Raw genomic sequence first — 57,671 nt, 5'->3', positions numbered from 1 at the left:
GGCAACTGGCAAAGCAGCATAATGCCAAGCAGGAATTTCGAGGGCGCTATAGGTGTTTTATATGCGCGATTTAACAGATTACTTCCTGCTTCCTCGGAGTGGCCCCCGGGAATTTGTGATTACCTTAAGTCTAGAGGTTGGCCTCAATCGAGAGTGGTTGCAGCATTTTTCAACAGTACTAATAACCTAAAATATTTCTTGGTAGCCGCGCTAACGCACAAAGATCTTTTGCCAAATGTTGACAGTGTTGCATTCTATTCTTACCTAAATTCGTTTGAAAAAGGAAATGAGATAGGAAGTATCAACGTTTTTTTTGGTAAAAAGAGAGGAGGCCCTGTAAATGCCACGTTGCCGGTTATGGATCCGCTGTGTGAGGTTTTTATAAACTTTCAGGAAAGGCAGAAAAGGTTACTTTCCGAAGTTACCGGTGGCGCTAATTGGCTAAACAAGGAGCGTTGTGAGCTATTTATAATTTTTTCAGGAAAAAGAGGTAAAGATTACCGTTTGAAACTGGTGGATCCAAGCTCAACTGTTGATATGGTTCGGTATGCTGCTCGTGACCTGTCAGAAACCTACCCTGTCTTGAGGCCACTAATAGGAAAAATCACAGGTAAATCATTTAGACCTACCATTGTGGCAATGGATGTGGCTGAAGGTTCTTCTTTTTCGGACGTGAGTAAAAAGTTGAACCATGCCAACTTTTCCACAACTGCTGGATATGCGTTGCGAATAGAGACACAGTCGTCTCTTGAGATGAAATTAAGAAATTTCCAGGAATACCTTCTGAGCTGTAATAGGGGAGAGGGAGAAAGAACTGGTACAGGCTACTTTTGTGGTATCAAAGGCGAAGAAGGCGTTACTTGCAAGGGTGTAGACATGTGTTTTAATTGTGAGGCTAAGCGAATAATTTTGAAAGATTCTCGCTCTTTGTCTGAGTGGTTAGCATGGATTATCAAGATTAAGAAAAGCATGAATAGACTAAAACATAATAATCCTGAGAGGTGGAGTGGTTATTGGGAAGTGAGGCTTGCAGAATATGAGTCTATGGTTTCCTTGTGTACGCGTTCAGAAGTTGAAAAAGCTAGTTTATTGGCGTTTGAAATCGAACAGCATCTTCCATTTTTGGACTGAATAATGAAAGAAACTATGTTTCTAGACTTTTATGGTACTCCGCAAGGAAAAGCAAGCTCAGATGAAGGGGATGTATGGTGGTTAAATCCTGACTCTACACGTGATAGATGGAAGCTTAAGAATATGGTCCCTGGTTCGTCATATTCCTATTTCACTGTAAGCTGGACTCCGCGCAACGACGAGCTGACGCCTCTTTCGGTTCATAGGTGGGAATGGTGGAAGGGGTACTCACAAAGACTGTCATATTTCATAATGGAGTCTGACAAGACAAGTGTTAATAAAACATCTACTCTTGCACTATGCTGTCGAGAAGTTCGGGCTCTTGCAGAATGGTTTTGTTTTTCATGTGGGCTTAGTAGAGTGCAAGATGTCAGCAGGATGCATGTTGATGCATATGAGCGGCATTTTTTCAGAGCAGGTCTTACTGTTAATAGCATTGTTACAAAACTTTCAATTTTTTCTTACATGTTTACTTTGAAGGAGGAGGTTGGGGACGGTTTAGTGTTTTCTCCCTACGTAAGTGATATCGTCAGTGTGGCAAAAAAAATGGGCAAGAAGGGGGGGCATACAAGAACTATTTTTCCTAGGCAGTTTCTCGGTCTGATAGACTTTTCTCTGGGAAAGGTTGCAGATTCAGAACGCGTGATCACGCTTCTTAAAGGGTATTCATCTTTTGGTGAAAGATTTGATAGAAAAAAGAAGAACAGGAGGTTTGAATCAGAGTTTGGAATAAGTGTTGGCATGCTCAAGAAAGAGGTTAAGCTATTATATTCCTCTGCCATTTTGCTGGTCATGGCTCTAACTGCAATGCGTAAGCACGAAGCAGCCGGGATAAGCTACGATAATGCGGTAGCCTCAGTATATTTAGGGGAGTATTTGTCAGGAGTTGTGCATAAAACTGCGGGCACGCAGACAGGGCAGCCAACGTCTAGGCCAGTGCCTAAGGAAGTAATTGACTCTTTGTCTGTAATAATAGCATTGACAAGCTCTACTCGTGAAGTTTCAAGCAATCGTGATAAGTTATTGCTCGAGCTTCCCTTTAGCTATGGGTTAAAGGAAGGTCAGGAGCCTGATGACACTATTAGTACAAATAAGCTATATCGCATGTTTGACATCTTGTCAGAGGCGGCCGGTCTTGATTACAAGGTTAGGCCTCATATGATGAGAAGAGCATTTTCTTTGATGTGGAGCTGGAGGTTTGATGTTGGGGATCTTGAGTATTTGTCGAATATTTTATATCACAACGATTATCGCTATACAATAGCTTATGTTGACGATGAGGATGTGGAAGAGTTTCTCGACGACGGGTTTAGAGAGTATACGCACGACTACCTTGAGCGAATCTTTTTAGGGGATGTGTCAGTTGCGGGAGGGATTAGCAGTACATTGAGCAAGTATAAAAGAATTTTTCATGCGAGGTTTAGTGTGGCTACTCCCGATAGGGTGTCTGATTTTGTTGATAGTATTATGATGAAGCACGAGTACCGCGTTATTCCCAATGCGGATGGTTACTGTTTTATCAGTCGTGGGCGAGGCTCAAGAGCAAAATGCTCAACGAATGGACGTAAGGTGAACTATGCAAATAGGAGCGAAATCACTTGCGCAAGTTGTCCTAATTTCGGGGTTGATAGTACGCGTAGAGAATATTGGATGCACCGAAGAGACGCGCATATAAAAGTCATGAGCTATCATGAGAATGAGAAAGGGATGATGTATGAAGCAGCTTCAGAAGGGGTTAAGAGAGCTGAAACTATTGTTCGCCTGATCGATAGGGAGGGTGGAGAATGAAAAGAAGCAGTGAAAAGTTTTCCGATGCCATTAGGCGGTCAATCAAACACCTTGAGGATTCAGGGGTTTCAATTACTCAAAAGGCGGTAATTGATAACGCTTTATTTGATAATGGCAGGCATGTTGGGAAGTCTACGCTGTATCGTAAGGACCCGGTAACAAAAGAGCATTTCTACAAAGGCCTGCTTGCAGAGATTGATAACGCTGCATCAAGACAGAGAAGGTTTAGAGGTAGGCCTACCAAAAAAGAAACTGTAATAGAGTTGAAGGGCGTAATTAGAGAGTTAAAGAGGGAGAATCAAGCTCTTGTCGATCAGGTAGTAACGCAGGAGGCAGAGCTAATTAAGTTGAAGTCTTTAAAACGCTCAGATTTGGGAGTTGCTAAAGCAAAGGATGATGATATTTATGTGCTGGCAAAAATTCTTTTAGGAAAAACCTCTGGCTCTCATGAATCCCTCGACTCTATCGTAAGGCGGTATGAAATTGTCCACAAGGGGACAGAGCGACTTAAGGAGTCACAAGCCGCGGCCGAAAAGTTACGCCAAGAGCTGTCGGGGGCTACGGTTTCCTTGCCGGGCATGAGAAAATAGGCTCAGAGGCAGTATATTGTGTAGTCGATGACTGTGCTAGACTAGAAAAAATCTATTAATCACAAAGGCTTGGAGGCTAAATATATGGCTAGAGGGGTGAATAAAGTCATTCTGATTGGCAACCTGGGGCAGGATCCGGATGTGCGGTTTTTGCCCTCCGGCAACCCGGTCGCCAATCTGCGCATCGCGACGACCGATAGCTGGACAGACAAGCAAAGCGGGCAGCGTCAGGAACGCACCGAGTGGCATAGCGTCGTGCTGTTCAACAAGTTGGCGGAGATCGCCCAGCAGTATGTCAAGAAAGGTTCGCGTATTTACATCGAAGGGCGTCTGCAGACGCGCAAGTGGCAAGGGCAGGACGGCCAGGATCGCTACAGTACCGAGATCGTCGGCAACGACATGCAGATGCTCGATTCTCGGGGCGCTCAAGGCGGTGGCGACTACGCTCAGCAGCCCCAGGGCAATTATGGTGCCCAGCAGAACAGCTATGGCCAACAGGGCGGCTATGGCAATGCCCCGCAAGGTGGGGGCCAGCAGGGCGGCGGTCAGGCTCAGCGCCCCGCGCAACAGCCTCCTGCTCAGGGTGGCCAAGGGAGTGCCGGACAGCAGGGTAATAACTACGGTGCGCCCAATCCTGGCAGCTTCGATGATTTCGATGACGAAATCCCGTTCTAGGCGTTTGCTTGAAAATGCGTCATTTCTTTGAGTTCGGCTGGTAGCGCAGGCGCCAGGGAGCTTCCCGGTCCTTGGATTCGGCGTAGGGAATACCGATTCGGGGGCCGGCAATGACGTGACTATCTTCAACAGGCGTTCCCTGCTCGAGCCACAGCCGTTTTCCCTGGCATATATCATGGCGGTTTAACTCCGCCAGGGTGATACCCATTGCCTGGGTGAGCTTGCCGGGACCGTTTGCCAGATTGCGGCCATTCTTGCCACTGCGTCGAGCGATCATGGACGTTTCCCCTGTGATCGGGACGAGGGCTCTCAACAACACGGCGCCTGGGTGGCCTGATGATTCGGTAACTAGGTTGAACATATCGTGGATACCATATATCAGGTAGACATAGGCATGCCCGGGTGGGCCAAACATGGGCGCATTGCGCGGTGTAAGACCGCGGGCAGCATGACTGGCGCTGTCCTCGGTTCCGCCGTAGGCTTCGGTTTCGACGATACGACCTACCAGGCGCTCGTCACCCTGGACGCGTACAAGATGTCGTCCCAGCAAGTCCCGAGCGACTTCCAGGGCTGGGCGCGCATAGAAGCTCCGGGTTAACGGCCCATCGTTGATCATTGCCAAAGAGTCCCCATCATCATGATATTGAGCCTGCATTCTTGTAGAAGGAAGCGCCGTGAAGCTGTTGATTCTTGATGCAGGGCATTGTTTGAGTCTGGCATTTACGCGTCAAGCCAATCGTCGCAATGATACTGAACTGGTGATTGCGCAGGCGTTGACGCTCACCTCCGAGCAGCTTGAAGAAGTCGCCCCGGATGCCTTGATCATTCCGCCTTTGGCATCCCCCAGCAATGCGACGCCGGCGATGGTGGAGTCTCATGCTAAGGCCGTGGAAAGCTGTTTGGCATTGTGTCGCCATGCCGGCGTTCCCTTGGTGTGGTGTGTCTCGGATGAGCTTTACGAAGATGGTGCCGAGCTACCCATCGATGAGCATGTGATTCCCCATCCACGGGATGAAAGCCTGTGCCGATTGATTGCTACCGGTAATCGCATTCGCACGGACTTGCCGGAGCATCTGATCGTACGTCTGGGGCCATTGTTTGCCCTCGAAGGCAGCGAGGCCTGGTTGGCTGAGTTGATCGAGCAGCTTCTGCAAGGGCGCAGTGTTCGTGTCGCGGAAGATATCGTTTTTTGTCCGATTTCGGCAGATGCGGTAGCGATGGCGTTGATCGGTATGCTGCAGCAACTGAGCTGCAGTGCGGCAGCCTGGGGAGCCTATCATTTGGCCGGTATCGAACCTGTCAGTGCCTATACCTTTACGTCGACGGTGCGCACACAGCTCGATACACGCCTTGCCGGGTTGGGCGAGAAGGTCGCGCTGGGCGATCTCAAGGCGCTTAATCATCATCATGACCAGCCGCTACGGCGCGTGCTCAACTGTCAGCGGGTACTCGATGTCTACGGCGTGCATCAAAAGCTCTGGCGGCTTGAACTGGGCCGGATGCTGGATACCTGGTGTCACGCCTATCAGGCTCGGGAGAAAAGCGCATGAACACGCTACGCAGCCTGATATTCTATGTGGTCTACTTTCTTGCCATTCTATTTTTTGGATTGGTGTGTCTGCCGATCACGCCACTGTTGCCCCTGGCGGCTCGCTACAAGCTGCTTAACCTCTACAACCACTTCATCATTGCCTGGTTCTCACTCATCTGCGGGGTGCGCTACGAAGTGCATGGTCGGAAGAACGTGCCCAAGGGGCCGGTGGTGATTCTGGCCAATCACCAGTGTGAATGGGAAACGCTTTTCCTGCAGGTACTCAAGCCCCCGGTCTGCACCGTGCTCAAGCAGGAGCTCCTGCGTCTACCGCTGTTCGGCTGGGCGCTGCGATTGCTTCATCCTATTGCTCTTGATCGTTCGCGGCCGGCGCGTGCCATGAAACAGGTGTTGTCTCAGGGGCCCAAGCGGCTGAAAGAAGGGCTGTCGGTACTGATTTTTCCTGAAGGCACCCGAGTCGAGCCGGGGCAGCGGCGACGTTACAACAAGAGCGGTGCGGTCATTGCCTGTCGCGCCGGCGTTCCTGTGATGCCGGTGGCCCATAATGGCGGTGAACGCTGGCCGGGGCGACATTGGGTCAAGAATCCCGGGCGTTTGACGGTGGTGGTGGGTGAGCCTATCGCAACGGAAGGGCGTACCCCGGAAGAGGTGCTGGTCAAGGTTGAAGAGTGGATCGAGTCGCAGCTGACCCTGATTTCAGAAGTCCCTCGGCCGCCGCGCGTTACTGACGCGCCGGCGCCACAGCTTCCTACCTAGAAGAACCTGTCTTGATATAAACTTGATATAAAAAAAGGGCGCCCAACGAGACGCCCTTAATCTTTTTTCGATTTAGCGGTGCGGTCAATCAGGTATCTAGACGCTGTAAGACCAGGCAGGCGTTGGTACCACCGAAGCCGAAGCTGTTGGTCATCGCTCTCTCTATGGTCACATTGTCGCGTCGAGTTCGCACGATATCGATGCCTTCAGCCTGATCATCGAGTTCTTCGATGTTCGCCGAAGCGGCGACAAATCCATGTTCCATCATCAACAAGGAGTAGATGGCTTCCTGCACACCGGTGGCGCCCAAGGAATGGCCGGTCAAGGATTTGGTCGAACTTATCGCCGGCGTCTGGTTGCCAAAAATCTCGCGGATCGCTCGAAGTTCGGAAATGTCGCCTACCGGGGTCGAGGTGCCGTGGGTATTGATATAGTCGATATTGCCTTCCACTCCGGCCATGGCCTGGCGCATGCAGCGCACGGCGCCTTCACCGGAAGGTGCAACCATATCGTAGCCATCGGACGTCGCGCCGTAACCCACGAGTTCCGCGTAGATCTTGGCACCGCGGGCCTTGGCATGTTCCAGATCTTCAAGTACCAGCATGCCGCCGCCACCGGCAATGACGAAGCCATCCCGTGCCTTGTCGTAGGGACGTGACGCCTTTTCAGGCGTAGCGTTGTAGCTGCTGCTCAAAGCCCCCATGGCATCGAACAGGCAGGAGAGCGTCCAGTGCTCTTCTTCGCCGCCACCGGCGAACACGATATCCTGCTTGCCCATCTGGATCTGTTCCATGGCGTTGCCGATACAGTGTACCGACGTAGCGCAGGCAGAGGAGATCGAGTAATTGATGCCCTTTATTTGAAAGGGGGTGGCCAAGCAGGCAGACACCGTGCTGCCCATGGTGCGGGTTACACGATAAGGGCCGATGCGGCGCAGCCCTTTATCACGCAGTACGTCCGCCGCCTCGACCTGGTTAGCACTGGAAGCCCCGCCTGAGCCGGCGATCAAACCGGTGCGCTCATTGGAAACCTGCTCCGGTGCTAACCCCGCGTCCTCTATGGCCTGCGCCATGGAGACGTAGGCGTATGCGGCTGCATCGCCCATGAAGCGGCGTTGTTTTCGGTCGACCAGTGTATCCAGGTCGATATCGATTGTGCCGGCCACATGACTGCGGAAGCCGCGCTCAGCATACTCTTCCTTGAAGCGGATGCCCGAACGGCCTGCCTTGAGCGCATCCAGCACCTGGTGCTGATCATTGCCAAGACAGGAGACGATGCCCAGGCCAGTGACGACCACTCGTCGCATGGAAGCCTCCTGATCAGAAGTTTGCAGTGGAGGTGAACAGACCGACACGTAAGTCGTTGGCCTGATAGATCTCGCGGCCGTCGACCGCGACAGTACCGTCAGCAATACCCAGGATGAGGCGTCGGGTAATGATGCGTTTTACATGAATATGGTAAGTGACTTTTTCAGCGTCGGGCATGATTTGTCCGGAAAACTTGACTTCGCCGCAGCCCAAGGCGCGCCCACGCCCTGGATGGCCGAGCCAGCCTAGGTAAAAGCCGACCAGTTGCCACATGGCATCTAGCCCTAGGCATCCCGGCATCACTGGGTCGCCAGGGAAATGGCAGTCGAAGAACCATAGGTCAGGGCGAATATCCAGCTCGGCGATCAGCTCACCCTTGTCATAGCGGCCACCGGCTTCTTCGATACGGGTTATACGATCCAACATCAGCATATTGGGGGCCGGCAATTGGGCGTTGCCGGGGCCAAATAGCTTGCCCTGGCTGCAGGCTAGCAGCTCTTCATATGCAAAGGAGTGTTGCTCGGTCACTGAGTCGTTCCAAGTGTCAGAAGTGTCGTGTACTACGCATTGTGTGTACGCGCCTAGTTTACTGGCAGTAAGGAATGAATGCACGTCGTCGAATAGAGGTATTGCTCGGGTTGAAGTTCGATCGTCGCCCGGACACAAACATTAGTTCGAGTTTACAAACGTTGTAATCCTCTCTCTTGCGCCTGGGTAAGCCTGCAAGGCATGATGCCCGCTCAGTCCGCAACCTAGTATTATAATGAAAAATTATGTGGCCCTCTTTTTCTCTTAAACATCCAGTGGTCTGGCTAGGCATTGTCGCTCTAGGGATGTTGCCCTTGTTACCGCTCATGTCGCTACGCTTGATAGCACTGGCGGTCGTGATCCTGGCCCTGCTGTATGTGACGCGACAGATGCGCCAAGAGCATTGTCGGCGTCAGTTAATCGAGAAAGCGTTGGAACTATCAGAGGATGGCGTAATGATCTGCGATGCTGCCAATCGCATAATCAGTGTCAATGCTGCCTTCACTCATATTACCGGCTTTCAGCGTCAGGAAGTGATAGGCCTCGATCCCTCGGTATTGTCTTCGGGACGTCATGACAAGACGTTCTTTGAACGCTATTGGCACGCGCTCGATACTACGGGGCGCTGGGAAGGTGAAATATGGAACAAGCGCAAGCGCGGCGAACAGTATCCTGAATGGCTTCGGGTTCAGGCATGTTCGAATCGACATGGCCGCACCGAAAACTACATTGCGCTGTTCACCGATATTTCCAAACACAAGGCACGGGAACAGGATCTCGAGCGTGTAGGCTTCGAGGATCCTCTGACCGGTCTGCCCAATCGACGACGGCTGCACGACATACTCACATCGCGGTTGCAGCATTTGCGCGCCGGCGAAGGGCTGGATCTGGCGCTAATCGATATCGATGGTTTCAAGTCGGTCAACGATGGCCTTGGGGTCGAGGGGGGGGATCGATTACTGGCGCGCTTCGGCCAGCGCTTGTCTACCGTTGCCGCTCAGGCAACGGTGGGTCGTCTTGGGGGAGACGAGTTCATGCTGATTCGTACCACGACCTTCGACGATCATGAGAAATGGATTGCCGGTTTGCGAGAGCATCTCAGCGAGCCTTTCGAGTACAACGATCGCTCACTGCGGCTTGGCTTTTCCATTGGCAGTTGCCGAGCCCCTGAAGACGGCAGCGATTCGGGGCTCTTGTTTCAACGTCTCGAGTCAGCGCTTTACAGCGCCAAACATCATGGCCGTAGCCACGATCAACGTTTTCAGCCTTCTCTTGAGATCAAGGGCGACAGACAGTTGACGCTGGTCAACGATCTTCGCCGTGCCTTGATTCAGGGTAACCAGCTAGAGCTACATTACCAGACCCAGCACCGGCTCTCGGATGATTCCCTGGTAGGGATGGAGGCGTTATTACGCTGGCGCCATCCTGAACATGGGATGATATCGCCTGTTGACTTCATTCCCTTGGCGGAACGTCACGGCTTGATGAATGCCGTGGGTAGCTGGGTTATCGAACAGGCCGTAGCACAGCAGGCCAAATGGCTTACAAGAAATGATACCTGCGTACCCATTTGGATCAACATTTCGGTATTGCAGTTGATCCAGGGGGATCTTGAATCGCGCATTGCTGCTTCCTTGGCCCAGCATGGGGTGCCTGCTCGATTGATCGGCCTCGAGTTGACCGAGTCGGTGCTGCTAGACGAGCGTGCCGGCGATATTTCCCCGCGGCTCAACGCACTGCGTGACAGTGGTCATCTCATCGCTGTCGATGATTTCGGGACCGGTTACTCCTCATTGGCCTATCTCAAGCATCTGCCGGTGGACAAGCTCAAGCTGGATCGCATGTTCATTCGTGGCTTGCCCGAGGATTCCGGTGATGCCGCCATTGTCAAGGCAGTGCTGTCGATGGCGCGCGGATTGAAGTTGGAAGTCATCGCCGAAGGCGTGGAAACCGTGGCTCAGCGCGATCACCTGACAGCGGACGGGTGCCAGCTGTGTCAGGGATTCCTGCTCTCGCGCCCAGAGTCAGCGAGTGGTATCGAGACCCGCTACCCATCACATCATGATCCTTGAGGCTCTTGACTCAAGCTCGATGCTCCAAACGACGACATAACCATAGGCATACCAACGCCCGGTTCGCTGCTCTAGGGGCGCCAGAGTATGCGCCAATTCCGCTCGCTGATAATCCAGGTAATCAATCGTCGCGCTTGAGCGCCTTGAAAGCGTCCAGCGCCCGGGCGCGAGCTGCCTTGTGATCGACAATGGGGGCAGGGTAGTCGACCTCCTTGAGCATGTCCTTGGGCGGCGCATGGCGTGCCTTGTCGGGCAATTTTGCAAGCTCCGACAGGAATTCGGCGATGAACTCGCCCTGAGGGTCGAAGCGCCGAGATTGGGTCGTGGGATTGAAGATTCGAAAATAGGGCGATGCATCGGTGCCGGTAGAAGCGGCCCATTGCCAGCCGCCGTTGTTGGAGGCGAAGTCCCCATCGATCAGGTGCTTCATGAAGAATGCCTCTCCGCGCCGCCAGTCGATCAAGAGATGCTTGCTCAGGAACATGGCGGTCACCATGCGCAGGCGATTGTGCATCCAGCCTCGCTGCACCAGCTGGCGCATGGCGGCGTCCACCAGCGGATAGCCGGTGCGCCCTTCGCACCAGGCGGCAAAGGCCTCATCGTCATCGCGCCAGGCCAGTTTCTCGGTGTAGCGCTGGAAAGGTTCATGGCGACAGATATCCGGATAACCCAGCACGATATGCTGATAGAACTCGCGCCAGATGAGCTCGTTGACCCAGCTGGTCAGGCCGGCATCGCCCTCTGCGAGGCTGCCGCCATTTGCGCTCATCGCCGCCTGTAGACACTGGCGATGGGAAATCATGCCCAGGGACAGATAGGCGGACAGTTCGCTGGTGCCCTGAATGGCGGGAAAATTGCGCTGGTCCTTGTAATGTCGCACTCGGTAGTGCAGAAAACGTTCGAGGCGATCCGCGGCAGCCTCCTGACCAGCAGGCCAGTGTCTGGCATCCACAGGCTTGCCGTCGAGTACGTTCTTTTGTTTAGCCTGAAGCGTGGATAGTGCGGGGATACGATCGTTATCGATGCCAAGGTGTTGTTGGGCCTCGGGTGAATCCCGTAGGGCAAGGCGTTCGGCACTTATTTCTCGATGCCAAGCCTTGGCGAAAGGCGTGAAAACGCTGTAATAGTCGCCCTGGCCGGTCAGCAACTCTCCCGGTGCAAAGGCCACCGCATCCGTATGAGGATGTACCGCGTGATTGTCCTGCTTGAAGGCCTTTATCACCGCCTCGTCCCGGCGCCATTCATTGAGGGGGTATTCGCGATTGAAATGCAGCCCGCCCTCGATGCCGTACTCATCGGCAATTTTCAACAAAACCTTGGGCGCTTCATCGAAGGTGTCGATGTCGCGATGCAGCAGTGGGATGTTGAGTCCTCTCAGATCGTCACCCAGGGCGCGTACGCCACGGTGCCAGAAATCGATCTTGTTGATGCCATGATCCTGAGCTTGCCATTGCGGTACGCTGCGAAGAAATACTGCAATGACTGGTCCGGACTTGGCAGCGGTAGCCAAGGCGGTGTTATCCAAGGTGCGAAGATCGCTACGAAACCAGACCAGTTGTCGTTGCATAAAAAACTATCGCTCTCTTATTGGCCCAATAGCGGGCGCAGCCGACTGATTGACTGCACCGAGTCATCGCCAAGCAGCTCCACACCACTGTCGAGAAGCTCATCGTCGCGGATCCGCGTGATGGGACCGGTCAGGCATACTGGCACCGAGAGCTGATCCGCTAGACGCGGCAATTGGCGCCGGATCAACTCACTGCGTTCCGCCCGACCGCTTGCCAGTACCAGCGCAGAAAGATGCAGGCGGTTGGCCGCTAGCCCCAGATCACCCAGGGCGGGAGAATTATCTAGCAATATGACGCGATAACCGGCGTCTATGGCCGCCAGGGTAAAGAGTAGCGGCCATAGCGCACCGCTCTCCTCGGAGAGCTGGGTGATCAGCAGTTGAGGGCCATGGCTCACCAGGTTGGCATGATACATTCGCGTGCCAATACGGGTGCGTAGAAATCCCTCGAGCAAGCGCTGTTGCAGCAACGCACCCAGTTGGCCATTCCAGCGTTCTTCGAGCTGCAAGACCGCTGGCTGCCATAGTTCATGCAGGCAGATGGACACTGGATAAAGGGCCAATGCCTGATTGTATAGCGTCTCCAGCCGTTCCAGATCCAAGGCCTCCACTGCCAGGATCAGCTGTTCGCGTTGACAGGGCCAATCCCCCGCCTCCGGCACGGGAATTTCCATGCTCTCCGGCTGATCCAGAAGATCATGCACCTGACTAACCGGAACACCGCGATTGAGCCACTGCAGAATCCGTTCGATGCGCTCGATATCCTGGCGCGCATAGAGCCGATGCCCTTTAGGCGTGCGCTGAGGGCGAATCAATCCGTAGCGGCGCTCCCAGGCTCGCAACGTCACCGAATTGACGCCGGTGAGCCGCGATACTTCTCGAATTGGATAGAGCGGCGCATGGATCGGGTCTATCGCCTTGTCACTCATGCGTAATCGGCCTCCTTGTAAGGAAAGTACTCGGACGGTGGATATCGCGTCATTTGTCTTATCGAATCTCGGCGTCATTCAGCCTGTGGACGATATTGTACAATCCGATCACCTTGTACAACTAGGGCGCAAGCCACTGTAATCGTTGTATGCATTCATGAATCCTAAGTACGGGCGCGCCCTTCGATAATGCTGGTCAAGGCATCGACGAAGGCAGGATGCTCGCCGACGGGCGCCAGCAGTTCGATGGTCAAGGTCTCGTGCTTGGCATGCAGCGCTTCGATCTGGCGAGGTACGTCTTCTCTCAGGTGCCGCCCTGCCGCAAAGAACAATGGCAACACGTCGGCTCGTGGATAGCCGGCTTCGGCAAGTTCGGCGGCAACCTGCTCAAGAGATGGATCGCACAGCTCCATGTAGGCCAGTCTCAAGGGGGCTTCGAGCCGGCTGCTCAATGAGTCCGCCAAGGCGTCGAAAGGCGCGCGCCAGCGTGGGTCGCGAGAACCGTGGGCCAGTAGAATCAAGGGATCGCTCATAAAGCTGTCTCCATTCAGGTGCTCAGATAATTGCCGAGATGATGGCCTGATAGCCAAGCGTCTTCGATACGTCCGGCACTCATTCCATCGCCACACAGGGCAAGCCCGCATGGATCTGTCTGGAAATCCAGCGTATCAGTTTTCGCAGCGGGCTCGGCTCTGGTTTCGGTATTGGTCAGGGGTTGGGAAAAGCGCCAGCGATGGGCACCCACCAATTGAGCCTCAGGCAGCGGTGCCGGATATCGCTCGGCAAAGGCTGCCAGAAGCTGAGCGGCAATCCAATTCGCATCACGCTCGAGATGCGCTTGGCTCCACCGAGGCGTCGCCAGAAGAGAAAGACTTTCACCCTGGTCGTTGCGTCCGGGCTTGCTACCGTTGCGAGTCACGAAACGCAAGGGGCCGCCATTCATGAAAGCCGCTTGCCACTCGGGGCCTGGTGTTTCAAGGGAGGTTAGTGGCGCTTCGAACAGGACATAGGCGGTCCAGCAGGGGCTCATCTCGATACGTTGACAAGCCTTGGCTAGTGCCGAGCTATGAGGTGCCAGCAAGAGCTGTGCCTGAGGCGCGGGAATGGCCAGGATTACCTGGGTGAAAGGGCCATGGCGAAGTCCCTGATCATCCTGTAACCACCATATTGATTCTTCTCGATGCAGATGTTCGATGCGACACTGGGTATGCAAATCGAGGTTTCGGGATAAATGACGGCTCAGGGCGGTCATACGTGGAGCGCCTACCCAGCGGGTTTGATCGTCTTGCTTGCGCTGCCAATCGCCCTCGTCACACACCCAAAGCGATCGAGGCCAGGAGGCGATCACGTTGGCTTGCTGCCATGTTTCCAGCTCGCGCTGAAACTCTGGAGAGCGTGCGGTGAAGTACTGGGCACCTAGATCAAAGGTGGCCGAAGGTGCGCGCCGGCTTGCCAAGCGCCCACCAAGGGCACGGCTTTTTTCGAAGAGGTGTACCGGATGGCCGTGTCGAATCAGTGCCCGAGCGCAGGCCAGCCCAGCAATACCACCACCGATAATGGCGAAACTGGGATCATGCATTACATATCGCCTTCTCATTAGGCGTGAAGATCGAATACCGACTAAAATGTATTATGGTAACAGGTTAGTACAATGGCTGTATAATATGATAGCAACGCGTCAAGGAGAGAGTCGATGCGCATTCTCATCACCGGCGGTAGCGGGTTCGTCGGTCAATTGCTGTGCAAACGGCTGCGCGAGCAGGGTCATAGCCTGCTGGTGGTTTCGCGTTCACCGACCAAGACCCGGCGGCTGTTACCACCAGACACCGACATTCGCCAACGGGTACACGATTTCGACGGTACCCAGGTCGATGCCATCGTCAACCTGGCCGGTGAGTCGATTGCCGGTAAACGATGGAGCGAGGAGCAGAAGAAAAAGCTGGTCGAATCACGTCTTTCGATTACCAGCGATCTGGTGACCCTGTGCGGTAAACAGAATACGCCGCCAAAGGTGATGGTATCCGGCTCCGCCATGGGGTATTACGGCGCACAAGGCCAGCGGCCGGTCGATGAAGACACCGCTCCCCAGGATGAATTCGCTCATCGACTGTGCGCCGGCTGGGAAGCGGCTGCCCAAGGGGCAGAAGCCTACGACGTGCGTGTTGCGTTACTGCGTACCGGCTTGGTGCTCGATCGCAACGGCGGGGCGCTCAAGCAGATGTTGCCACCCTTCAAGATGGGGCTGGGTGGGCGCATCGGCGATGGTCGCCAGTACATGCCCTGGATTCATCGTCTAGACATGGTTCGTATCATCGAGTTCCTGCTCGAACAGGATACGTTGAGTGGCCCTTTCAACTGCTCCGCCCCCAATCCGGTTACCAACGACGAGTTCGTTCATACGCTGGCGAAGCATCTTCACCGGCCAGCAATGATTCCAATGCCGGCGGGAGTGCTCAAGGCATTGCTGGGGGAAATGTCTCGTCTGCTGCTAACCGGCGCGGCCATGCAGCCCAAACGGCTGGAAGAGGCCGGATTCACCTTCGAGTATCCGACCCTTGATCAGGCAATGCAGGAGATTCTGGGTAACTAAGGTCGGCTGTTCTCATCGACCGTCACGATCACCCGCACCGCGTCCAGACGCAGGCGGGTGCCGTCGATGGCTGCGTCCAGCGCCCGCCGCTCTTCCTCTAATGCGTTTATTTCGTCGTCGCGAACCGCCGGATTATGCTGCGCCAATGCCTTCAGGCGGGTCAGTTCATCATTCAGTTCGATTCGCATGCGCTGCTGGGCAGCTTCGATTATGGTGGGCAGCTCGTTTTCCGCTTCGCTCTCTCCCTGGGCCAGCAATGTACGCAACTGATCCTGACGTGACTTGATCAGATCCCGGGCCACCGCCTTCTTGACCTTGCGCAGATTCTTGGCAAGCCCGGTAAAGGAGACCTTGGAAGATAGATTGGCACCAGACTCGTCGAGCAGCACCCGAATGGCCGTGGGCGGCATGAAACGGTTGATGTGCAGGCGGCTCGGGGCGGGGCAGTAAGTACTGAACACCAGTTCGGCCATCAGCCGGCCCGCCGGAATGGCCGGGTGGGCAAGCAGTGCCACGGCGGTGTTGCCCAGGGTGCCATCGAGAACGCGGCCCATCATCTCGCGTATCAGCGGATGCTCCCAGGAAAGATGCTGTACATCATCTCGAATCAGCGACTGCTGGCGCGAGGCGGTCGCGGTAAAACCTTCTTCGCCTTTTGCCAGGCCGGGCAGGCCATCGAGCATGTGGGACCCGGCGCGCAGATGCACGAGGCTCTCTCCCAGGTCCTGGCTGTCCACACCGAAGATGTCCAGCGCCTGATCGAAATAACGCATCAGCGCCTTGTCATCATCGAGTTCGCGAATCGCCTCGATGACCGCCTCGGCGCGTTGCGGCCGGCAGGCATTGAGTTCCAGCAGGCGATTGCGCCCGGCATTGCGCTCCTCCAGGCGTGTCTCGAACAGCGCCCGGGTTTCATCGACGATCTCGGCAGTGGCATCGGCGTCGAGAAGCGCATCCGCCAGGGCATCGCCGAAAGCGTCATGAAGATCACTGCCAACGCCGTGAGGGGCGCTGAACGCGTCCATGCCTTCCTGATACCAGCGCAGCAGCCGTTCGCCGGGGCTGTCGATGAATACCGGCACATGGATTTCGATGGCATGTCGTTGACCGATGCGATCAAGACGGCCGATACGCTGTTCGAGTTGATCCGGATGCACAGGTAGATCGAACATCACCAGATGACGACAGAACTGGAAGTTGCGCCCTTCGGAGCCGATTTCCGAGCACACCATCACCGGGCTGCCGTACTCCTCGTCCGCGAAGGCGGCGGCGGCGCGATCCCGCTCGACTAGCGTCATGCCTTCATGAAACACCGGTGCATGAATGCCTTTCAATACCCGTAGCGCTTCCGCTAGATCCATGGCGGTCGTGCGCTCGTGAACGATCACCAGCAGCTTGTCGTCTGCGCTGTCGCTGAGCAGTTGCAGCAACCAGTCGACCCGAGGATCGATCTGCCACCAGGGCTCCTTCTGGGCGCCTGGGTCATCCAGCAGGCGATAGGCGATTTCGGGATAAAGCAGCACGTCGGAATGCATGTCGGGATTGCCGAGATCCGCATCGACCAGCAGCTCATCCAGCGCATCTTCGCTGCTACTGAACTCGTTCAGTATGCGGCGGTAAGCGGAGGGCAGCTCGAGGCGGGCGACCTTCAATCGGCGCTCGGGAAAGCCGCCGACATGACGACGGCTGTTGCGAAACATCACCCGGCCGGTGCCATGGCGATCGAGTAGCTGCTCGCGCAGCTGACGGCGGGCGTCCTCCTGCTGGGCGTCATCGCTTTCTGGAGAAGCAAGAATAGTCAGTAGTGCCCGGCTGTCGCTATCGTCGACCTGATCCGCAACGCAGGCAGCGGCTTGGTCGTCCCCGGGTAGCCTGTCCAGGGCATCGATGGCGGCGGCCACCTGAACGTAGCTCGCTTCCTCGCGGCGAAAGCGCGCCAGGTCATGATAGCGATCCGGGTCGAGTAGGCGCAGCCGGGCAAAATGACTTTCGAGGCCCATTTGCTCCGGGGTGGCGGTGAGCAGAAGCAGCCCCGGCGTCTGGCTGGCTATGCGCTCGATGCAAGAATAGCCCGGGCCGCTGGTCGTGGGCGACCAATCTAGGTGGTGGGCTTCATCAACGATGAGCAGATCCCAGTCGCAGGCATTGGCCTGGGCTTGGCGATGGGAATTGGCAAAGAGCCATTGCTGGCTGGCCAGGATCAGCTGGCCGGACTCGAAAGGGTTGGCATCGCCATGGGCCTGGCTTTGCGTTTCGTCGAGCAGGGTCACCTCCAGGGCGAAACGGCGCAGCAGCTCGACCAGCCATTGGTGGGTCAGACTGTCCGGTACCAGAATCAGCGCCCGCTCAACGCGACCGGTGAGCAGCAGGCGATGCAGTATCAGTCCGGCCTCGATGGTCTTGCCCAGCCCGACCTCGTCGGCCAGCAGCACCCGCGGGGCATGGCGTCGTGATACCTCATCGGCGATATACAGCTGATGGGGAATCAGGTCGATCTTGGGGCCGCTCAAGCCAAGAGCGGGATTTTGCTCGACCCGATGATAGTGATGTAGCGTGCGAAAACGCAGGTCGAACCAGTCGTTACGATCGATCTGGCCGGTAAGCAGCCGGTCCCGGGCCTGATTGAACTGCATGCTGTCGGCAATGCGTGCCTCGGAAAGCTCGCAGTCGTTACCTTCTTCATCCTTACCGGTGTAGATCAGCAGGTCATCGGCTTCCTGAACGTTCTCGACCATCAGCTGACCGCCCTCGGCAGTGGTAATGCGATCACCGCTACCGAAGACCACCCGGGTCAAAGGTGCCTGGCGAGCGCTGTAGGTGCGTGTCTGCTGACTCGCGGCGAACAATACCGTCACGCTGCGAGCGTCGCAGTTCAAGACGGTGCCCAGACCCAGCTCCGCCTCGCCGTCACTGATCCAACGTTGACCCGGTGTAAAAACGCTCATGCTGCCTCGAATATTGGAAAAACGGTATGCTCGCCCAACAGGCGGCGGGGGCGCGGTAGTCTACAGCAATACAGCGGCAGGCTTAAGCGCAAGCATCACTCCTTCAGCCAGGCCGCCAACTGCGCACGAGTCAATTCACCCACATGACGTTTGACGAGTTCGCCGTCGGCATCGAACAACAGCGAGGTCGGCAGTCCTGGAGACTCGACGGCAACCATCAGGCGCTGTTCCGGATCGAGCAGAGCCTGGTTGAAGTCTAGTCCCTCTCCATCCAGATAGCGCACCGCCGTGAGCAGGGTTTCGCCCTGATTGACGATGACGATGCTGACGTCTTCGTGTTTATCCGCCTCCGCCAGCAAGGGCATCTCGCGACGACAGGGCGGGCACCAGGTCGCCCAGAGATTGAGCACCAGGGGCTTGCCTTGCAATGTGCTTAGATTGACCTGGTTGCCCTCGATATCCTCCAGGGTGATATCCGGCAATTCGCTCAAGCCAGCCTGATGACCTAATGGATTCCAGGCCATCAGCCCTAGCCATAACGCTACGCTTGCCACCAGCAAGGCCTCGGCCTTGATCAGCGTTGTCATCCGTTGGCGCAGTTTCCAGGCGCTGAAGGCTGCCCCGGCGAGCAATCCCCAAATCGTGCTATAGCCTGGCTGCCACAGCTTGAGAATATCCAGCGGAGCGGCAAGATAGCTGTCGGCATGTGTCAGTACGTACCCCAGGCGAGCACCGATCAGCCAGCTCAGCAGCAGGCCGTTGAACCAGCCGGCACGCTGCGACTTTTCAAGACGCAGCAGCGCCATGCTCGCCAGCAGCAGTGCAAGCGCTGCAATGAACGCATACAGACGTGGCAGTGCAATCAACAACGGGCCAAGAGCGATGGCATCCATGGGAACGTCTTTATATCCACTAAACAGGGGTTAAAAAGGGATGGTTGCCTCTTGAGGGCGCCACCGCGCTACAATGTAGCAGCCTACTGTTCTGCCTCAGTGCTGTCATCCCTATCTACATCCCGCGCCGGAGATTTGCATGGCCCGATCCACCGACCACTTGCGCGCCCTGGCCATCGCCAGTCAAGCCACCGGATTCGTGCTGATCATCGCCCTGGAAACCTGGTTGGGGGATGCGGCGCGGCCCTGGCAAGGCGTGACGCTGGCGGTAATGTTGGTAACAGCGATCTGGATCGCACTGGTGCGGCTTTATCGCCGTAATCGTCAACGCAAGGCGGCTGTCGAGCGGGCGTATGCAAGTGAGCATGAAGACGACTGAGGTGATCGTCTGGCCTGACCAGGCTCGCCTATTTTCCTTCCGCGTACTACGCAAACGTCGTAAGCGTCTATGCTTCAAAAACCAGTATGTTTCTGAAGCATGTGACGCGGCAGTCTGATGGACAATAATTTTGCCTCGTCATGATCATGAGCGCTTTACAATAAAAAAGCGTTAGGGAGGCAGTCATGAAGCAGCGCAATATCTTCATCGTCGGGCTCAACGACTTCAATCGCGAACGACTGCGAACCCTGCGTGGTGCCGAACATTACAACTTCCACGGCGTCATCGATCCCGCTGAAGTCTATGAAACGGAACACTTCCCCATCGAGGACATGCTCAGCCGTGCCGAAAAGCAGCTGAGCGAGTTCAACGAGCCCATCGATGCGATTGCGGGCTATATGGATTTTCCCGTTTCGACCATGTTGCCGCTGCTGTGCGAGCGTTTCGACACCCGCACCACCAGCCTCGAGAGTCTACTCAAGTGCGAGCACAAGTATTGGAGCCGTCTGGCTCAGCGCGACGTGATCGGCAACTATATCCCGCGCTTCACTGCCTTCGACCCGTTTGATGACAGCGCGCTGTCGCGTATCGGCGAGGCGGGATTGTACTTTCCATTCTTCGTCAAGCCGATCAAGTCCTCCGGCTCGCGGTTGGGTTTTCGCATCGACAGCCCCGAAGATTTTACCGCGGCGGTAGCACGGCTGCGCGAGGATATCGGCCTGATCTCCGAGCCGTTCAATTTCGTGCTCGACCAGGCCAATCTGCCGGATAAGGTGCGCCAAGTAGACGGCGGCTACTGCATGGCGGAAGAGATCATCGGCGGCTGGCAGTGCACCGTCGAGGGCTATGTCTACCAGGGCGAGGTCGTCTCTTACGGCATCGTCGATTCGATTCGCTATCCCCAGGTGCTGAGCTTTTTCTATTACCGCTATCCATCCCGGCTGCCAAAGCATATCCAGGACAAGATGCGCGAGCTGACCAATACCATCATGACCCATATCGGCTACGACAACGCCGCTTTCAACGTCGAGTATTTCTGGGATGAAATGCAGAACCGCATTTGGCTACTGGAGATCAACACGCGCATCTCCCAATCCCACTGCGATCTGTTCGAGAAGGTCGATGGTGTCAGCAACCAGCAGGTCACCATCGATCTTGCTTTGGGTCTGTCGCCGGACATGCCGCGACGACACGGCGATTTTGCGGTGGCGGGCAAATTCTTCTACCGAGTGTTCTTCGTCGATGCCATAGTCACCCGGATACCCAGCGACGATGAAATCGATGCACTGCAGCAGGAGTTCCCCGGTACCGTGATCGCCTTGCAGGTCGAGACCGGTGTGCGCTTGTCGACGCTGCCGGAGCAGGACAGCTACAGCTTCGCCCTGGCCTATGTGTGGATGGGCGCGGATGACGACGAGGCGCTGGAAGCCAACTATCGACGCCTGGCGGATAAGCTGCTCTTCGAGTTCGAGGACGTCGTGGGGTAACGCTCCATCACCGTCGTTCGATTCTTATTCGGTTGTCAGCGGAGTAATAGCGCTCTATGCATATCGTCACGGAATTTCCTCGGAAGGTCTTCGAAGAAGAGACCTGGATCACCTTGGCCGATGGTTGCCGGTTGGGGGTACGTATCTGGCGACCGGTGGATGCGGATCAGCATCCAGTACCGGCGATTCTCGAATACTTGCCCTATCGCAAGCGCGACCTGACCGCAGTGCGGGATGCCCAGACGCACCCCTACTGGGCGGGTCACGGCTATGCCGGGGTACGGGTGGATATTCGTGGCACCGGGGAGTCGGATGGCGTGCTCACCGATGAATACCTGCAGCAGGAACTCGACGATGGCATCGAGATTCTGGCTTGGCTGGAAGCGCAGCCCTGGTGCACCGGCGATGTGGGCATGGTGGGCATCTCCTGGGGCGGCTTCAACGGGCTGCAGGTCGCCGCGCTGCAACCGCCTCAGCTCAAGGCGGTGATCACGTTGTGTTCCACGGACGATCGCTATGCTGACGACATCCATCACATGGGCGGCTGTCTGCTGGGGGACAATCTGTCCTGGGCCTCGACCATGTTCGACGGCAACGCCTCCCCCCCGGACCCCGAGTTGGTCGGCGAGCGTTGGCGTGATATGTGGCTCGAGCGTCTCGATGGCAGCGGCCATTGGCTGGCGACCTGGCTCGCGCATCAGCGGCGCGATGAGTACTGGAAGCATGGATCAGTATGCGAGGACTTCTCTCTCATCAAATGCCCGGTCTATGCCATCAGCGGCTGGGCGGACGGCTACTGCAATGCCGTGTTTCGCTTGCTCGAAGGACTCGATGTGCCACGCAAGGGGCTGGTCGGCCCTTGGGCGCACAAGTACCCGCATCTTGGCGTGCCAGGGCCTGCCATCGGCTTCATGCAGGAATCGCTGCGCTGGTGGGATCAGTGGCTAAAGGGTGAAGAGACCGGCATCATGGACGAACCCATGCTGCGGGTCTGGATGCAGGATAGCGTGCCGCCTTCTGCGCGCTATGACACCCGCCCTGGGCGCTGGGTGAGCGAACCGACCTGGCCGTCGCCGCGCATCGTGTCGCAGATATTTCGCCTGACCAGCGGTCATGACCTGTTACCTGAGGCAGCGGATGCGCCCGCGATGCAGGCCGTCGACGATGTGCCGTTGGCGGTACGTTCGCCGCTTTCCGTGGGGCTATATGCCGGTAAATGGTGCTCCTACAATGCCCCGCCGGATCTGCCCCACGATCAGCGCGACGAAGACGGCGGCTCACTGATCTTTCAAACCGCTCGCCTTGAAGAAGCGCTCGAAATCTGCGGCCAGTGCGAAGTCGAACTCGATATCGAAGCGGATCAACCGGTGGCCATGGTCGCTCTGCGGTTGAGCGATATTGCAACGGATGATAAAGCCACCCGAGTGTCCTACGGGCTGCTCAACCTGACCCATCGCGATAGCGATGAGTTTCCCGAAGCACTAGAACCCGGCAAGCGTTATCGAGTGTGCGTCAAGCTCAAGCACATCGCACAGCAGTTCGCCGCCGGTCATGCCATTCGACTGTCGCTGTCCACCAGCTATTGGCCCCTGGCTTGGCCGGCCCCGGTGCCGGTCAAGCTGACCATCCATCCCGCTACCAGCCGTTTGATTCTGCCATGCCGCCAACCGCAACCTCGGGAAGAAGCGGCACTGCCTGCCTTTGGCGAGCCGGAAGGCGCGCCGGCGCTTGCACGCACTCTGATTCAGCCCAGCCAGGAAGAATGGCGGGTGATTCGCGACCTGGCCAACGACAAGACCACGTTAGAGGTGATCAACGACGAAGGCAGCTACCGTCTTGATGATATCGACCTCACCATCGCCGCCAAGGTGACCGAGCGCTATAGCTATTCCTATGGCCACTACGACAGCCTGAGCGGCTGGACCGAATGGAAGCGCACCTTTCGCCGGGGCGACTGGCTGGTACGCACCGTGGCCCGCACCTTGATGACCTCCAACGCCGAGCACTTTCGTATGCGGGCGACTCTGGATGCCTATGAAGGAGAGAGCCGCATATTCTCCAAGTCTTGGGATGAGGAGATACCGCGGGACCTGGTGTAGATGGGATAGGGAAAACCGCTTTCTACAGTGGCCCAAGGCAGAGCAGCGGCTCTGCCATTCGAGGCTTAGTGATAGGATTTATAACAAAGCAGAGCAGGGAAGGCTTCAATGACGAAACCCGGCTAGCCAGCTGGAAAAAACATAAAAGCCATGAAGACTCTTATGCTTTACACCATCCGTCAATTCGTCGGTGCCAGTACGGTCAATCGCTTTCCTTTTCAAACGCATCAATTACCGGTTTGCCCCGCCAGACATCGGGCGTTTCCAATCCCAGAACATAGGCGATAGTAGCGGCGGTGTCGTAGGTTATGATTGGAAACTCCAATTCCCCCTGGGCCGGGATGTTTTTCCCGTAGATGATCCAGGGAATCTCCATTTCAACCAGCGTTTGACCGCCATGACCTTTGCCGATTCCTCCATGATCCGCGGTAAAAATGATCACAGAGTCTTTCATCATGTTGCTTTCTTCCAAGGCCTCGATAACCTTTCCTACCAAGCCGTCTATCATTTCCACTTTTTCATAATATTGTGGCGTATCGTGGCCTATTTCATGGCCAATACTATCCGGCTCATTGAAATGAATAGACGTAAGTGCCGGCTTCTCTTGGGTAATAAACTCAAGCGCCTTTTCCAACGTATTTTCTTCACTGTAGCCGTTGTAATCAAGATCGACCCAGGGCTTTTCGAAAAGATGACCTATCCCCTCCCAAGTGTAGGAAACGCCTTTCTTAGCGTCGGGCCTTTGTTTCTCCAGCAGGCTGAAGATGGTAGGAAAGATCCCTGTTTCACCCACGACACGCGACGGTATTTCAGGTGTTTCGCTGCCCCATTCGGTATAACCGTGCAATACAGGGTCCGAACCCATGAGCATCGAAGCCCAATTGACGGCGCTGGAAGAGGGCAAGACCGAGCGCGCTTTCAGGGAGTAAGCGCCTTCTTCCATCATTTTTCTTAAATGCGGGACTTTCGCCTTTTCAAATGCATAGGCCCCGAAGCCATCGGAGCCGACTAGTATTACGTGCTTTGCTAGAGCCTCCTTTTTTTCGACTTTTTCTGCTGCCTGAGAGAAGGAGGCTAAACCGATCATCAACATTACGATGAACGTTAAATGCTTGATCGAATTTGGCATAAAGGTAGGCTCCATTGATGACCGTTCTATAGCTTTGGCATGAGCACAAAAAAACCGCCACTCAACGCAGCTCATGAGTGGCGGTTTTACTGGATTCTCTGGTCGGAGTAGCAGGATTCGAACCTACGACCTCTGCCTCCCGAAGGCAGCGCTCTACCAAGCTGAGCTATACTCCGATGCGATTGGGCGTACGCCACAACGGGCTGCATTATACCGCTCGTATCGCCTTGCGCAACCCCGGCGCGGCGTAGGTTTAAGCGGTTATGCCTTGCGATTCACCGCCAGTCGTGCCAAGTCTGCCATGGTGTCACGATAGCGGCTTTCGGGAAGGACGTTGAGCTGTGCCAGCGCCATACCGGCCATTTCCTCTGCACGCTGGCGGGTATAGTCGAGGGCGCCGGTATCGCTGACGATGGCCAAAACGTCGTCGAGCCGCTCCAGCCCGCCTTTGCGAATCGTCTTGCGAATCAGCTGGGTCTGCTCCTCGGTGCCGCGATTCATTGCTTCGATCAATGGCAGCGTCGGCTTGCCCTCGGCCAGATCGTCACCCACGTTCTTGCCCATGGTGTCGGCATCACCCTGGTAGTCCAGCAAATCGTCGATCAATTGAAACGCCAGTCCCAGATAGCGGCCATAGAGTTTGAGTGCTTCTTCCTGTTCGGGGCTCGCGTCTGCCAGTACTGCACCGCTATGAGAAGCGGCTTCGAAGAGCATTGCCGTCTTGCCCTGAATGGTCTCGAAATAGGCCGCTTCATCGACGTTCGGGTTGCCGATATTGGTCAGTTGCAAGACTTCGCCTTCGGCAATGGTGCAGGTGGCGGCGGAGAGAATCTCCATGACTCGCATCGAGCCCACTTCGACCATCATCTGGAACGAGCGCGAATAGAGAAAATCCCCGACCAGGACCGAGGGCGCATTGCCCCAGTGATCGTTGGCGGTCTGCTTGCCACGCCGCATGCTTGACTCGTCGACGACATCGTCATGCAGCAGTGTCGAGGTGTGCATGAACTCGATCAACGTGGCCAGGGTGATATGGTGTTTTCCGGCGTAGCCAAGCGCTCGAGCTGCGAGCAGTACCAGCAAGGGGCGCAGGCGTTTGCCGCCGCTTTCGATAATGTAATGACCGATACTCTCGACCAGCGGAACTCGAGAGCCGAGCTGGTCGAGAATGGTACGATCGACGGCGGCGAAGTCTTCCGCTACCGGTGCATGGATGGACGCTGCGTTGGGCTGCATGATGTCTGTCTGTAAGGGGTTGGGCCGCGTTGCGCACGAAGGTTGCATCCCGTCGCACCGCATTTGAGCCAAGCATGGTGTAGCCATGCTATGAGGCCCTCTATAAGGCGTCAAGGCAAGACATAAAGCAAGATCCGGTACCGCTATGATGAATACCCACGGGTCTATGGTCTTGTGATGGTGCCTGGCTGCCGTTATAATCCGCGACCCAACTCATCATGCTCCCTGTCAGATGGCTGCCAAAAGGGGCGCCACTCGCCGCAGGCCGATGAAGAGCCCACCTAGGATGAGTGTCTGGAGAACATAATGTACGCAGTTATCAAGAGTGGCGGTAAACAATACCGCGTCCAGGAAGGCCAGACCCTGAAGCTCGAGAAGCTTGAAGTGGCAACCGGCGAAAGCCTGGATTTCGATCAGGTTCTGTTGGTAGCCGATGGCGACGACATCAAGGTCGGGGCGCCTCTGGTCAGCGGTGCGAAAGTCTCTGCCGAGATCGTTTCTCACGGCCGTGGCAAGAAGGTTCGCATCATCAAGTTCCGTCGTCGTAAGCACTCCATGCGCCGTCAAGGCCATCGTCAGTGGTTTACTGAAGTCAAGATCACCGGGATTTCCGCGTAAGCGGTATGACCCTCAACGAGCGAGGTATTTGCAATGGCTCACAAGAAGGCAGCTGGTAGTACCCGTAACGGCCGCGATTCAGAATCCAAACGCCTTGGTGTCAAGTTGTTTGGTGGACAAGCCGCCGTTCCCGGTAACATCATCGTACGTCAGCGTGGCACCCGGTTTCATGCCGGCACAGGCGTTGGTATCGGCAAGGATCACACTCTGTTCGCACTGAACGAAGGCGTGATCAAGTTCGAGACCAAAGGGCCGAAAAACCGCAAGTTCGTGAGTGTCGTCTCCGCCTGAGACAATGCGAACGTTGCACTGGAAAGGCCCCGCGATAGCGGGGCCTTTTCGTATCAGGACGGAAATACCGTCGGGAGAATGACCCATGCAGTTCGTCGACGAAGCCTCGATCATCGTGGAAGCCGGCAATGGCGGTAGCGGTTGCCTGAGTTTCCGCCGCGAGAAATACGTACCCAAGGGCGGTCCCGACGGGGGTGATGGCGGCCATGGCGGCAGTGTCCATCTAATTGGCGACGATGCCCTTAATACACTGATCGATTTCAAGTATCAGCGGTTTTACAAGGCGCGTAACGGCCAGCCGGGGCAGGGCCGCCAGATGAGCGGCAAGGCCGGAGAAGATCTTCACGTCAAGGTGCCGGTAGGCACCACGGTGATCGATGAGGATACCCTCGAAGTGATCGCCGATGTGACCGAGATCGGTCAGGTGGTGCTGGTCGCCCAGGGCGGTCGCCGGGGGCTGGGCAACATTCACTTCAAGTCGTCGACCAATCGCGCGCCACGGCGAACCACGCCAGGCACCGAGGGCGAGCGACGCAATCTGCGCCTTGAAATGAAGGTGATGGCGGATGTCGGCTTGCTGGGCATGCCCAATGCAGGCAAGTCGACGCTGATCCGCTCCGTTTCAGCGGCCAAACCCAAGGTGGCCAACTATCCCTTTACCACCTTGGTGCCCAATCTTGGTGTGGTCAAACTGGGCATGCATGAACACTTCGTCATGGCGGACGTGCCCGGGCTGATCGAAGGAGCGTCCGATGGTGCCGGCCTGGGGCTGCGTTTTCTCAAGCATCTGACCCGGACGCGGCTGCTGCTGCATGTGGTGGACGTGGCGCCTTTTGATGAGTCTGACCCAGTGGAGTCTGCCCAGGCCATTACCCATGAGCTGGAGCAGTTTTCCGCTACCCTTGCGGAGCGGCCGCGCTGGCTGGTGCTCAACAAGCTCGACCTGCTGCCGGAGGACGAGCGAGATGCACGAGTCGACGAAATCATTTCTCGCCTCGATTGGGATGGCCCTCTGTTTCGCATCTCGGCCATCAGCGGTGAAGGCACCGACGCGCTCGTGCAGGCGGCTTATCGCTGGTTGACCGAGCAGCGCCGCCTGGAGACCGAAGACGAAGAGGCCGCCGAGCGCGAGCAGGCCATGCGTCGTCGCATGGAGGCCGAAGCGGTGGCCCGCGCCGAGGCGAAGCTGAGTCGCAAGCGCAAATCCGCGGTTGAGGATGACGACGACGATGACTTCGATGATGATGAGTATGATGTCGAAGTCGAATACGTACCTTGATCGATGTCTCAAAGCTACGGCGCTCGATACGATTTGATATCACCGATCGAGCTCGAATCGTATTGGAGATGGCGGTGAGATGAACAATGAGTGGGCATCGGGCCGCGAGGCGCTAGTCAAGGCGCGGCGAGTGGTAGTGAAGATCGGAAGTGCCCTACTGACCAACGATGGGCGTGGCCTGGATGAGCCCGCCATCGGCGGTTGGGTCGACCAGATCGCCGCGCTGCATGCGCGAGGTATCGAGGTAGTGCTGGTCTCCTCCGGAGCGGTAGCCGCCGGCATGGTGCGCCTGGGTTGGCGTGCGCGCCCTTCGACGGTGCGCGAGCTGCAAGCGGCGGCGGCAGTAGGGCAGACGGGTCTATCGCAATGCTACGAGGGCCATTTCGCGCGCCATGGCCTGCACAGTGCGCAAATCCTGCTGACCCATGACGATCTCTCCAATCGCAAGCGCTATCTGAATGCCCGTTCTGCGCTGAGTACTCTGGTGTCACTGCGGGTGATACCGGTGATCAATGAAAACGATACCGTTGTCACCGACGAGATTCGCTTCGGGGACAACGACACGCTAGGGGCGCTGGTAGCCAATTTGCTTGAAGCCGAGGCGTTGATCATTCTGACGGATCAGGAAGGCTTGTTCGACGCGGACCCGCGCCTTCAGCCGGACGCACAGTTGATAGGCGAAGGGCGTGCCGATGATCCGCGCCTGATCGCGATGGCCGGTAGCGGTGGCGCGCTCGGGCGTGGCGGCATGACCACCAAGGTGCGCGCTGCGCAGTTGGCGGCGCGTTCCGGGGCGGTCACGGCCATTGCCAGCGGGCGTCAGCCGGATGTGCTGATCCGACTGGCCGAAGGGGAGTCCTTGGGCACGCTGTTGCATCCCGAACATGCCCCGCTGGCGGCGCGTAAGCGCTGGCTGGCCGGTCGGCTACAGGTGCGCGGTAGCCTGACCCTGGATGCCGGGGCCACGAATGTTCTGCGCGAACGCGGCTCGAGCCTGTTGCCGGTCGGCGTCAAGGCGTTATCCGGGCGCTTCGTTCGCGGTGATATGGTGGTGTGTCTTGATGAGCAAGGCGAGCAGGTCGCCAAAGGGCTAGTCAATTATGGAAGTGATGAAGCGGCTCGAATATTGGGTCAACCAAGCCATCGCATCGAAGGGTTATTGGGTTATATGGAAGCGCCGGAATTGATTCACCGCGACAATCTGGTAATTCTTTAGCTGTCGCTTTGAAACCTTCGGCAGCCGGTGGTAAGACATGGGGCGGTATGGTAGGATTCGCATCCTTTCAGGCATGGCCCGCGCATAACGCTTTTCGTGGCATGTCGTGTGGCTCGATCAAGCCGCTATGGACATATTCGATCATCAGGTCGAATCAAATACTTACACCGCATTTTATGGTTCTCCAAGGAGATTACGGTGGCGAATAGCAAGCAAGCGCGCAAGCGCGCCCGTCAGGCTGAAGAGCGTCGTCAGCATAAAGCCAGTCAGCGCTCCACGGTCCGCACTTACATCAAGCGCGTGATCAAGGCAATTCAAGGCGGCGATCATGGCAAGGCCATGGAAGAGTTCCGTACGGCGCAGCCGGTCATCGACCGTATGGCCGACAAGGATACGCTTTCCAAGAAGAAGGCTGCTCGTCTTAAGAGCCGTCTCAACAAGCGAATTAAAGCGCTGGCTGCCTAAGCCGGACGCTCGCCGAGTGCCTCATTTACTTCCTGCGCTGTATGGAGGAAAAAAGAGGCGCTAGCGCTCAGAAAACCGGCTTCGGCCGGTTTTTTTGTGCATGACTTTCGATTGGGGAAGAAGCGCTACCGTGAGTAACCCGTCAGACAAAGAGGTCCAGCCCGGGGCCAGGCCAACGACAGCCAGCGACGCTCAGTTGGATGCGCCCGCCGCAGGTGACGGTGCCCAGGGCGACCCGGCCCCCGGCAAGCAGCCCGGCGCGCAGATAGCCCCTGGTGCAGGATTGCTGCGCTCCGGGGTGATCGTAAGTGCGATGACCATGCTCTCCCGGGTGCTGGGTCTGGTGCGGGATGTGGTCATTGCCGCTCTATTGGGGGCCGGCAGTGGGGCGGATGCCTTCTTCGTCGCTTTCAAGATTCCCAACTTTTTGCGCCGCCTGTTCGCCGAGGGCGCTTTCAACCAGGCCTTCGTGCCGGTGTTGTCGGAGTACGCGACTCGTCGCTCCCGGGAAGAGGTGCGGGAGCTGCTCGATGCGGTCTCGGGCAGCCTGGCGGTCGTGCTGGCACTGATCACCGCCGCCGCCATGTTGCTGGCGCCCTGGCTTGCCTGGCTGTTTGCTCCGGGCTTTGCTCGCGACCCGGAAAAGCTCGCGTTGACCGCTGAAATGCTGCAGCTGACCTTTCCGTATCTGCTGTTGATCTCGCTCACCGCTTTCTCGGGAAGCGTGCTCAATACCTGGAGCCGCTTCGCCGTACCGGCATTTACGCCGGTGCTATTGAATCTTTCCTTGATTGGGGCCGCCCTGTGGTTGACGCCGCTGATGGAAACACCGTCATTGGCGCTGGCCTGGGGGGTGTTGATAGCCGGTGCCGCCCAGCTGGCCTTTCAGGTGCCGTTTCTTGCGCGGCTGGGATTGATGCCAAGACCCTGGCCGCGTTTTCGACATGAGGGAGTAAGACGCATACTCAAGCTGATGACCCCGGCCTTGTTCGGCGTCTCAGTATCGCAGATCAATCTATTGCTCGATACCGTACTCGCCTCGCTTCTCGCGGCGGGCAGCGTTTCCTGGCTGTACTATTCGGACCGTCTGGTGGAGCTGCCGCTTGGGGTATTCGGTATTGCCATCGGCACGGTGATTCTGCCGGCGCTCTCCAAGCGTCACGCGGAGCAGTCTCGCGAGCATTTTGCCAAGATGCTCGACTGGGCGCTGCGGGCGGTATTGCTGATCGGCTTGCCGGCGGCGCTGGCCCTGGCGGTGCTGGCGGAGCCTCTGTTGATCAGCCTGTTTCACTATGGCGCCATGACCGAGCATGATATCGCCATGGCTGCAATGAGTCTGCGTGCCTATGCGCTGGGCCTGATCGCCTTCATGCTGATCAAGATATGGGCACCGGGTTATTTTGCCCGCCAAGATACCGCGACACCGGTCAAGATCGGCATCATCGCCATGATCGCCAACATGGGGTTGAATCTGATCTTCATTGTGCCCTTGGCCCATGCCGGTCTGGCGCTGGCGACGGCGCTGTCCGCGTTTCTCAATGCCGGCCTGCTGGCACGCGGACTGCACCGCCAGGGAGTATTGATCTTCCAGCCCGGCTGGGGGCGCTATGCGTGGCAGTTGGGGGGCGGGTGTACGTTGCTTGCCCTGGGGCTTTGGTGGTTCTCCCCTCCATGGCAGGCATGGCTGAGCTGGGAAGTGGGGCAGCGGGTCTTGACGCTCGGCGCGCTGGTGGCAGGTAGTATTGCGTTGTATTTTGGCTGGCTTGCCCTCTGCGGTATTCGGTTGCGGCATTTTCGTTTGAATGGCTGACGGAGTGGGCAAGTATCAAATGCCGTGGCTGTCAAGGCTTGCCGCCTTCGTTATAATTGATTCTTTAACCGATGCGTGAATGCTGCATGGAATTGATTCGCGGTTTACACAATCTGCGCGAGCATCATCGTGGCAGTGTTGCCACCATCGGTAATTTCGACGGTGTGCACCTCGGCCATCAGGCGATTCTCGATCAGTTGCGCGGTCGCGCGGCGGATCTGGAGCTGCCGGTGACGGTGATGGTGTTCGAACCTCAGCCCCGGGAGTTCTTCGCCGGTGATCAAGCGCCGCCGCGGCTGTCGCGGCTACGTGACAAGGCTCGGCTACTGGCGGCCCACGGTGCCGAACGAATCGTCTGCCTGCCCTTCAACGATGCGCTGCGGAGCATGACGGGGCGACAGTTCATCGATCGGATATTGATCGATGGTCTTGACGTGCGTCATCTGGTGGTGGGGGATGACTTTCGCTTTGGCTGTGATCGGTCCGGTGATTTTGCCCTGTTGACTCAAGTGGGTGAGGAGTGTGGCTTCGGTGTCGAGAATACGCGCACCTTTGCCCTCGACGGGGAGCGGGTCTCGAGTTCCCGAGTGCGTACAATGCTGGCCAGCGGCAATTTCTCGCAGGCAGCGCGCATGCTCGGCCGGCCTTATTCTTATACGGGGCGAGTCGTTCCCGATCAGAAGCTGGGCCGTACCATCGGCGTGCCCACCGCCAATGTGCCGTTGTTATCCGGGCCCATGGCATTGCGTGGTGTCTATGCGGTCATCACGCGGCTGGACGATGGCCGTGAATTCGCCGGAGTCGCCAATATCGGCTGGCGGCCCACCGTGGGAACGCCGCGTCCGGTTCTAGAAGTCAATCTGTTCGACTTCAGTGGCGATCTTTATGGCCAGGTCATCGAAGTGCTGCCCTGCGCGCGTTTGCGCGGCGAGCAGCGTTTCGATGGGCTGGATGAGCTAAAGCATCGGATTCAGGCCGATCAGGTTCAGGCGCGGGAGTTTTTCCATGCCTGGCCAGGCCAAATGCACAATCGAGACGATAGTGATTTAACCCCTTATCTGGCATCGGCGCCCTTGGCGTCGGCCCCCGGGCATGCCAACCCTGGAGCCGCCAGGCGCGACAACGATGGAACCTCATGAGCGACTATAAGCCTACACTGAATCTGCCTGAAACCGACTTTCCCATGCGCGGCAATCTGCCCAAGCGCGAACCGGCGCGACTCCAGCGCTGGCAGGAGATCGATCTCTATCAGCGCCTGCGTGATGCAGGAAAGGAACGCGAGACCTTCGTGCTGCACGACGGGCCTCCCTATGCCAATGGCAGCATTCATATCGGCCATGCGGTCAACAAGATCCTCAAGGACATCATCGTCAAGGCCAAGGGAATTGCCGGTTACGATGCGCCCTATGTGCCCGGCTGGGATTGCCACGGCCTGCCTATCGAGCATCAGATCGAGAAGCTGCATGGCAAGCATTTACCGCCGGAAGAGACTCGTGCACTGAGTCGTCGTTATGCCGCGGAGCAGATCGATACCCAGCGCGAGGATTTCATACGCCTGGGCATCATCGGTGACTGGCAGCGGCCCTATCGCACCATGGATCATGTCAATGAGGCTGAAGAGGTCCGCGCCCTGGCGGAAATGGTCAAGCAGGGCTATGTATTCAAGGGTCTGAAGCCGGTCAACTGGTGTTTCGATTGCGGCTCGGCCCTGGCGGAAGCCGAAGTCGAGTACGCCGACAAGAAATCCGATGCCATCGATGTCGCCTTCGTCGCCGACGATCCTGCCGCGTTGGCGACCGCCTTCGGTCTCGAAGCGTTTGCCAAACCGGCGGCCGTGGCGATCTGGACTACCACGCCTTGGACCATTCCCGCCAACCAGGCGCTCAACGTGCATCCCGAGTTCAGCTATGCCCTGGTAGATACCGGCGAGCGCTTGCTTCTGCTGGCGGAGGATCTGGTCGAGAGCTGCCTCGAACGCTTCGGCCTCCAGGGCGAGATCGTGGCGACCACGTCGGGCACTCATCTCGAGAACCTGAACTTTCGCCATCCGTTCTATGATCGTCTGGCACCGGTCTATCTGGCGGATTACGTCGAGACGGATGCCGGTACCGGCATCGTGCATTCTGCCCCGGCTTACGGGGTGGACGACTTCATCACCTGTCGCGCCTACGGCATGGAGTTCGAGGAGATCAAGAGCCCGGTGATGGGCAATGGCGTCTACGCCGAGGATCTCAAGTTCTTCGGCGGCCAGATGATCTGGAAGGCCAATGCGCAGATCGTCGCCAAGCTGGAAGAGGTCGGCGCACTGCTGGCCCACGAGAAGATCACCCATAGCTACATGCACTGCTGGCGTCATAAGTCGCCGGTGATCTACCGGGCGACTGCCCAGTGGTTCGTGGGCATGGATATTCAAGGCGCGGATGGCAAGACCCTGCGTGAACGCGCGCTGGAGGGCATCGAGACGACCCAGTTCGTACCGGGCTGGGGCAAGGCGCGCCTGCATTCGATGATCGCCAATCGCCCGGACTGGTGCATCTCGCGTCAGCGCAACTGGGGCGTGCCGATCCCGTTCTTCCTGCATCGGGTCAGCGGAGAGCTTCATCCGCGCACCCTGGAGCTGATGGAAGAAGTGGCCAAGCGCATCGACGCCGAGGGCATCGAAGCCTGGTTCCGGCTCGACGCCAGCGAACTGCTGGGCGACGAAGCAGCGGATTACGAAAAGATCAGCGACACCCTGGACGTCTGGTTCGACTCCGGCACCACGCATTGGCATGTGCTGCGCGGCTCCCATGCGGCGGTGTTCGATCATCCGGAGAGGCGCGATGGCCCGGTGGCGGACCTCTATCTGGAAGGTTCCGATCAGCATCGCGGCTGGTTCCATTCGTCGCTTTTGACCGGCTGCGCCATTGACGGTCATGCGCCCTACAGGGGCTTGCTGACCCATGGCTTCACCGTGGATGCCCAGGGCCGCAAGATGTCCAAGTCCGTGGGCAATGTAGTCGCCCCTCAGGAGGTCATGGATAAGCTGGGCGCGGACATTCTGCGCCTGTGGGTCGCCTCCACGGACTACTCCGGCGAGATGGCGGTTTCCGATGAGATATTGAAGCGTACTGCCGATGTCTATCGGCGCATCCGCAACACCTCGCGCTTCCTGCTGGCCAATCTCAATGGCTTCGATGCCGAGCGCGATGTGGTGCCTTTTGATGACATGATCGCGCTGGATCAGTGGGTGGTGGACCGCGCCGCTCAGCTGCAGGCGCGCATCGAAACCGCCTATACCGAGTATCGTTTCCTCGATGTCTATCAGCAGGTGCACACCTTCTGCGCCCGGGAGCTTGGCGGCTTCTACCTGGACATCATCAAGGATCGCCAGTACACCACTCAGGCGGATTCATTGGCACGGCGCAGCTGCCAGACCGCACTCTATCGGGTGGTCGAGGCCCTGGCGCGCTGGGTCGCGCCGATCCTCTCCTTCACCGCGGAGGAGATCTACGAGCATATCCCCGGCGAGCGCAAGGACAGCGTACTGCTGGAAACCTTCTATGGCGAATTGCAGACCCTGGATGACGGCGCTGCGTTCGACCGGGCGTTCTGGGAGCAGGTGCTGGAGGTCAAGCAGGCGGTCAATAAGTGCCTCGAGGACGCTCGCAACGCCAAGGTGATCAAGAGTGGCCTGGCTGCTGAGGTCACGCTCTACGTCAGCGATACATTGCGCGAGACATTGGGCCGCTTGGGAGATGAGCTGCGTTTCGTGCTGATGACCAGCGAGGTGCATCTGGCCTCTCTTGATGCTACTGATACGGAGGGCGTCGAGGCCACCGAGCGCGACGATCTCAAGGTGGCGGTCATCGCAAGCCCTCACGCCAAATGCGAGCGCTGCTGGCATCATCGCCCTGATGTCGGGCAGCACACCGGGCATTCCGACCTGTGCGGACGCTGCATCAGCAATCTGCCGGGCGGGCCGGGAGAAGAACGCCACTATGCCTAAAGCCGAGACAAAGAGAGTCGGAACGAAGAGTCAGCAGGTAGAAAGCGGCGAGAACAGCGAGAGTGGCGAGAGAGTCCCAGCCACTGACACGCCAATGACTCGGCCGTTACGCTGGCTGTGGTTGTCGGTGCTGGTGGTGGCGCTAGATCTGGGATCGAAAGCCCTGGCCACGAGCATGCTCGTCTATGCTCAGCCCGTGGAAGTGCTGCCGATATTCAACCTCACGCTGTTGCACAATACCGGTGCCGCCTTCAGTTTCCTGGCGACCCATGGTGGCTGGCAGCGTTGGTTGTTTGCGCTAATCGCCATTGGCGCAGCGATCGGACTGACCGTCTGGTTGACGCGACTCAAGGCTTACGAGACGCTGACGGCCGCCTCTCTGGCATTGGTGATTGGTGGCGCCCTTGGTAATCTTTACGATCGCCTCATGCATGGCTATGTGGTGGATTTTCTCTCCTTTCATTGGCAGAACACCTACTTTCCCGCTTTCAATATTGCGGATACGGCCATCACTCTAGGGGCCATCGGTTTGATTCTTCAGGCATTGCGTGATGGGCGTAGTGAACGTAGACACAAAAGCCATCACTGACTTCTGCAGAGGATATTCAAGATGAGCGAATACCGTATCAACGAGGGGATGGAGGTAACGCTGCACTTTACCCTCAAGCTGGAGGATGGCACCGTGGTCGACTCCACCCGGGACAAACAGCCGGCGACGTTCCAGGTCGGCGATGGTAATCTGCCGCCGGGTTTCGAGGCGCCACTGACAGGGCTGACCGATGGTGAAACCGGTAGCTATACCATTTCTCCGGAGCACGCCTTCGGCCAGCACAATCCCCAGAACGTGCAGCGTATTCCTAGGGAGAGTTTCGAGAATACCGAGCTCGAAGAGGGGTTGGTGATGTCCTTTGCCGATGCGGCGGGGGGAGAAGTGCCCGGCGTGATCGCCGAGATAGACGACAAGCAGGTAGCCGTGGACTTCAATCACCCCCTGGCCGGGCGTACTCTGACCTTCGAGGTCGAGGTGATTGAAGTAAGGCCCGCGACGACGCATTAATATCACTATTTACTGACACCGCCACGATACACAACGTATCAAGCGAGGCTCATCATGCAGATCAAGCTGGCCAATCCCCGGGGCTTTTGCGCCGGCGTCGACCGTGCCATCGAAATCGTCAATCGCGCCCTGGATGTGCTGGGCGCACCGATCTATGTACGTCACGAGGTCGTTCACAACCGCTTCGTGGTGGATACATTGCGCGAGCGCGGGGCGGTTTTCGTCGAGGAACTCGATGAAGTGCCCGACGATGCCACGGTCATCTTCTCCGCCCACGGTGTCTCGAAGGCCGTGCAGCAGGAAGCCGAACGTCGCGGGCTCAAGGTCTTCGATGCTACCTGCCCCCTGGTGACCAAGGTACATATGGAAGTGCTGCGCTACGCCAAGCGCGGCCAGGAGTGCATTCTCATCGGTCATGCCGGCCACCCCGAGGTGGAGGGCACCATGGGCCGCTACGACAGTTCCCATGGCGGCGCCATTTACCTGGTCGAAGACGAGACCGATGTGGCCGCGCTAGAGGTCAACAATCCCGAGACGCTCTCCTTCGTCACCCAGACGACGCTCTCCATGGACGATACCGCTCGGGTCATCGATGCGCTGCGAGAAAAATTCCCCGCTATCGATGGCCCGCGCAAGGACGACATCTGTTATGCCACCCAGAATCGCCAGGACGCGGTGCGTCAGCTAGCAGCGGAAAGCGATCTGGTATTGGTGGTGGGCAGTGTCAACAGCTCGAATTCCAATCGGCTGAGGGAACTGGCGGAGCGCATGGGCTCCAGTGCCAAGCTGATCGACGATGCCAGCTTGATCGAGGAGTCTTGGTTGAAAGGTGTCGATACCATCGGTATTACCGCCGGCGCCAGTGCTCCGGAAGTGCTGGTCAACGGAGTAATCGAACGCCTGCGCGAGCTGGGAGCCGCGGTGCCGAAAGAACTCGAAGGGCGTGAAGAGACCATCGTCTTCTCGATGCCCAAGGAATTAAGAGAGAAAGTAATCGCCAGCGGATGAGTAAAATATTTTATACCAGTCGAAAAGTCGGGCTTTTGCCCGACTTTTTTATGCTTTGAAAACAGAGGGGGCAGGTATTATCACGACACAATGATACAGAAATGTAACCGCTTATAGGGAAAGCCTGTGCGCCAGCAACGTGGCTTCACACTCATCGAATTGATGGCCACTCTAGGGGTGATGGCGGTCGTGGCGTCTTTCGCCGTGCCCACATGGCAGAGTTTCATGGCGCGCCAGCAGGTCGACAACGACGTTCGGGCGCTTACTCGTTCGTTGGCCATGGCCCGTAGCGAAGCGGTTTCTCAAGGCGACGATGTTAGCGTATGTCCTTATGCCATCACCGCAACCGAATCGAACCCCTCTGATTGTAGCGAAGACGATGACTGGCAGCATGGCTGGGTCGTCTATCGTGGCAATGGAAGTGCCGTTCCTGCTGACGCCCGCATTTGGGTAAAAGATGCCACCGTATCATCGCTCATCCTGAGCTCCCGTTCTCGAGTATTCTTTTCCCAACGTGGAACCGCCCGAGGCAGTAATAATACCTGGACTTTCTGCGGCAACGGTTACGTGCGCGAAGTATTGCTGGCACCCTCAGGACGCGTTCGAGTTCGTGATGGTACGGAGGCGGACTGCACATGAATCAGCGACGACCGCTTCGGGCGAGCGCACCAGGACAACGTTTGTCAAAACAACAGGGGATAGGACTGATCGAGGTGCTGGTCGCCTTGTTGCTGCTCAGCGTGTCGCTATTGGGCCTGGGGATGCTGCAAATCAATACCATGCAGCATCAGCGTTCAAGTTATAACAATACGATGGCACAGCTTTTAGCAGTGGATATGGCCGAGCGGATACGCGCCAATCTGAGTGCGTTGGAAACCTATGATGGTAAATCTACCGACGAGGCGTCATCAGGTGGTTGCACACAGGGATGCAGCCCTTCGCAGCTGGTGTCGCAGGATATTACCGATTGGACGAAGGCAATTGACGACTCACCTCTCACCTCGGGTGTTGGCCGCATCGATGTCGATACAGGAGATGGCGTCAAAAACGTTGAAATCAGGTTGACCTGGCAGGATCCTCTTGCAGAAAAAGAACGCAAGGGCGGTGATGCCACCGTTGATCAAATATTCAGCTTCAAGGTGGCGTTATGAAAAGCCGCCAGACAGGATCCGGCCTGGTCGAGTTGATGATCTCCCTGGTGCTGGGGCTTTTGATCAGCGCATTGGCGATGCAGATGTTCATGACCTCACGGGCGAGTGTTTCGACTCAGGAGGCCCTGTCATTTCTGCAGGAGTCCGCGCGCTATGCGTCCTATCGTCTGCAACCGATGATGCGCAATATTGGCTATGCAGGCTGTGCCAGTAACAATCTCTATATAGATCCCGATTTAAAAAACCCACCTTATAGTATTGAGTTCCCCATGGGTGGTAAAGAGCGTACTCATCGCGGTCTTTCCTACTGGGAAATGACCTTCGTCTTTGCCGATAAGGAAGCAGGCCGGGCTCCCCTTGAAAGCATATCGGATGAGGATAATTCGCTAAGCTTAAAAAGCGGATACGAAAAAATATTCTTGAATGAGGCTGGAAATTTAGTAGAAAAAGTGGCCTCGCTCAGTGACTGTCTAAATAGTGAAGTCTTTATTATAGATAAAATTGTGGGCGGGAGTATTTATCCCGATAGCAGTTTAAGTAGGCTTTATAATAGTGGTTCATCCCCCGTTAGCTACGTATACCCCGTAAAGGTCTGGACGCTACGTTTGAACGATCAAGGTGGCAACGAAGAGATTCGTTCCCTTTATCTGGATAGAGTCGGGGCAGATTTCGCAGCTGAAGAAATTGTCTCCGGTGTTACCGGCTTTGTTATCACGTTTAGTCTGGACACTGACGGTGACGGAAAAGTGGATACGCCCAACAAGGCAGCAAATTCAATGACAGGCGACGATTGGCAAAAGGTGCGCCGTATCGAACTCGCCCTGACGCTGCAGAGTCAACCCGGTGCGGTATCTGGCGGCCCCAATCAAGGGCGCCTCGAGCGTACCTTCAATCTGACTTTTACACCACGCAACCTGCAGTTGGCGGGAGAAGGTTGATGCGATCGCGCGGCACACAGCCTAGGGCACAACAAGGCGCTGCCCTGCTTGTGGTATTGGTGATGCTGGCGGCGGTCGGCCTGCTGGCCGTCATCGGCGCCGAGGACTCTCAGCTACAGGCCAAAATGAGTCTCAATAGTCGCCATTACGAACAGGCATACAACAACGCCGAAAGTACGTTGGTGATCGCCGAAAAAACGCTATTGGATAATCTCAAGGACGGCACCTGGCAAGTAGAAAGCAGCTTCGATAAAGACACGGGGATAAAAGGGTTGTTGAATAATACTGATGACCTAGCCCCCTTCGATGCTGCCGATCGAGACGCCATGATGGTAAATGGCATTGAGATCAAAGAAAAGGGCATCGCCATAGGCGTTTATGTAATCGAATACCTGGGTAAGCTAGACGAAATGCCAATGAGTAGCTCTGGCGATGCGCCGGTAAATCAGGCCAATGCTGAGAACGCTTTTGATAACCCATTAAAAGAGGCCTTTCGCGTCAGCGCGCTGGGCAGTGCCGGGGCCAGTGGATCTTCCTGGGCGGTGGTTCAAAGTGAAATGTCGCTTGACCCTTCTTATTACAAGGAGTAACCGGTATGCGCTTTAGGTTGAGTGTCGCCTTGTGTCTTTGGGCACCTACTTGCCTGGCTGCTCCTGGATTGATTGCCCAATCCCCGGTCATCGAGGCTACCGGTGTACAGCCCAATATTCTTCTGATTCTTGATGATTCGGGAAGCATGGATTGGGAGGATACCTTGAATAAAGGTGTGGAGAGCCTTGGTCTACAACCAACGTCATCATATTTGCAGAGCACGAAAATATTTAGTCGCGGAAAACAGAGATGGGAAATAAATAACTTCAATAGGTATGGCTTTGAGACCCATGCCGATATTGCCACATGCCGCGGCTTCAATGTCCTCGCTTATGACCCTGACGTCAGCTATGAACCTTGGCCGGGTCATGCTGACAAAACCGCTGAAGGCCTTGAAAGGCTCTATTATCTTCGCTGGAATGATGATGGCGATGGTGTATATGATGTTGGAGAGTGCGGTTATGTTACCAGAAAAGAAAAATTTAAGTTGGATGATAATTATAAAGTCAATGTAAGTGATATGAGTGGCTTGCAAAAGACCAATTATGCCAATTGGTTCCACTATTATCGGGACCGCATGAAGGTCGCCAAAACGGCTTTTTCGGGCATCGTTGCCGAAAGCAATGCAAGGGTCGGTTTGCGCACTATTCATCAGCGTAACGAGCAGGATATAGACGATATTTTAAAAGACAGTCATCGCCAGAGCCTTGTCGACAGTATCTTGCTGGCCGAGACTGAAGGCGGTACGCCACTACGCTGGGCGTTGAGAAGAGCAGGAGAATACTTCAAAGGTAATAATTCCCCCATTCTGAGTGCCGATGAAGGCGGCATGTGCCAACAGAACTACGCCGTGCTGATGACCGATGGTTATTGGAACGGTTTTTCCCCGTGGGTGGGCAATACCGATAGGCAGGGCGGTGCCTGGGTACGCCCGAGCGATCATGACAACTATTCGAATACCCTGGCCGATGTGGCCATGAAGTATTATCAGACCGATCTCTCTCCCCACCTTGAAGACCTGGTGCCTATCGTGCCGGGGGTGGATGAGAACCAGGCGCAACATCTCGTGACCTATACCGTGGGTTTCGGGGTCAATGGCACTGTCGAGAACGATCCCGAGAATCCTGATGCACCCTTCGATTGGCCCTGGCCGGAAAGAGATAGCCTTACCACAATCGACGATCTGCGTCATGCCGCCTGGAATTCTCGCGGCAAGTTCCTCAATGCGGCCGATCCGAAGGCATTGATCGATGCATTGAACAACGTCGCGCGGGATATCGCGGCGCGCTCAGCAAGTACCGGCGGCCTTGCGGTCAGCCGTACCTCGGTAGGAGCCGACGCCACCTTGATCCAGACGATCTACGACCCGGCAATCTGGAAGGGCGATGTCACTGCGCGCAAGTTCGATGACCAGGGAAAACTCAGTGTCGACCCCTTGTGGTCACTTTCCCAGCAATTGGCAGACCAGAAGGAGCGTCATGTAAATCGCAATATCTGGACGATCGATCCCTCCGCAAATCCCGCCGATCAAGCCTTTGAATTCAAGGCCGACCAGATCGGGAAGTTTAGCCAAACCCAACTTCTTGATCTGACGGCTTTCTTCGATGATGGCTCGCCAGCTACAAACGATGAGATCCAGACGCTGATCGACTACTTGAGAGGCGACCCCCTGGCTGAAGGCACCAAGTTTCGTGCCCGCAACGGCAAGTATCTAGGGGATATCGTTCACTCGTCTCCCGTTATCGTGGGCGCGCCGACGCGGTACTACGATGACGATGTCGCCAGTGCGAAGCACTCGGCCTTTCGCACTGCCTACAAGGACCGGGATGCCATGGTCTATGTGGGCGCCAACGATGGCATGCTGCATGCCATCGACATGATCAGTGGGGAAGAGGTCTTCGCCTTCATGCCCCACGGTGTATTCAGTACTGAACCCGGCAGTGGCGTGCACCAGTTGGCTCGCAAGGACTATGTGCATCGCTACTATGTCAATGCCTCGCCGGTGGCGCGAGACGCTTATGTCAAGCTCCCGGGAGAAGAGCACGCGAGCTGGCACACCTTGTTGCTAGGTGGGCTTGGCGCTGGGGGCAAGTCGGTATACCTGCTGGATGTCACGGATCCTGACCGGTTCGATAAGCCCGAAAATGTCATCAAGTGGGAGTTCTCGCACCGGGATCTCGGCTACAGCTTCAGCGATGTACAGGTGGCCAAGCTCGATGATGGCAACTGGTACGCAATTTTCGGCAACGGCTATAACGCGGACAGCGATGGCAAGGCCAAGCTATTCATCGTCGATCTTGCTGACCCTTCTCGATACGCGCTATTGGATACCGGCGTCGGTCACAACAATGCTGGAACCTGTATCGCTGCCGGCAGCGACTGCAACGGTCTGTCGAGCCCTGAAGTGGCGGATCTCGACGCCGACAGTGTTGTTGATTGGGTTTATGCCGGCGATCTTCACGGAAACGTCTGGTCCTTCGATCTGCGTGATTTCGACCTGACAGCGAGCGGCAGCGACGACGTGAATCGTCTGTTCCAGTCCTGTGCCACGCCGCTGAGTGCACAATCGCCAAACTGTGCCCTTGAGCAACGCCAACCGATCACCACCCGGGTGGCGGTGGCGCGTAACGGTGTTCTCGACAGCACCGTGGATGCACCCAATCTCAATGTCTATTGGGGTACCGGCCAGCTACTCGGTTTGCAGGATAAAGACGATAAGCCCCAAGCCTTCTACAGCGTGCTGCACATGGGCGATGGAGAGCGTCGTTATCACGCCGACCTCGAGAAACAGAGTTTTACCGCGCTTTCCGGCGTCAACGATGCTCGTACCGTGACCGGTAATCGCGTGGACTACTCCAGTAAAAATGATGCGAGTCGATATGGATGGTATCTACCCTTTGCCGAAGCCGGTGAACGGTTGATCGTGACGCCGGCGATACGCGGCGATCTGGTGCTGTTCAACACTACCGTGCCGGGGGCAGGGGGTATCTGTACCGCGGGTGGCAGCGGTTGGCAAAGCGCAGTCAGTTTGCGCGATGGCATTGCGCCGCTGCGTTCGGGGTCGAACGCCATTCAGCAGATTTTCGATTACAACCAGGATGGCACGGTCGATGGAGCCGATGATGTGAATGACAGCCTGGTGTTGTCCATCAAGCTCAGCGGTGAACCTACGGCGCCAGCGTTCCACGAAGATAACATGCTGACAAGCGAAGGCGGGGCCGAAAGTATTACTGAGGTGAAACTGGAAGAAGATGGACGCCCACCTCGGCCGTCAGATAGCGGCAGCAATGCTCGGCGGCGCAGTGCCTGGTATCAGTTGCGTTGAGGAGAAGAAAATGAAGCAGCTCAAAGGACTCTTGGTGATTCTAACGGCGGGTGGGTTGGGTTCGGTGACGGCATCCGCAAGCGCCCAGTCGTTCTTGAATCAGACCTGGGAGCGAGAAGGCATCGTGCAGGAGGTCGATCTTGGTGGCCAGGTACTGATCTCGGATTCGCTATTCAATGTACCCCTCGATTCCAAGCTGTATCGCCGTGATGGCAAGTCGATGCGGATTGGCGATCTGCGTGTGGGGGATCGGGTGCGCTACGTTTCTCAAGGCGCGCCCCAGACGCTGATTAGCCTACAACGCCTCGATCAGAAGGTAGCGCAATGAATACACAGCATCGAAACCAAGGTTTTACCCTGCTCGAGCTGATGATCGTGGTGGCGATCGTCGGTATCCTGGCATCCGTCGCCTATCCGAGCTATCAGTCCTATGCCGAACGTTCTAGGCGCGGCGACGCTACCACCGGGTTGTTGAGCCTGGCGCAATCCCAGGAGCGCTTCATGTCGCGCTGCGGCGAATACGCGTCCAGGCTTGATGGCAAGAGTGATTGCAGTGACACGGATTCAGGGTTGGGCCTGGGCGATGCTTTGGGCGAAGAGGGATTCTATGTGTTTTCGATGAACGCCACTGCAACGAGCTATACCCTGACGGCAACACCGCGGGGAGCTCAGGCCAGCGATGAGCAATGTCAGCGGATAGCGCTGAACCACCTTGGTATTCGTACCGCTCAAGACGGGAAGGGCAAGAGCACTCGAGACACTTGCTGGTAAGTTGAGCCTTGGTTGCGTCTCCAGGTGGGTGTGATCATTCCTGGGGAGGCGGCTTCCGTTCCAGAAACTTGTCGCGATGCTCTGGGCTGCAGAACCATTGATCGCCCTGACGCACGGCATCGTTCTCGGGCAGATGCACTCGGCAATAGCTACAACGTACCATCTGGCCATCGTCGAGGCGTCGCGACTGATCGGTATCACGTTCCAGCTGCCATTCCCGGTACATGCGATACAGCTTGAGGCCCGCCCAGAACAGCACGACAAAAATGATCAGGCGTATGATCAAAAGATTCATCCTCTGACTCCCTTGGTGACCGGTAGGCGCTTTGCCTCAGCGCAGTCCTTGCGGGACAATGTGTATTAAGGGTGACAGTGTAAAGCCCTTGTCTGTTTCAGCCAATTCAAGGAAGTGAATCGCCATGCAAGACCTGACGCTGGTCATGGCCCAACTGGATCCTCTGGTGGGTGACATCCCTGGCAACACTGAGCTTGCCATCGAGACGGTGCGCGAAGCGAGCATCGAGCACAAAGCGGATGTGGTGGTACTGCCAGAGCTATTTCTTACCGGCTACCCGCCCGAGGATCTGATGCTACGTGCTTCCATGGAGGCTCGACTGGAAGAAGCACGTGCACGCATGGCCAAGAAGATGGTCCGCAACGTCATGGTGATCGTCGGTTATCCCGGACGCCGCAAGAAGGGGTATTTCAATCTGGCCGGTGTGCTCTACAACGGCGAATGGATTGGCGAATATGCCAAACAGGCGCTGCCCAACTATCTGGTCTTCGATGAACAACGCTATTTCAAGTCGGGTCGCCAGCCCCTGGTGATCGAACACCGGGGCGCGCGGCTGGGCATCCTGATTTGCGAGGATCTGTGGGAAGGCAAACCGGTGCGCAAGGCCTGCGACGCCGGCGCCGATATTCTGGTGACTCTGAACGCCTCGCCTTTTCATCAGAACAAACCCGAAGAGCGTCTAGCGCTATTTGCCGACTGGGCCAAGACCGTCCAGCGCCCTTTGGTTTACGTCAATCAGATCGGCGGGCAGGACGATCTGGTATTCGATGGCGGCTCGCTGGCAGTGAGCGCCGAAGGCGATCTTCGGGTGCGAGCCCCGCATTGGCAGGTCGGATTGATGCCGGTGCGCTTCGTCAAGCATGAGGAGCGCTGGGAGCCCGAGGCGGGCGAGTGCGAGCCCCTGGGTGACGATGAGGATAACCTCTATTGCGCCCTGGTCACGGGGCTGCGGGATTACGTCAATAAAAGCGGTTTTCAAGGGGTGGTGCTCGGGCTTTCCGGCGGCATCGATTCCGCCCTGTCGCTGGCCATTGCCGTGGATGCCTTGGGGCCGGAGCGTGTGCAAGCGGTAATGATGCCGTATCACTACACCGCGGATATCTCCCGAGATGACGCGGCGGAGCAAGCGCGTCTGCTCGGAGTGCAGTATGACGTAATGCCGATAGCTCCGATGGTCGAGGCCTTCACCGAGACCTTGGCGGAGAGTTTTGAAGGTTGTGAGCGTGACACCACCGAGGAAAATCTGCAGTCGCGCTGTCGTGGTGTGCTGCTCATGGCCATTTCCAACAAGAAAGGCCTGATGGTGCTGACCACCGGTAACAAGAGCGAGATGGCGGTAGGGTATGCCACGCTCTACGGCGACATGGTAGGCGGTTACAACGCCCTGAAGGATGTCTACAAGACCGGGGTCTATCGTCTGGCCAAATGGCGCAATACCCAAGGGCTGGTGATTCCCGAGAGGGTCATTACACGTCCGCCTTCGGCGGAGCTGGCGCCGGATCAGCAGGATAGCGATTCTCTCCCGGGCTACGATGATCTCGATGGGATTCTCGAACGCTATATCGAAAGAGACATGAGCGCCGAGGCCATCATCGAGGCAGGATTTGCCGAGGAAGACGTCTACCGAGTAGTGAAGCTGGTCGATCGCAGTGAGTATAAGCGTCGCCAAGCCTCTCTCGGAGTGCGGGTGACCTCACGAGGCTTTGGGCGGGACCGGCGTTATCCGGTCGTCAATGGCTGGCAGCCGGGTGAGTGAATAATGCCTGAATTGCGGCCCAGCCAAGAACCCCTGCCAATCGGCAGGGGTTCTTGGTTCAAAGCATTGCTAAAGACGCTGGCCGGATATCAACCTGCTAGGCTGAGCGGTTCGGCATCGACGTGTGCCGGCTCGAAAGTACGCCCGTCCAGACTCGGGTTGTCGGGATCGTTCTCTATCAGGGTCGCCAGCACTTCCCGAGCGCGGTCGCGCATGTCCATGCCCAGATAACCTTCCACCATGACTGCCAGAGCGTCACGGGTAGCAGTGGATTGCGGATAGTGCTCGATGACCCAGCGACCGCGTTCGATGGCGGCAACATAAGCGCCCTTGCGTAGATAGAAGTCGGCCACCTGCAGTTCGTTGCGTGCGATCACGTTACGCAGATAGATGATGCGTTGCCGCGCATCCGGGGCGTAGGCGCTGTCCGGATAGCGCCGCACCAGCTCGCCGAAATCCACATAGGCATCTCGGGACGCGCCGAGATCGCGCTTGGAAATATCGATCATGCTCAGACTTTCGAGGCTGAAGCGTCCCGCTTGGTAGGCGGCCAGACCACGCAGGTAGTAGGCATAGTCCACCTGGGGGTGATCCGGGTGCAAGCGAATGAAGCGGCTGGCGGCGGCTCGGGCGGCTTCCCAGTTATCCACCTTGTAATAGGCGTAGATCAGCTCGAGCTGGGCTTGTTCTGCGTAGCTGCCGAAGGGAAAACGCGTATCGAGGGCTTCGAGCTGAGTCACGGCACTGTTGTAGCGTCCTGCATCCAGTGATGTCTGAGCTTTCTGGTAGAGCTCCTGCTCCTGCAAATCCGGGGCGGCCTCGTTGCTGGCGCAGCCAGTCAGCAGAGCGGCGGAAAGCAACAGGGCAGCTAGGGGAGTCGCGCGCATCGTCATCCTCGTATCGGGCAATCTATGGTGGCCATGCTAGAATCGGCCGAATTCGGCTCACTATAAAGCAAAGCCCCGCAGGGGCGAAACGTCACAGGCCACAACAACGCTATGCCAGAGACCATCCAGCGCGATGAACGTATTCCCGAGACCATGGTCGGCATGCGGCTCGATCAGGCTGCCGCTGAGCTTTTCCCTGATTTTTCCCGTGAACGGCTCAAGAGCTGGATCAAGCAGGGGGAGCTAGTCATGGACGGGGCGCAAGCCAAGCCCAAGGACAAGGTCTATGGCGGCGAGCAACTGTCGTTACAGGCAGTGCTCGAGGAGGAGACGCGATGGGTAGCCCAGGCCATTGCGCTGGATATCGTCTTCGAGGACGAGGATGTGCTGGTCATCAACAAGTCGCCAGGGCTGGTGGTGCATCCTGCGGCAGGCAATCCGGACGGCACTCTGCTCAATGCGGTGCTGCATCACTGTCCGGCCTTGGGCGCGATTCCTCGGGCAGGCATCGTGCATCGTCTCGACAAGGACACCAGCGGCCTGATGGTCGTCGCCAAGACACTGCAGGCGCAGACCTCGCTGGTCGAACAGCTCCAGGCGCGCAGCGTTTCCAGGGAGTACGATGCAGTGGTCATTGGAGTAATGACCGCCGGCGGTACGGTGGATGCACCGATTGGGCGTCATCCCAAGGATCGCAAGCGCCAGGCGGTTACCGCTTCTGGCAAGCCAGCCGTCACGCATTATCGGGTGGCGGAACGCTTTCGCGGTCATACCCATGTGCGCTGCAAACTGGAAACCGGTCGTACTCACCAGATTCGGGTGCATATGGCCTACAAGCGCTTTCCCCTGATTGGAGATGCGCTTTACAGCGGCCGCTTCAAGCTGCCCGCCGGCGCTTCGGATACCCTCAAGGAGATTCTGCGGGAATTTCCCCGCCAGGCGTTGCATGCCCGCAAGCTGGCCTTCATTCACCCGCGTAACGGCAAGTCGATGGCATTTCGTGCCCAGTTGCCGGATGACCTATTGATGCTGCTGGATTATCTGCGAACCGACAGCGAGGAGATGAGATGAGCGAGCAGCCGACCTTACTGCTGCCGGACTGGCCGGCGCCGAGCACCGTCGGTGCCTTCATCACTACCCGGGAAACCGGGCCGAGCCAGGGTGCTTATGCCTCCTTCAATCCGGCGCTTCACGTGGGGGACGAGCTGGCCACGGTGGCCCATTGCCGTAGCTTGCTGGCGGCGCAGGTCGATGACGCGCGACCGCTTCTATGGCTTGAACAGGTGCATGGTATCGATGTTCTACAGGATTATGAGCAGGAGTACGTCGATAAACCGCCCCGGGGGGATGCCGCTGTTGCCTTCGACACACGCTATGTCTGCGTGATCCTTACCGCGGATTGCCTGCCGGTGTTTTTCTGCGATCGCCAGGGTAGCCGGGTCGGGCTCGCCCATGCAGGCTGGCGGGGGCTTGCCAATGGCGTTCTCGAAGCTAGCGTGGCGGCATTGGGGTGTGCGCCCGAGGATGTGCTGGTCTGGCTCGGGCCCGCCATCTCGAACGCACAGTTCGAAGTGGGCAAAGAGGTCTTCGACACGTTCGTTGCAATTCAACCTGAGGCGGCCAGCGCGTTCGAGCCCAGCCCCTATCGCCTCGGACATTACATGGGCGACCTCTATCGGCTGGCGCGGCTGCGGCTGGAGCGCCTGGGTGTTTCACATATCAGCGGCGGTCATTTTTGCACTGCCTGCGAGCCGCGTTTCTACTCGCACCGTCGCGATGATGGAGTCACCGGACGCATGGCGAGCATGATCTGGTTGAAATAATCTAGTTGAAACAGGCCAAGCTTCCTTCTTCCCCTGACTTGAAACCTTCCCAACATACCTCCATTAACATGTCAACGTGAATAAAGGTTGCAGGGCGCGTCCAACCGCGCTCGACCCCTAATGGAGGAGTTCGATGCGAATCGACCGAATGACCAGCAAGTTGCAGAGCGCCTTGGCAGAAGCCCAGTCGCTGGCCGTGGGCCAGGGCCACAATCAACTCGACCCGGGCCATCTGATGGCCGCACTGCTCGATGCCCAGGATAGCGGCATCAAGGGCCTGATCCAGAAAAGCGGCGGCGACATAGCCAAGCTGCGCAGCGGCCTGAGCGACTACCTGGATAATCTGCCCGTGGTGGGGCAGTTCGATGGCAACGTCAACATGAGCCAGGACCTGGCTCGCCTGTTCAATCTCGCCGACCGCGAAGCGCAAAAGCGCGGCGATCAATACATCGCCAGCGAGCTGGTGGTGCTTGCGGCGCTGGAGATGAATCACGCCATCACTCGGGTGCTGACCCAGACCGGTTTGACCAAGAAGGCGGTGGCGGCCGCCATCGACAGCCTGCGCGGCGGCGCCAAGGTCGACGATGCCAACGCCGAGGAGAATCGCGAGGCGCTGGAAAAATACACCCTGGATCTCACCGCCCGGGCGGCAGAAGGCAAGCTCGACCCGGTGATCGGACGGGACGATGAAATACGCCGCACGATTCAGGTGCTGCAGCGGCGTACCAAGAACAACCCGGTACTGATTGGCGAACCCGGCGTGGGCAAGACCGCCATTGCCGAGGGTCTGGCAAGCCGCATCATCAACGGTGAGGTGCCGGAAGGGCTCAAGGACAAGCGAGTGCTGTCCCTGGACATGGGGGCGCTGTTGGCCGGGGCGAAGTTTCGCGGTGAATTCGAAGAGCGCCTGAAGGCGGTACTCAAGGAACTGGCCCAGGAAGAGGGCCGGGTGATTCTGTTCATCGATGAGATACATACCATGGTTGGCGCCGGCAAGGCGGAAGGCTCCATGGATGCGGGCAACATGTTGAAGCCCGCCCTGGCTCGGGGTGAATTGCACTGCGTGGGTGCCACGACCCTGGACGAATACCGCAAGTACATCGAGAAGGATGCGGCGCTTGAGCGGCGCTTTCAGCGGGTGCTGGTGGATGAGCCCAGTGAAGAGGACACCGTGGCCATCCTGCGCGGGCTCAAGGAGCGTTACGAGGTGCATCACGGGGTCGATATCACGGATTCCGCTATCATTGCCGCGGCCAAGCTGTCGACCCGCTACATCACGGATCGTCAGCTGCCGGACAAGGCCATCGACCTGATCGATGAAGCCGCCTCCCGCATTCGCATGGAGCTCGATTCCAAGCCCGAGGAGATGGATCGCCTCGATCGCCGGCTCATTCAGCTCAAGATGGAGCGCGAAGCACTCAAGAAGGAGACCGATGAGGCCTCCCGTCGTCGCCTGGAGGATCTTGAAACACACATCAGTGAGCTCGAGCGCGAGTACGCGGATCTCGAGGAGGTGTGGAAAGCCGAGAAGGCAAGCATCCAGGGAGCGGCCCAGTTCAAGGCGGATCTCGAACAGGCCCGGCTTGATCTCGAGGCGGCTCGGCGCCAGGGCGACTTGGGGCGAATGTCGGAATTGCAGTACGGCGTGATCCCCGAACTCGAGAAGAAGATCGCCGAATCCGGCGAGGGCGAGACGGCGGACGTGACCAAGCACCAGCTGCTGCGCTCCAACGTCACCGAGGAGGAGATCGCCGAGGTGGTCTCTCGCTGGACCGGCATTCCGGTATCCAAGATGCTCGAAGGCGAGCGCGATAAATTGCTGCGCATGGAAGACGCGCTGCATGAACGGGTGATCGGTCAGGATGAAGCGGTCAATGCGGTAGCCAACGCGGTGCGCCGTTCTCGGGCCGGGCTTGCCGACCCCAACCGACCCAACGGTTCGTTCCTATTCCTCGGCCCGACCGGGGTGGGCAAGACCGAACTGTGTAAATCCTTGGCCAACTTCCTCTTCGATACCGAGGAGGCGATGGTGCGCATCGACATGTCCGAGTTCATGGAGAAGCACTCCGTGGCCCGGCTGATCGGTGCGCCCCCTGGCTATGTGGGCTACGAAGAGGGTGGCTATCTCACTGAGGCGGTGCGTCGCAAGCCTTATTCAGTGCTGTTGCTGGATGAAGTCGAGAAGGCGCATCCGGATGTCTTTAACATCCTGTTGCAGGTACTGGAAGACGGCCGCCTCACCGACGGTCAGGGCCGTACCGTGGATTTCCGCAACACGGTGATCGTCATGACCTCCAACATGGGCTCCGACATCATTCAGCGCATGGGGGGCGAGGATACGGATTACGCGGTAATGCGTGACGCCGTCATGGAGGTGGTGGGCAATCATTTCCGCCCTGAGCTGATCAACCGCATCGATGAAGTGGTGGTCTTTCATGCACTGGGGCAGGAGCAGATCCAGGCCATTGCCAGTATCCAGCTCGACCGGTTGCGCACTCGACTGGCAGAGCACGGTCTCATGCTCGAGGTCAGCGACGATGCCATGGCCCAATTGGCGGTGGTGGGCTTCGATCCAGTGTTCGGTGCGCGTCCGCTCAAGCGCGCCATCCAGAGCCGCATCGAAAACCCGCTGGCTCAGGATCTGCTGGCCGGTCGTTTTGCTCCCGGTGATACCATCCGCGTGAGTACCGAGGATGGCCATTTGAAATTTGATAAATAAGTCCGGCTTGAATGCTCTCTCCTCCTTGGCCCGCCTATTTGGCGGGCTTTTTGCTGGAAAACGTTGGATTGGTACGATCGGGCATGATTTTTGCGTCGCAGCATGTTCCATCGGTTGACAGTTTTGGGCTGCTAATGGAATCTTGACGATTCCTGATTGTAGGCGCGGCAATATCGGGCGATCCTCGAGCGCTGCGTGAAGGGTAGGTGTGAGACCTCTACCCGCCTTGCAAGGATTTCCAGGTATGGACCAACCGTTCAGCCTGGCCCAACCCCGCCGCGGCGATCCGTCGCGATATGAAGTTCAGGCCCTATCGGGGCCGTAAAACGCCAGGGTTTGGCATCAGGTGCCGGCATGGCCGGCAGCGGCGTATTGCTGCACTCGATTTTCGTCATTCATTCCGAAGGCGAAATGACACTCGAGACCTCCAGGGGAGAAACAACTGTGGAATTGCTTTCCGGCGCCGATATGATCGCCCGCTTCCTAAAAGATGAGGGCGTCGAATACATTTATGGTTATCCCGGAGGAGCCGCGCTTCACATTTATGATGCGCTGTTTCGCCAGGATGACGTCAAGCACATCCTCGTTCGTCACGAACAGGCCGCGACCCACGCTGCCGATGGCTATGCGCGCGCCTCGGGCAAGCCCGGCACGGTACTGGTCACCTCCGGGCCCGGTGCAACCAATGCCGTGACCGGTATCGCTACCGCCTACATGGACTCGATTCCTATGGTGGTGCTGTGCGGTCAGGTCGCGAGTCACCTGATCGGCGAGGATGCTTTCCAGGAGACCGACATCATCGGCGTGACTCGGCCGATCGTGAAGCACAGCTTCGCGATTCGTCATCCCGCCGAGATTCCGATGGTGCTCAAGAAGGCTTACTATCTGGCGGCTTCAGGCCGCCCAGGCCCGGTGGTGGTGGACATTCCCAAGGATATGACCGCGCCGACCGAGCGCTACGAGTATGTCTATCCGCAGAAAGTCAAACTGCGCTCTTATAGTCCGGTCACCCGTGGGCATTCGGGCCAGATCAAGAAGGCCGTGGAGCTGATGCTCAAGGCGCGGCGTCCGGTGTTCTATACCGGCGGCGGCATTGTGACAGGTCGGGCCTGTGAGCCGTTGACGGATCTGGTACGTCGTCTGGGCTATCCGATCACGACCACCCTGATGGGAATTGGCGCCTACCCGCAAAGCGATCGCCAGTCCTTGGGCTGGCTGGGAATGCATGGCTCCTATGAAGCCAACATGGCCATGCACCATGCGGATCTGATCATCGCAATCGGCGCACGTTTCGATGACCGGGTGACCAACAGCACCTCGAAGTTCTGCCCGACGGCCAAGATCGTGCACGTGGACATCGACCCCAGCTCGATCTCCAAGACCGTGCGCGCCGATGTGCCCATCGTGGGCCCTGCGGTCAGTGTCATCAACGAAATGATCAGCATCGTGCAGGGTCGCGAACCGAGCAATCCCGAAGCGCTGATCGAATGGTGGCAGAAGATCGATGGCTGGCGCGATGAGCGCAAGGGCAAGCTGTATGATGCTGCGGAGCCGGGTGAGCCGCTCAAGCCGCAGCAGGTGATCGAGGCGATTTGCCGCCTGACCCGAGGCGAGGCGTACGTCACCACGGATGTCGGTCAGCACCAGATGTTTGCCGGACAGTATTACAAGTTCGACAAGCCCAACCGTTTCATCACCTCCGGTGGACTTGGCACCATGGGGTTCGGGTTTCCCGCCGCCATGGGGGTCAAGCAAAGCTATCCCAAGGATGATGTGGTCTGCGTGACCGGCGAGGGCAGCTTCCAGATGATGATGCAGGAGCTGTCGACCTGTAAGCAGTACGGTATCGGCGTCAAGATCGTCAATCTCAACAACGGCTCATTGGGCATGGTGCGTCAGTGGCAGGATTTGAATTACAAGTCTCGCCACGCCCACTCCTACATGGAGTCGTTGCCGGATTTCCAGAAGTTGATCGAGGCTTACGGTTTCACCGCTCTTCGGGTAGAAACCTCTGAGGAGCTCGAACCAGCGCTGGAGCGGGCCTTTGCGGACAAGGACGAGTTGGTGTTCCTGGACATCTATGTCGACCCGCGCGAACACGTCTATCCGATGCATGTGCCTCTTGGTTCCATGCGTGACATGCTGCTTTCGAAGACGGAGCGGACCTGATGCGTCATATCATTTCGATCCTGCTGGAAAACGAACCCGGCGCGCTCTCGCGAGTAGTGGGACTCTTTTCCCAGCGCAACTTCAATATCGAATCCCTCAACGTGGCGCCGACGGAAGATGAAACCCTGTCGCGCTTGACCGTGACCACGATAGGGGATGACCGAATCGTCGAGCAGATCACCAAGCAGCTCAACAAGCTCATCGATGTGGTCAAGCTGGTGGATCTGACCGAAGGCAACCATATCGAGCGGGAGCTGATGCTGGTCAAGGTCAAGGCTCTAGGCGCGCAGCGCGATGAGGTCAAGCGCACGGCGGATATCTTCCGGGCTCAGGTAGTTGACGTTGCACCGGGTGTCTACACTGTTCAGATCGCCGGCGACGCCGGCAAACTGGACGCCTTCGTCCAGGCCATGGCGCCGATTGGGATTCTGGAAGTAGCCCGTACCGGTGTGTCGGGCATCGCCCGCGGCGACAAGATGCTCAGTCTGTGAGCGTCTACTGGCAATGGCCAAGCCGCCCCTCGGGGCGGCTTTTTCTTGTCTGTGCCTGCCCACGTTGTCGCTTGATCAACGTACCTGATCCCACAGCGCATGGATCAGAGGGTTCTTGAGTTTCTTCTCCGTAACGCATAAGCCGACATCGTAGGGGGTCAGGGCGGGCTGTATGTCGAGCAGGCGTACCCGATCGGCCAATGGACTGTTGTCGAACACGATCTTGGGCACCACGCCGATGCCGAAACCCAGACCGACCATGCTGACGATGGCTTCATTTCCGCCTACCTGGGCGTAGATGTGGGGTTTGATTCCCAGTGCGGCAAACCAGGCGTCGCTGCGCTCCCGGGCCAGCCCTGTTTCGGAAAGGATCATGGGCACCCGCGCCCATTCATTCTTTTGCGGCGAAAAGAGATCGGCCGGCATCCAGTCCGTTGGGTCTTCGGGAGCAATGAAGACCAGCGGCGACGTAGCAATGGGTTTGAAGGCAATTTGGCGCGGTAGTGTCTCTGGGCGCGCGGTGATCGCCATGTCCTCGTCTCCGCCGAGCACTCGCTGAATGGCCTCCGCTGGATCGCCGGTATGCAGTTTGAGCTCGATGCGCGGGTAGCGCAGGCGGAATTCGCTCAGCAATTCGTAAAGAAAGCTGTAGCTGGCAGTCACCGAGCAGTAGATGCTGATTTCTCCGGACAGTTCGCCGGACTCGCTCATCATGGTGTGCCGAATCAGATCCCACTGCTCCAGAGCATCCCGCGCGTATTGCTGGAAGAGGCAGCCTTCTCGTGTCAGGTGAACGCTGCGATTGTCCCGTGCAAAAAGCAGGACACCCAAACGGCTTTCCAGCTGTTGAATCGAACGGCTTAGCGTCGAAGGGCTGACATGGCAGCTGTCGCTTGCGCGGCCGAAGTGGCATGTTTCCGCAAGCGCCAAGAAATGTTTCAAAAGTCGAAGGTCCAAGGAGAGTATTTCATCCTGTGAATTGCAATGTTGCAAATATAGCGTTTTACGCAACGCTCTGCCTGTCGTATCTTGATTGCCACAATGGCTAATCGACAGCATGGATCGATGCCAACTGGCCACGAAGGCCGACAGGATTCCATTCATTCTTATCTCGGAGCTTCTCATGCACGTTTATTACGACAAGGATTGTGACCTTTCTCTGATTCAGGCCAAAAAAGTCGCCATTGTCGGCTACGGCTCTCAGGGTCATGCTCATGCCAACAATCTCAAGGAGTCTGGGGTAGAGGTGACCGTGGCGCTGCGTTCGGGCTCTTCCTCCGCAGCCAAGGCCGAAGCAGCGGGTCTCAAGGTCGCGTCCGTGGCGGAGGCCAGCAAGGACGCGGATGTGGTCATGGTGCTGGCGCCGGACGAGAACCAGAAAGCCATCTATGAGGGCGATATCGAGCCGAATCTCAAGCAAGGTGCGACCCTGGCGTTCGCTCACGGCTTCAATATTCACTACAACCAGGTCGTGCCCCGGGAAGATCTCGATGTGATCATGATCGCGCCGAAGGCGCCGGGCCACACCGTGCGCTCGGAGTTTGCTCGTGGCGGCGGTATTCCTGATCTGATCGCCATCCAGCAGGACGCTTCCGGTCAGGCCAAGGAAATTGCGCTTTCCTATGCGGCCGCCATCGGCGGTGGACGTACCGGTATCATCGAGACCACCTTCAAGGATGAGACCGAGACGGATCTCTTCGGCGAACAGGCGGTGCTCTGCGGTGGCACGGTGGAACTGGTCAAGGCAGGCTTCGAAACGCTTACCGAAGCAGGCTACGCGCCAGAGATGGCCTACTTCGAGTGCTTGCACGAACTCAAGCTGATCGTCGACCTGATGTATGAAGGCGGCATCGCCAACATGAATTATTCTATTTCCAACAACGCCGAATACGGGGAGTACGTGACCGGGCCGGAAATCATCAACGATGAGTCCCGTGCCGCAATGCGCAACGCTCTCAAGCGTATTCAGTCCGGCGAATATGCCAAGATGTTCATTCAGGAAGGCGGTACCAACTATCCGTCCATGCATGCACGTCGTCGCCTCAATGCCGAGCATCCCGTCGAGCAGGTGGGTGCCAAGCTACGCTCCATGATGCCTTGGATCGCGGCCAATCAGTTGGTCGACAAGAGCAAGAACTGAGTGGTCGAATAAACACCTGAGTGGATACTCAATAGGTAGGAAAGGCACGGGTGACCGTGCCTTTCGTCGTTGACGACCAAGCAATTGGTCTCGTTGTACGCCTACCGTTTTAGATGCCAGGATGTAGAATGACGACTCATGCCCCATGGCAACGGAACGAGAATTATGACTCAGCATTCGAATCAGGAAGAATCTTTCTCATCAATGGCAACCAGTCCGGAGCACTCCGAGGCTAATCAAGAAGCGAATGCTTCGGGGGATACTGCCGAGGACAACAAGAAAGCACCTCGGCGCAGTATTTATCTGCTGCCTAACCTTTTCACCACGTCGGCGCTGTTTTCCGGTTTTTTTGCTGTCGTGGCCTCGATCAACGGCGACTTTGCAGCGGCAGCCATCGCGGTGTTCGTTTCGATGGTTCTCGACGGCCTGGATGGACGCGTAGCACGTTTGACCAATACGCAAAGCGAGTTCGGGGCACAATACGATAGTCTGGCGGACATGCTTTCGTTTGGCGTGGCACCGGCTGTCGTGGCATTTGCCTGGATATTGCAGGACATTGGCAAGATCGGTTGGATTGCTGCCTTCGTTTATGTTGCCTGCGCTGCGCTGCGCCTGGCTCGCTTCAATGTGCAGATTGGTTCCGTCGATAAGCGCTGGTTCATTGGTCTGCCCAGTCCTTCTGCTGCAGCCCTCGTGGCAGGCTGTGTCTGGGTGTTTCACAATTTCGATGCTACCGCGTTCGGCTTCAAGGTATTCATGACCTTGGTGGTGGCAGCTGCCGGTGTATTGATGGTCAGCAATATTCGCTATTACAGCTTCAAGGATGTCGACGTCAAAGGCCCGGTGCCTTTCGTGGCCTTGTTGGCCATCGTGTTCGGCTTCGTCGTTATTTCCATTGAGCCTTCTGTCATGCTGCTGGCGCTGTTTGGTTGTTATGTCGCCTCCGGCCCGATCATGGCGGCCATGCGCAAGGCTCGTCACAGCAAGAGCAAAAAGAAAGCCGCGTAACTTTTTTCATCCAAGGGGCTTGTCAGGCCCGATCTGGATCCGTAAAGTACGCATCCGCTGCTGCCGACGAGGGGTCACCCGAGAGGCACCAGCACCGCTCTTTAACAATTGATCAGGTAATTCATGTGGGCGCTTGTGAGCGATCGGATGCCAGTCATCTAGATCGAGGCAAGCGACTCGTCAAGAGACGTTTGACCCTTGAGCAGGATTGTTCCGCCTCCC

At 57.2% G+C, this 57,671-nt stretch carries 52 protein-coding genes and 1 tRNA gene (1 of these 53 running past the window's edge); 37 read left to right on the top strand and 16 right to left on the bottom strand.

Translation table 11 applies throughout. The annotated features are described in order from the left end of the window. The 4 genes from H7850_RS14630 to ssb all read left to right on the top strand — a co-directional run. On the top strand, nt 1-1,131 hold the 3' portion of the coding sequence (locus H7850_RS14630; RefSeq protein ID WP_139249153.1) for a hypothetical protein. The gene continues 711 nt to the left of window position 1, outside the view; 1,131 of the gene's 1,842 nt are visible here — the last part of the coding sequence; the start codon falls outside the window, past its left edge; its stop codon occupies nt 1,129-1,131. 3 nt (nt 1,132-1,134) lie between these two features. Next, on the top strand, nt 1,135-2,919 hold the full coding sequence (locus tag H7850_RS14625) for a tyrosine-type recombinase/integrase (protein ID WP_084671730.1): 1,785 nt from the start codon (nt 1,135-1,137) through the stop codon (nt 2,917-2,919). After that, nucleotides 2,916-3,509 carry a hypothetical protein gene (locus H7850_RS14620; protein WP_072824746.1) on the top strand — a complete coding sequence of 198 codons (594 nt, stop codon included), beginning with the start codon at nt 2,916-2,918 and terminating at the stop codon, nt 3,507-3,509. Before H7850_RS14625 ends, H7850_RS14620 begins: the two co-directional genes overlap by 4 nt. A gap of 84 nt (nt 3,510-3,593) precedes the next feature. Continuing rightward, complete coding sequence (gene ssb / locus H7850_RS14615; RefSeq protein WP_227370328.1) at nt 3,594-4,184, top strand: single-stranded DNA-binding protein; 591 nt, start codon at nt 3,594-3,596, stop codon at nt 4,182-4,184. 19 nt (nt 4,185-4,203) lie between these two features. On the opposite strand, the gene H7850_RS14610 is transcribed toward ssb, so the two are convergent. Next, nucleotides 4,204-4,800 carry a DNA-3-methyladenine glycosylase gene (locus H7850_RS14610; protein WP_227370327.1) on the bottom strand — a complete coding sequence of 199 codons (597 nt, stop codon included), beginning with the start codon at nt 4,798-4,800 and terminating at the stop codon, nt 4,204-4,206. A gap of 58 nt (nt 4,801-4,858) precedes the next feature. Here H7850_RS14610 and H7850_RS14605 point away from each other — a divergent pair, with 58 nt between their 5' ends. Continuing rightward, nucleotides 4,859-5,734, top strand: a complete 876-nt coding sequence (locus H7850_RS14605; RefSeq protein ID WP_227370326.1) for a sugar nucleotide-binding protein — start codon at nt 4,859-4,861, stop codon at nt 5,732-5,734. Next, on the top strand, nt 5,731-6,492 hold the full coding sequence (locus H7850_RS14600; protein ID WP_227370325.1) for a lysophospholipid acyltransferase family protein: 762 nt from the start codon (nt 5,731-5,733) through the stop codon (nt 6,490-6,492). Before H7850_RS14605 ends, H7850_RS14600 begins: the two co-directional genes overlap by 4 nt. 88 nt (nt 6,493-6,580) lie before the next feature. On the opposite strand, the gene fabB is transcribed toward H7850_RS14600, so the two are convergent. Together fabB and fabA are read right to left on the bottom strand one after the other, a co-directional pair. After that, nucleotides 6,581-7,798, bottom strand: a complete 1,218-nt coding sequence (gene fabB, locus H7850_RS14595; RefSeq protein WP_227370324.1) for a beta-ketoacyl-ACP synthase I — start codon at nt 7,796-7,798, stop codon at nt 6,581-6,583. A gap of 13 nt (nt 7,799-7,811) precedes the next feature. Next, on the bottom strand, nt 7,812-8,327 hold the full coding sequence (gene fabA / locus H7850_RS14590; protein WP_227370323.1) for a 3-hydroxyacyl-[acyl-carrier-protein] dehydratase FabA: 516 nt from the start codon (nt 8,325-8,327) through the stop codon (nt 7,812-7,814). Between the two features lie 245 nt (nt 8,328-8,572). Here fabA and H7850_RS14585 point away from each other — a divergent pair, with 245 nt between their 5' ends. Continuing rightward, the gene (locus tag H7850_RS14585; RefSeq protein WP_227370322.1) at nt 8,573-10,399 is read left to right on the top strand and encodes a putative bifunctional diguanylate cyclase/phosphodiesterase; all 1,827 of its coding nucleotides are present in this window, start codon (nt 8,573-8,575) and stop codon (nt 10,397-10,399) included. A 121-nt stretch (nt 10,400-10,520) separates the two neighbouring features. On the opposite strand, the gene phrB is transcribed toward H7850_RS14585, so the two are convergent. From phrB to H7850_RS14565, 4 genes are all read right to left on the bottom strand, one after another. Beyond that, complete coding sequence (gene phrB / locus H7850_RS14580) at nt 10,521-11,966, bottom strand: deoxyribodipyrimidine photo-lyase (protein WP_227370321.1); 1,446 nt, start codon at nt 11,964-11,966, stop codon at nt 10,521-10,523. A gap of 17 nt (nt 11,967-11,983) precedes the next feature. Further along, nucleotides 11,984-12,895 carry a MerR family transcriptional regulator gene (locus tag H7850_RS14575; RefSeq protein WP_227370320.1) on the bottom strand — a complete coding sequence of 304 codons (912 nt, stop codon included), beginning with the start codon at nt 12,893-12,895 and terminating at the stop codon, nt 11,984-11,986. A gap of 164 nt (nt 12,896-13,059) precedes the next feature. Beyond that, complete coding sequence (locus tag H7850_RS14570) at nt 13,060-13,428, bottom strand: sirohydrochlorin chelatase (RefSeq protein WP_227370319.1); 369 nt, start codon at nt 13,426-13,428, stop codon at nt 13,060-13,062. A 14-nt stretch (nt 13,429-13,442) separates the two neighbouring features. Beyond that, on the bottom strand, nt 13,443-14,474 hold the full coding sequence (locus tag H7850_RS14565; protein ID WP_227370318.1) for an NAD(P)/FAD-dependent oxidoreductase: 1,032 nt from the start codon (nt 14,472-14,474) through the stop codon (nt 13,443-13,445). Nucleotides 14,475-14,588: 114 nt separating this feature from the next. Between H7850_RS14565 and H7850_RS14560 the strand changes: the two genes are divergently transcribed. Beyond that, on the top strand, nt 14,589-15,485 hold the full coding sequence (locus H7850_RS14560) for a TIGR01777 family oxidoreductase (RefSeq protein ID WP_227370317.1): 897 nt from the start codon (nt 14,589-14,591) through the stop codon (nt 15,483-15,485). On the opposite strand, the gene rapA is transcribed toward H7850_RS14560, so the two are convergent. Both rapA and H7850_RS14550 read right to left on the bottom strand, forming a co-directional pair. Further along, complete coding sequence (gene rapA / locus H7850_RS14555) at nt 15,482-18,430, bottom strand: RNA polymerase-associated protein RapA (RefSeq protein WP_227370316.1); 2,949 nt, start codon at nt 18,428-18,430, stop codon at nt 15,482-15,484. The genes H7850_RS14560 and rapA overlap by 4 nt on opposite strands. Before the next feature lie 95 nt (nt 18,431-18,525). Next, complete coding sequence (locus H7850_RS14550) at nt 18,526-19,323, bottom strand: TlpA family protein disulfide reductase (protein ID WP_227370315.1); 798 nt, start codon at nt 19,321-19,323, stop codon at nt 18,526-18,528. 139 nt (nt 19,324-19,462) lie between these two features. Between H7850_RS14550 and H7850_RS14545 the strand changes: the two genes are divergently transcribed. The 3 genes from H7850_RS14545 (at nt 19,463) to H7850_RS14535 (ending at nt 23,288) form a co-directional block, all read left to right on the top strand. Then, nucleotides 19,463-19,702: a hypothetical protein gene (locus H7850_RS14545; protein WP_227370314.1), complete on the top strand. Its 240-nt coding sequence runs from the start codon at nt 19,463-19,465 to the stop codon at nt 19,700-19,702. A 185-nt stretch (nt 19,703-19,887) separates the two neighbouring features. After that, entirely contained in the window at nt 19,888-21,189 is a 1,302-nt protein-coding gene (locus H7850_RS14540; RefSeq protein WP_227370313.1) for an ATP-grasp domain-containing protein, read from the top strand. Between the two features lie 56 nt (nt 21,190-21,245). Further along, complete coding sequence (locus H7850_RS14535; RefSeq protein ID WP_227370312.1) at nt 21,246-23,288, top strand: CocE/NonD family hydrolase; 2,043 nt, start codon at nt 21,246-21,248, stop codon at nt 23,286-23,288. A gap of 202 nt (nt 23,289-23,490) precedes the next feature. On the opposite strand, the gene H7850_RS14530 is transcribed toward H7850_RS14535, so the two are convergent. The 3 genes from H7850_RS14530 to ispB all read right to left on the bottom strand — a co-directional run bounded on the left by H7850_RS14530 (nt 23,491) and on the right by ispB (nt 25,653). Further along, nucleotides 23,491-24,417 carry an alkaline phosphatase gene (locus tag H7850_RS14530; RefSeq protein ID WP_227370311.1) on the bottom strand — a complete coding sequence of 309 codons (927 nt, stop codon included), beginning with the start codon at nt 24,415-24,417 and terminating at the stop codon, nt 23,491-23,493. Between the two features lie 99 nt (nt 24,418-24,516). Continuing rightward, nucleotides 24,517-24,593 (bottom strand) — tRNA-Pro (locus tag H7850_RS14525). 85 nt (nt 24,594-24,678) lie between these two features. After that, nucleotides 24,679-25,653, bottom strand: a complete 975-nt coding sequence (ispB, locus tag H7850_RS14520) for an octaprenyl diphosphate synthase (protein ID WP_227370310.1) — start codon at nt 25,651-25,653, stop codon at nt 24,679-24,681. 306 nt (nt 25,654-25,959) lie between these two features. Here ispB and rplU point away from each other — a divergent pair, with 306 nt between their 5' ends. The 15 genes from rplU to H7850_RS14445 all read left to right on the top strand — a co-directional run bounded on the left by rplU (nt 25,960) and on the right by H7850_RS14445 (nt 40,064). Continuing rightward, entirely contained in the window at nt 25,960-26,271 is a 312-nt protein-coding gene (rplU, locus tag H7850_RS14515) for a 50S ribosomal protein L21 (RefSeq protein WP_048307087.1), read from the top strand. A gap of 33 nt (nt 26,272-26,304) precedes the next feature. Next, nucleotides 26,305-26,562 (top strand): 50S ribosomal protein L27, encoded by a 258-nt coding sequence (gene rpmA, locus H7850_RS14510; protein ID WP_048307088.1) that lies wholly within the window; start codon nt 26,305-26,307, stop codon nt 26,560-26,562. A gap of 85 nt (nt 26,563-26,647) precedes the next feature. After that, complete coding sequence (gene cgtA / locus H7850_RS14505) at nt 26,648-27,841, top strand: Obg family GTPase CgtA (RefSeq protein WP_227370309.1); 1,194 nt, start codon at nt 26,648-26,650, stop codon at nt 27,839-27,841. A gap of 79 nt (nt 27,842-27,920) precedes the next feature. Then, on the top strand, nt 27,921-29,057 hold the full coding sequence (gene proB / locus H7850_RS14500) for a glutamate 5-kinase (RefSeq protein WP_227370308.1): 1,137 nt from the start codon (nt 27,921-27,923) through the stop codon (nt 29,055-29,057). A 198-nt stretch (nt 29,058-29,255) separates the two neighbouring features. Next, nucleotides 29,256-29,522 carry a 30S ribosomal protein S20 gene (gene rpsT / locus H7850_RS14495; RefSeq protein ID WP_227370307.1) on the top strand — a complete coding sequence of 89 codons (267 nt, stop codon included), beginning with the start codon at nt 29,256-29,258 and terminating at the stop codon, nt 29,520-29,522. 265 nt (nt 29,523-29,787) lie between these two features. Continuing rightward, a complete protein-coding gene (murJ, locus tag H7850_RS14490; protein WP_319799294.1) occupies nt 29,788-31,332 on the top strand; it encodes a murein biosynthesis integral membrane protein MurJ in 1,545 nt (514 codons plus the stop codon). Between the two features lie 86 nt (nt 31,333-31,418). Beyond that, a complete protein-coding gene (ribF, locus tag H7850_RS14485; RefSeq protein WP_227370305.1) occupies nt 31,419-32,471 on the top strand; it encodes a bifunctional riboflavin kinase/FAD synthetase in 1,053 nt (350 codons plus the stop codon). Further along, entirely contained in the window at nt 32,468-35,320 is a 2,853-nt protein-coding gene (gene ileS / locus H7850_RS14480; RefSeq protein ID WP_227370304.1) for an isoleucine--tRNA ligase, read from the top strand. Before ribF ends, ileS begins: the two co-directional genes overlap by 4 nt. A gap of 94 nt (nt 35,321-35,414) precedes the next feature. Next, nucleotides 35,415-35,909: a signal peptidase II gene (gene lspA, locus H7850_RS14475; protein WP_227370303.1), complete on the top strand. Its 495-nt coding sequence runs from the start codon at nt 35,415-35,417 to the stop codon at nt 35,907-35,909. 21 nt (nt 35,910-35,930) lie between these two features. Continuing rightward, a complete protein-coding gene (gene fkpB, locus H7850_RS14470; protein WP_227370302.1) occupies nt 35,931-36,377 on the top strand; it encodes an FKBP-type peptidyl-prolyl cis-trans isomerase in 447 nt (148 codons plus the stop codon). A gap of 54 nt (nt 36,378-36,431) precedes the next feature. Further along, on the top strand, nt 36,432-37,385 hold the full coding sequence (ispH, locus tag H7850_RS14465) for a 4-hydroxy-3-methylbut-2-enyl diphosphate reductase (RefSeq protein WP_227370301.1): 954 nt from the start codon (nt 36,432-36,434) through the stop codon (nt 37,383-37,385). A gap of 126 nt (nt 37,386-37,511) precedes the next feature. Further along, the gene (locus H7850_RS14460) at nt 37,512-38,024 is read left to right on the top strand and encodes a GspH/FimT family pseudopilin (RefSeq protein ID WP_227370300.1); all 513 of its coding nucleotides are present in this window, start codon (nt 37,512-37,514) and stop codon (nt 38,022-38,024) included. Nucleotides 38,025-38,065: 41 nt separating this feature from the next. Further along, nucleotides 38,066-38,536 carry a type IV pilus modification protein PilV gene (gene pilV / locus H7850_RS14455; protein WP_227370299.1) on the top strand — a complete coding sequence of 157 codons (471 nt, stop codon included), beginning with the start codon at nt 38,066-38,068 and terminating at the stop codon, nt 38,534-38,536. Next, nucleotides 38,533-39,474, top strand: a complete 942-nt coding sequence (locus H7850_RS14450; protein ID WP_227370298.1) for a PilW family protein — start codon at nt 38,533-38,535, stop codon at nt 39,472-39,474. Before pilV ends, H7850_RS14450 begins: the two co-directional genes overlap by 4 nt. A 50-nt stretch (nt 39,475-39,524) precedes the next feature. Then, on the top strand, nt 39,525-40,064 hold the full coding sequence (locus H7850_RS14445; protein ID WP_227370297.1) for a hypothetical protein: 540 nt from the start codon (nt 39,525-39,527) through the stop codon (nt 40,062-40,064). A 206-nt stretch (nt 40,065-40,270) separates the two neighbouring features. Here H7850_RS14445 and H7850_RS14440 read toward each other — a convergent pair whose 3' ends face one another. Beyond that, nucleotides 40,271-40,717: a hypothetical protein gene (locus tag H7850_RS14440; RefSeq protein ID WP_227370296.1), complete on the bottom strand. Its 447-nt coding sequence runs from the start codon at nt 40,715-40,717 to the stop codon at nt 40,271-40,273. Here H7850_RS14440 and H7850_RS14435 point away from each other — a divergent pair. Genes H7850_RS14435 through H7850_RS14420 form a run of 3 tightly spaced genes read left to right on the top strand, consistent with a single transcriptional unit; the run spans nt 40,703 to nt 44,161 of the window. Beyond that, entirely contained in the window at nt 40,703-43,390 is a 2,688-nt protein-coding gene (locus H7850_RS14435; RefSeq protein WP_227370295.1) for a pilus assembly protein, read from the top strand. The genes H7850_RS14440 and H7850_RS14435 overlap by 15 nt on opposite strands. A 10-nt stretch (nt 43,391-43,400) precedes the next feature. Beyond that, nucleotides 43,401-43,718: a hypothetical protein gene (locus tag H7850_RS14430; protein WP_227370294.1), complete on the top strand. Its 318-nt coding sequence runs from the start codon at nt 43,401-43,403 to the stop codon at nt 43,716-43,718. Then, nucleotides 43,715-44,161: a type IV pilin protein gene (locus H7850_RS14420; protein ID WP_319799288.1), complete on the top strand. Its 447-nt coding sequence runs from the start codon at nt 43,715-43,717 to the stop codon at nt 44,159-44,161. Before H7850_RS14430 ends, H7850_RS14420 begins: the two co-directional genes overlap by 4 nt. A gap of 34 nt (nt 44,162-44,195) precedes the next feature. Here the strand turns inward: H7850_RS14420 and H7850_RS14415 are convergent, their stop codons facing one another. Then, on the bottom strand, nt 44,196-44,456 hold the full coding sequence (locus H7850_RS14415) for a PP0621 family protein (protein WP_227370293.1): 261 nt from the start codon (nt 44,454-44,456) through the stop codon (nt 44,196-44,198). A 124-nt stretch (nt 44,457-44,580) separates the two neighbouring features. On the opposite strand from H7850_RS14415, the gene H7850_RS14410 reads away from it, so the two are divergent. After that, on the top strand, nt 44,581-46,212 hold the full coding sequence (locus tag H7850_RS14410) for an NAD+ synthase (protein ID WP_227370292.1): 1,632 nt from the start codon (nt 44,581-44,583) through the stop codon (nt 46,210-46,212). Between the two features lie 89 nt (nt 46,213-46,301). Here the strand turns inward: H7850_RS14410 and H7850_RS14405 are convergent, their stop codons facing one another. Next, nucleotides 46,302-47,099 (bottom strand): outer membrane protein assembly factor BamD, encoded by a 798-nt coding sequence (locus H7850_RS14405; RefSeq protein WP_227370291.1) that lies wholly within the window; start codon nt 47,097-47,099, stop codon nt 46,302-46,304. Between the two features lie 111 nt (nt 47,100-47,210). Here H7850_RS14405 and rluD point away from each other — a divergent pair, with 111 nt between their 5' ends. The 5 genes from rluD (at nt 47,211) to ilvN (ending at nt 54,301) form a co-directional block, all read left to right on the top strand. Beyond that, nucleotides 47,211-48,170 carry a 23S rRNA pseudouridine(1911/1915/1917) synthase RluD gene (rluD, locus tag H7850_RS14400; protein WP_227370290.1) on the top strand — a complete coding sequence of 320 codons (960 nt, stop codon included), beginning with the start codon at nt 47,211-47,213 and terminating at the stop codon, nt 48,168-48,170. Further along, nucleotides 48,167-48,922: a peptidoglycan editing factor PgeF gene (gene pgeF, locus H7850_RS14395; protein ID WP_227370289.1), complete on the top strand. Its 756-nt coding sequence runs from the start codon at nt 48,167-48,169 to the stop codon at nt 48,920-48,922. Before rluD ends, pgeF begins: the two co-directional genes overlap by 4 nt. Nucleotides 48,923-49,055: 133 nt before the next feature. Beyond that, nucleotides 49,056-51,641, top strand: coding sequence for an ATP-dependent chaperone ClpB (gene clpB / locus H7850_RS14390; protein WP_227370288.1), 2,586 nt, complete (start codon nt 49,056-49,058; stop codon nt 51,639-51,641). Between the two features lie 444 nt (nt 51,642-52,085). Then, the gene (locus H7850_RS14385) at nt 52,086-53,810 is read left to right on the top strand and encodes an acetolactate synthase 3 large subunit (protein ID WP_227370383.1); all 1,725 of its coding nucleotides are present in this window, start codon (nt 52,086-52,088) and stop codon (nt 53,808-53,810) included. Beyond that, entirely contained in the window at nt 53,810-54,301 is a 492-nt protein-coding gene (gene ilvN, locus H7850_RS14380; protein WP_227370287.1) for an acetolactate synthase small subunit, read from the top strand. The genes H7850_RS14385 and ilvN overlap by 1 nt, the downstream gene beginning before the upstream one ends. Nucleotides 54,302-54,376: 75 nt before the next feature. Here ilvN and ilvY read toward each other — a convergent pair whose 3' ends face one another. Then, the gene (ilvY, locus tag H7850_RS14375; RefSeq protein ID WP_227370286.1) at nt 54,377-55,258 is read right to left on the bottom strand and encodes an HTH-type transcriptional activator IlvY; all 882 of its coding nucleotides are present in this window, start codon (nt 55,256-55,258) and stop codon (nt 54,377-54,379) included. A gap of 166 nt (nt 55,259-55,424) precedes the next feature. Between ilvY and ilvC the strand changes: the two genes are divergently transcribed. After that, nucleotides 55,425-56,441 (top strand): ketol-acid reductoisomerase, encoded by a 1,017-nt coding sequence (gene ilvC / locus H7850_RS14370; protein ID WP_227370285.1) that lies wholly within the window; start codon nt 55,425-55,427, stop codon nt 56,439-56,441. A 165-nt stretch (nt 56,442-56,606) separates the two neighbouring features. Further along, nucleotides 56,607-57,449 (top strand): CDP-diacylglycerol--serine O-phosphatidyltransferase, encoded by an 843-nt coding sequence (pssA, locus tag H7850_RS14365; protein ID WP_227370284.1) that lies wholly within the window; start codon nt 56,607-56,609, stop codon nt 57,447-57,449. The last annotated feature ends 222 nt before the right edge of the window (nt 57,450-57,671 follow it).

This window comes from Halomonas sp. M20, assembly GCF_020622265.1.
GTDB lineage: Bacteria > Pseudomonadota > Gammaproteobacteria > Pseudomonadales > Halomonadaceae > Modicisalibacter.
The sequence above is the reverse complement of the archived record's forward strand: the minus strand, read 5'-3'. Positions and strand labels throughout refer to the sequence as shown.

Excerpts from the sequence above, each read along its gene's own strand:
- ilvC (WP_227370285.1), top strand. The coding sequence starts at position 55,425 with ATGCACGTTTATTACGACAAGGATTGTGACCTTTCTCTGATTCAGGCC.
- ssb (WP_227370328.1), top strand. The coding sequence starts at position 3,594 with ATGGCTAGAGGGGTGAATAAAGTCATTCTGATTGGCAACCTGGGGCAG.
- ispB (WP_227370310.1), bottom strand. The coding sequence starts at position 25,653 with ATGCAGCCCAACGCAGCGTCCATCCATGCACCGGTAGCGGAAGACTTC.
- ispH (WP_227370301.1), top strand. The coding sequence starts at position 36,432 with ATGCAGATCAAGCTGGCCAATCCCCGGGGCTTTTGCGCCGGCGTCGAC.
- rplU (WP_048307087.1), top strand. The coding sequence starts at position 25,960 with ATGTACGCAGTTATCAAGAGTGGCGGTAAACAATACCGCGTCCAGGAA.
- H7850_RS14535 (WP_227370312.1), top strand. The coding sequence starts at position 21,246 with ATGCATATCGTCACGGAATTTCCTCGGAAGGTCTTCGAAGAAGAGACC.
- clpB (WP_227370288.1), top strand. The coding sequence starts at position 49,056 with ATGCGAATCGACCGAATGACCAGCAAGTTGCAGAGCGCCTTGGCAGAA.
- phrB (WP_227370321.1), bottom strand. The coding sequence starts at position 11,966 with ATGCAACGACAACTGGTCTGGTTTCGTAGCGATCTTCGCACCTTGGAT.
- H7850_RS14575 (WP_227370320.1), bottom strand. The coding sequence starts at position 12,895 with ATGAGTGACAAGGCGATAGACCCGATCCATGCGCCGCTCTATCCAATT.
- H7850_RS14600 (WP_227370325.1), top strand. The coding sequence starts at position 5,731 with ATGAACACGCTACGCAGCCTGATATTCTATGTGGTCTACTTTCTTGCC.
- H7850_RS14625 (WP_084671730.1), top strand. The coding sequence starts at position 1,135 with ATGAAAGAAACTATGTTTCTAGACTTTTATGGTACTCCGCAAGGAAAA.
- H7850_RS14440 (WP_227370296.1), bottom strand. The coding sequence starts at position 40,717 with ATGAATAGTGCGCAAACCGACCCTTGCATTGCTTTCGGCAACGATGCC.
- rapA (WP_227370316.1), bottom strand. The coding sequence starts at position 18,430 with ATGAGCGTTTTTACACCGGGTCAACGTTGGATCAGTGACGGCGAGGCG.
- H7850_RS14585 (WP_227370322.1), top strand. The coding sequence starts at position 8,573 with ATGTGGCCCTCTTTTTCTCTTAAACATCCAGTGGTCTGGCTAGGCATT.
- H7850_RS14620 (WP_072824746.1), top strand. The coding sequence starts at position 2,916 with ATGAAAAGAAGCAGTGAAAAGTTTTCCGATGCCATTAGGCGGTCAATC.
- fkpB (WP_227370302.1), top strand. The coding sequence starts at position 35,931 with ATGAGCGAATACCGTATCAACGAGGGGATGGAGGTAACGCTGCACTTT.
- rpmA (WP_048307088.1), top strand. The coding sequence starts at position 26,305 with ATGGCTCACAAGAAGGCAGCTGGTAGTACCCGTAACGGCCGCGATTCA.
- H7850_RS14565 (WP_227370318.1), bottom strand. The coding sequence starts at position 14,474 with ATGCATGATCCCAGTTTCGCCATTATCGGTGGTGGTATTGCTGGGCTG.
- H7850_RS14530 (WP_227370311.1), bottom strand. The coding sequence starts at position 24,417 with ATGCCAAATTCGATCAAGCATTTAACGTTCATCGTAATGTTGATGATC.
- pgeF (WP_227370289.1), top strand. The coding sequence starts at position 48,167 with ATGAGCGAGCAGCCGACCTTACTGCTGCCGGACTGGCCGGCGCCGAGC.
- H7850_RS14410 (WP_227370292.1), top strand. The coding sequence starts at position 44,581 with ATGCAAGACCTGACGCTGGTCATGGCCCAACTGGATCCTCTGGTGGGT.
- H7850_RS14610 (WP_227370327.1), bottom strand. The coding sequence starts at position 4,800 with ATGATCAACGATGGGCCGTTAACCCGGAGCTTCTATGCGCGCCCAGCC.
- ileS (WP_227370304.1), top strand. The coding sequence starts at position 32,468 with ATGAGCGACTATAAGCCTACACTGAATCTGCCTGAAACCGACTTTCCC.
- H7850_RS14405 (WP_227370291.1), bottom strand. The coding sequence starts at position 47,099 with ATGCGCGCGACTCCCCTAGCTGCCCTGTTGCTTTCCGCCGCTCTGCTG.
- proB (WP_227370308.1), top strand. The coding sequence starts at position 27,921 with ATGAACAATGAGTGGGCATCGGGCCGCGAGGCGCTAGTCAAGGCGCGG.
- ilvN (WP_227370287.1), top strand. The coding sequence starts at position 53,810 with ATGCGTCATATCATTTCGATCCTGCTGGAAAACGAACCCGGCGCGCTC.
- pssA (WP_227370284.1), top strand. The coding sequence starts at position 56,607 with ATGACTCAGCATTCGAATCAGGAAGAATCTTTCTCATCAATGGCAACC.
- H7850_RS14415 (WP_227370293.1), bottom strand. The coding sequence starts at position 44,456 with ATGAATCTTTTGATCATACGCCTGATCATTTTTGTCGTGCTGTTCTGG.
- H7850_RS14545 (WP_227370314.1), top strand. The coding sequence starts at position 19,463 with ATGGCCCGATCCACCGACCACTTGCGCGCCCTGGCCATCGCCAGTCAA.
- H7850_RS14420 (WP_319799288.1), top strand. The coding sequence starts at position 43,715 with ATGAATACACAGCATCGAAACCAAGGTTTTACCCTGCTCGAGCTGATG.
- fabB (WP_227370324.1), bottom strand. The coding sequence starts at position 7,798 with ATGCGACGAGTGGTCGTCACTGGCCTGGGCATCGTCTCCTGTCTTGGC.
- H7850_RS14450 (WP_227370298.1), top strand. The coding sequence starts at position 38,533 with ATGAAAAGCCGCCAGACAGGATCCGGCCTGGTCGAGTTGATGATCTCC.
- H7850_RS14560 (WP_227370317.1), top strand. The coding sequence starts at position 14,589 with ATGCGCATTCTCATCACCGGCGGTAGCGGGTTCGTCGGTCAATTGCTG.
- H7850_RS14570 (WP_227370319.1), bottom strand. The coding sequence starts at position 13,428 with ATGAGCGATCCCTTGATTCTACTGGCCCACGGTTCTCGCGACCCACGC.
- H7850_RS14540 (WP_227370313.1), top strand. The coding sequence starts at position 19,888 with ATGAAGCAGCGCAATATCTTCATCGTCGGGCTCAACGACTTCAATCGC.
- ribF (WP_227370305.1), top strand. The coding sequence starts at position 31,419 with ATGGAATTGATTCGCGGTTTACACAATCTGCGCGAGCATCATCGTGGC.
- H7850_RS14550 (WP_227370315.1), bottom strand. The coding sequence starts at position 19,323 with ATGGATGCCATCGCTCTTGGCCCGTTGTTGATTGCACTGCCACGTCTG.
- cgtA (WP_227370309.1), top strand. The coding sequence starts at position 26,648 with ATGCAGTTCGTCGACGAAGCCTCGATCATCGTGGAAGCCGGCAATGGC.
- rluD (WP_227370290.1), top strand. The coding sequence starts at position 47,211 with ATGCCAGAGACCATCCAGCGCGATGAACGTATTCCCGAGACCATGGTC.
- H7850_RS14430 (WP_227370294.1), top strand. The coding sequence starts at position 43,401 with ATGAAGCAGCTCAAAGGACTCTTGGTGATTCTAACGGCGGGTGGGTTG.
- lspA (WP_227370303.1), top strand. The coding sequence starts at position 35,415 with ATGACTCGGCCGTTACGCTGGCTGTGGTTGTCGGTGCTGGTGGTGGCG.